At 44.1% G+C, this 57,671-nt stretch carries 53 protein-coding genes, 1 tRNA gene and 2 pseudogenes (2 of these 56 cut by a window edge); 35 read left to right on the forward strand and 21 right to left on the reverse strand.

The window, feature by feature from the left end:
• The 4 genes in view from NSQ91_RS06290 to NSQ91_RS06305 are tightly spaced (at most 48 nt apart) and all read right to left on the reverse strand, a layout consistent with a single transcriptional unit that may run on beyond the window.
• Positions 1-238 carry the start of an alpha/beta fold hydrolase gene (locus NSQ91_RS06290; protein ID WP_076128072.1) on the reverse strand. Its footprint begins 713 nt before the window's first position, so only the first 238 of its 951 coding nucleotides appear in the window; it begins with the start codon at positions 236-238; the stop codon falls past the left edge of the window.
• Positions 239-265: 27 nt separating this feature from the next.
• Positions 266-1,234, reverse strand: a complete 969-nt coding sequence (locus tag NSQ91_RS06295) for a type I phosphomannose isomerase catalytic subunit (protein WP_076304531.1) — start codon at positions 1,232-1,234, stop codon at positions 266-268.
• A 48-nt stretch (positions 1,235-1,282) separates the two neighbouring features.
• A complete protein-coding gene (locus NSQ91_RS06300) occupies positions 1,283-1,885 on the reverse strand; it encodes a class I SAM-dependent methyltransferase (protein ID WP_076304532.1) in 603 nt (200 codons plus the stop codon).
• Entirely contained in the window at positions 1,885-2,841 is a 957-nt protein-coding gene (locus NSQ91_RS06305) for a TIGR01212 family radical SAM protein (protein ID WP_076128066.1), read from the reverse strand. Before NSQ91_RS06305 ends, NSQ91_RS06300 begins: the two co-directional genes overlap by 1 nt.
• Positions 2,842-3,165: 324 nt before the next feature.
• On the opposite strand from NSQ91_RS06305, the gene NSQ91_RS06310 reads away from it, so the two are divergent.
• Together NSQ91_RS06310 and trmB are read left to right on the forward strand one after the other, a co-directional pair.
• Positions 3,166-3,345, forward strand: coding sequence for a hypothetical protein (locus NSQ91_RS06310; protein ID WP_036679526.1), 180 nt, complete (start codon positions 3,166-3,168; stop codon positions 3,343-3,345).
• A 196-nt stretch (positions 3,346-3,541) separates the two neighbouring features.
• Positions 3,542-4,258 (forward strand): tRNA (guanosine(46)-N7)-methyltransferase TrmB, encoded by a 717-nt coding sequence (gene trmB / locus NSQ91_RS06315; RefSeq protein ID WP_036679523.1) that lies wholly within the window; start codon positions 3,542-3,544, stop codon positions 4,256-4,258.
• 92 nt (positions 4,259-4,350) lie between these two features.
• Here the strand turns inward: trmB and NSQ91_RS06320 are convergent, their stop codons facing one another.
• Together NSQ91_RS06320 and NSQ91_RS06325 are read right to left on the reverse strand one after the other, a co-directional pair.
• Entirely contained in the window at positions 4,351-5,466 is a 1,116-nt protein-coding gene (locus NSQ91_RS06320) for an MGDG synthase family glycosyltransferase (protein ID WP_076128064.1), read from the reverse strand.
• A 51-nt stretch (positions 5,467-5,517) separates the two neighbouring features.
• Positions 5,518-6,045, reverse strand: coding sequence for a phosphatase PAP2 family protein (locus NSQ91_RS06325; RefSeq protein ID WP_076128062.1), 528 nt, complete (start codon positions 6,043-6,045; stop codon positions 5,518-5,520).
• A 404-nt stretch (positions 6,046-6,449) separates the two neighbouring features.
• Here NSQ91_RS06325 and NSQ91_RS06330 point away from each other — a divergent pair, with 404 nt between their 5' ends.
• From NSQ91_RS06330 to rplT, 4 genes are all read left to right on the forward strand, one after another.
• On the forward strand, positions 6,450-7,688 hold the full coding sequence (locus NSQ91_RS06330) for a glycosyltransferase family 2 protein (protein ID WP_036679513.1): 1,239 nt from the start codon (positions 6,450-6,452) through the stop codon (positions 7,686-7,688).
• A 280-nt stretch (positions 7,689-7,968) separates the two neighbouring features.
• Entirely contained in the window at positions 7,969-8,466 is a 498-nt protein-coding gene (gene infC, locus NSQ91_RS06335; protein WP_036679510.1) for a translation initiation factor IF-3, read from the forward strand.
• A 60-nt stretch (positions 8,467-8,526) separates the two neighbouring features.
• A complete protein-coding gene (gene rpmI / locus NSQ91_RS06340) occupies positions 8,527-8,727 on the forward strand; it encodes a 50S ribosomal protein L35 (protein ID WP_036679507.1) in 201 nt (66 codons plus the stop codon).
• Between the two features lie 31 nt (positions 8,728-8,758).
• Positions 8,759-9,118: a 50S ribosomal protein L20 gene (gene rplT, locus NSQ91_RS06345; RefSeq protein WP_036679505.1), complete on the forward strand. Its 360-nt coding sequence runs from the start codon at positions 8,759-8,761 to the stop codon at positions 9,116-9,118.
• A gap of 129 nt (positions 9,119-9,247) precedes the next feature.
• Here rplT and NSQ91_RS06350 read toward each other — a convergent pair whose 3' ends face one another.
• Positions 9,248-9,790, reverse strand: coding sequence for an acyl-CoA thioesterase (locus NSQ91_RS06350; protein ID WP_051491073.1), 543 nt, complete (start codon positions 9,788-9,790; stop codon positions 9,248-9,250).
• A 309-nt stretch (positions 9,791-10,099) separates the two neighbouring features.
• Here NSQ91_RS06350 and NSQ91_RS06355 point away from each other — a divergent pair, with 309 nt between their 5' ends.
• From NSQ91_RS06355 to NSQ91_RS06375, 5 genes are all read left to right on the forward strand, one after another.
• Complete coding sequence (locus tag NSQ91_RS06355; RefSeq protein WP_076107271.1) at positions 10,100-11,149, forward strand: BMP family lipoprotein; 1,050 nt, start codon at positions 10,100-10,102, stop codon at positions 11,147-11,149.
• A 179-nt stretch (positions 11,150-11,328) separates the two neighbouring features.
• Positions 11,329-12,867: an ABC transporter ATP-binding protein gene (locus NSQ91_RS06360; RefSeq protein WP_036679500.1), complete on the forward strand. Its 1,539-nt coding sequence runs from the start codon at positions 11,329-11,331 to the stop codon at positions 12,865-12,867.
• A complete protein-coding gene (locus NSQ91_RS06365; protein ID WP_076107269.1) occupies positions 12,860-13,933 on the forward strand; it encodes an ABC transporter permease in 1,074 nt (357 codons plus the stop codon). Before NSQ91_RS06360 ends, NSQ91_RS06365 begins: the two co-directional genes overlap by 8 nt.
• The gene (locus NSQ91_RS06370) at positions 13,934-14,890 is read left to right on the forward strand and encodes an ABC transporter permease (RefSeq protein WP_036679496.1); all 957 of its coding nucleotides are present in this window, start codon (positions 13,934-13,936) and stop codon (positions 14,888-14,890) included.
• A 184-nt stretch (positions 14,891-15,074) separates the two neighbouring features.
• Positions 15,075-15,404 (forward strand): hypothetical protein, encoded by a 330-nt coding sequence (locus NSQ91_RS06375; RefSeq protein ID WP_076128060.1) that lies wholly within the window; start codon positions 15,075-15,077, stop codon positions 15,402-15,404.
• A 22-nt stretch (positions 15,405-15,426) separates the two neighbouring features.
• Here the strand turns inward: NSQ91_RS06375 and NSQ91_RS06380 are convergent, their stop codons facing one another.
• Positions 15,427-15,873, reverse strand: coding sequence for a GNAT family N-acetyltransferase (locus NSQ91_RS06380; protein ID WP_036679492.1), 447 nt, complete (start codon positions 15,871-15,873; stop codon positions 15,427-15,429).
• Positions 15,874-16,464: 591 nt separating this feature from the next.
• Here NSQ91_RS06380 and ilvB point away from each other — a divergent pair.
• The 5 genes from ilvB to NSQ91_RS06405 all read left to right on the forward strand — a co-directional run bounded on the left by ilvB (position 16,465) and on the right by NSQ91_RS06405 (position 25,720).
• On the forward strand, positions 16,465-18,207 hold the full coding sequence (gene ilvB / locus NSQ91_RS06385; RefSeq protein ID WP_076304533.1) for a biosynthetic-type acetolactate synthase large subunit: 1,743 nt from the start codon (positions 16,465-16,467) through the stop codon (positions 18,205-18,207).
• Positions 18,204-18,692: an acetolactate synthase small subunit gene (ilvN, locus tag NSQ91_RS06390; protein ID WP_170914191.1), complete on the forward strand. Its 489-nt coding sequence runs from the start codon at positions 18,204-18,206 to the stop codon at positions 18,690-18,692. The genes ilvB and ilvN overlap by 4 nt, the downstream gene beginning before the upstream one ends.
• Before the next feature lie 177 nt (positions 18,693-18,869).
• A complete protein-coding gene (ilvC, locus tag NSQ91_RS06395) occupies positions 18,870-19,862 on the forward strand; it encodes a ketol-acid reductoisomerase (RefSeq protein WP_036679485.1) in 993 nt (330 codons plus the stop codon).
• 102 nt (positions 19,863-19,964) lie between these two features.
• Positions 19,965-21,506, forward strand: a complete 1,542-nt coding sequence (locus NSQ91_RS06400; RefSeq protein WP_038569217.1) for a 2-isopropylmalate synthase — start codon at positions 19,965-19,967, stop codon at positions 21,504-21,506.
• A gap of 287 nt (positions 21,507-21,793) precedes the next feature.
• Complete coding sequence (locus NSQ91_RS06405) at positions 21,794-25,720, forward strand: collagen binding domain-containing protein (RefSeq protein WP_340916982.1); 3,927 nt, start codon at positions 21,794-21,796, stop codon at positions 25,718-25,720.
• A gap of 67 nt (positions 25,721-25,787) precedes the next feature.
• Here NSQ91_RS06405 and NSQ91_RS06410 read toward each other — a convergent pair whose 3' ends face one another.
• From NSQ91_RS06410 to NSQ91_RS06420, 3 genes are all read right to left on the reverse strand, one after another.
• A complete protein-coding gene (locus tag NSQ91_RS06410; RefSeq protein ID WP_340916985.1) occupies positions 25,788-26,933 on the reverse strand; it encodes a response regulator in 1,146 nt (381 codons plus the stop codon).
• An 83-nt stretch (positions 26,934-27,016) separates the two neighbouring features.
• Positions 27,017-28,984, reverse strand: a complete 1,968-nt coding sequence (locus NSQ91_RS06415) for an ATP-binding protein (protein ID WP_340916987.1) — start codon at positions 28,982-28,984, stop codon at positions 27,017-27,019.
• 153 nt (positions 28,985-29,137) lie between these two features.
• Positions 29,138-30,115 (reverse strand): 7TM diverse intracellular signaling domain-containing protein, encoded by a 978-nt coding sequence (locus NSQ91_RS06420; protein ID WP_340916989.1) that lies wholly within the window; start codon positions 30,113-30,115, stop codon positions 29,138-29,140.
• A gap of 103 nt (positions 30,116-30,218) precedes the next feature.
• Between NSQ91_RS06420 and NSQ91_RS06425 the strand changes: the two genes are divergently transcribed.
• The 4 genes from NSQ91_RS06425 to NSQ91_RS06440 all read left to right on the forward strand — a co-directional run bounded on the left by NSQ91_RS06425 (position 30,219) and on the right by NSQ91_RS06440 (position 32,931).
• The gene (locus tag NSQ91_RS06425; protein WP_076125482.1) at positions 30,219-30,800 is read left to right on the forward strand and encodes an RNA polymerase sigma factor; all 582 of its coding nucleotides are present in this window, start codon (positions 30,219-30,221) and stop codon (positions 30,798-30,800) included.
• Positions 30,797-31,249, forward strand: coding sequence for an anti-sigma factor family protein (locus tag NSQ91_RS06430; protein WP_038569222.1), 453 nt, complete (start codon positions 30,797-30,799; stop codon positions 31,247-31,249). The genes NSQ91_RS06425 and NSQ91_RS06430 overlap by 4 nt, the downstream gene beginning before the upstream one ends.
• 75 nt (positions 31,250-31,324) lie before the next feature.
• Complete coding sequence (locus NSQ91_RS06435) at positions 31,325-31,822, forward strand: hypothetical protein (RefSeq protein ID WP_076125480.1); 498 nt, start codon at positions 31,325-31,327, stop codon at positions 31,820-31,822.
• 17 nt (positions 31,823-31,839) lie between these two features.
• A complete protein-coding gene (locus NSQ91_RS06440) occupies positions 31,840-32,931 on the forward strand; it encodes a DUF4097 family beta strand repeat-containing protein (RefSeq protein WP_076125478.1) in 1,092 nt (363 codons plus the stop codon).
• 76 nt (positions 32,932-33,007) lie between these two features.
• Here NSQ91_RS06440 and NSQ91_RS06445 read toward each other — a convergent pair whose 3' ends face one another.
• Complete coding sequence (locus NSQ91_RS06445; protein WP_076218520.1) at positions 33,008-33,988, reverse strand: aldo/keto reductase; 981 nt, start codon at positions 33,986-33,988, stop codon at positions 33,008-33,010.
• A 226-nt stretch (positions 33,989-34,214) separates the two neighbouring features.
• Here NSQ91_RS06445 and leuB point away from each other — a divergent pair, with 226 nt between their 5' ends.
• The 5 genes from leuB (at position 34,215) to NSQ91_RS06470 (ending at position 39,759) form a co-directional block, all read left to right on the forward strand.
• Positions 34,215-35,297: a 3-isopropylmalate dehydrogenase gene (leuB, locus tag NSQ91_RS06450; RefSeq protein ID WP_036680106.1), complete on the forward strand. Its 1,083-nt coding sequence runs from the start codon at positions 34,215-34,217 to the stop codon at positions 35,295-35,297.
• A 181-nt stretch (positions 35,298-35,478) separates the two neighbouring features.
• Positions 35,479-36,018: a peroxiredoxin gene (locus tag NSQ91_RS06455; RefSeq protein ID WP_036680102.1), complete on the forward strand. Its 540-nt coding sequence runs from the start codon at positions 35,479-35,481 to the stop codon at positions 36,016-36,018.
• A 225-nt stretch (positions 36,019-36,243) separates the two neighbouring features.
• Positions 36,244-36,651: a hypothetical protein gene (locus NSQ91_RS06460; RefSeq protein WP_340916993.1), complete on the forward strand. Its 408-nt coding sequence runs from the start codon at positions 36,244-36,246 to the stop codon at positions 36,649-36,651.
• Between the two features lie 391 nt (positions 36,652-37,042).
• On the forward strand, positions 37,043-38,146 hold the full coding sequence (locus NSQ91_RS06465) for an ATP-binding protein (RefSeq protein WP_076125474.1): 1,104 nt from the start codon (positions 37,043-37,045) through the stop codon (positions 38,144-38,146).
• A gap of 107 nt (positions 38,147-38,253) precedes the next feature.
• A complete protein-coding gene (locus NSQ91_RS06470) occupies positions 38,254-39,759 on the forward strand; it encodes a leucyl aminopeptidase (protein ID WP_340916996.1) in 1,506 nt (501 codons plus the stop codon).
• 98 nt (positions 39,760-39,857) lie between these two features.
• Here NSQ91_RS06470 and NSQ91_RS06475 read toward each other — a convergent pair whose 3' ends face one another.
• From NSQ91_RS06475 to NSQ91_RS06490, 4 genes are all read right to left on the reverse strand, one after another.
• The gene (locus NSQ91_RS06475; RefSeq protein WP_172628785.1) at positions 39,858-40,004 is read right to left on the reverse strand and encodes a hypothetical protein; all 147 of its coding nucleotides are present in this window, start codon (positions 40,002-40,004) and stop codon (positions 39,858-39,860) included.
• A 103-nt stretch (positions 40,005-40,107) separates the two neighbouring features.
• Positions 40,108-40,287, reverse strand: a complete 180-nt coding sequence (locus tag NSQ91_RS06480) for a FeoB-associated Cys-rich membrane protein (protein ID WP_038569228.1) — start codon at positions 40,285-40,287, stop codon at positions 40,108-40,110.
• Positions 40,288-40,331: 44 nt separating this feature from the next.
• Positions 40,332-42,344, reverse strand: coding sequence for a ferrous iron transport protein B (gene feoB, locus NSQ91_RS06485; protein ID WP_076125470.1), 2,013 nt, complete (start codon positions 42,342-42,344; stop codon positions 40,332-40,334).
• On the reverse strand, positions 42,341-42,583 hold the full coding sequence (locus tag NSQ91_RS06490; protein WP_036680093.1) for a FeoA family protein: 243 nt from the start codon (positions 42,581-42,583) through the stop codon (positions 42,341-42,343). Before NSQ91_RS06490 ends, feoB begins: the two co-directional genes overlap by 4 nt.
• Positions 42,584-42,821: 238 nt before the next feature.
• On the opposite strand from NSQ91_RS06490, the gene NSQ91_RS06495 reads away from it, so the two are divergent.
• The 4 genes and pseudogenes from NSQ91_RS06495 to NSQ91_RS06510 all read left to right on the forward strand — a co-directional run.
• Entirely contained in the window at positions 42,822-43,781 is a 960-nt protein-coding gene (locus tag NSQ91_RS06495) for an aldolase catalytic domain-containing protein (RefSeq protein WP_339189972.1), read from the forward strand.
• A gap of 244 nt (positions 43,782-44,025) precedes the next feature.
• Positions 44,026-46,152 carry a putative bifunctional diguanylate cyclase/phosphodiesterase gene (locus NSQ91_RS06500; RefSeq protein WP_076192986.1) on the forward strand — a complete coding sequence of 709 codons (2,127 nt, stop codon included), beginning with the start codon at positions 44,026-44,028 and terminating at the stop codon, positions 46,150-46,152.
• A gap of 64 nt (positions 46,153-46,216) precedes the next feature.
• Positions 46,217-46,290: transfer RNA gene (locus NSQ91_RS06505), tRNA-Gly, on the forward strand.
• Between the two features lie 147 nt (positions 46,291-46,437).
• Positions 46,438-46,701: pseudogene (locus NSQ91_RS06510) on the forward strand (cation diffusion facilitator family transporter); the annotation flags it as partial.
• Between the two features lie 316 nt (positions 46,702-47,017).
• Here NSQ91_RS06510 and NSQ91_RS06515 read toward each other — a convergent pair.
• Both NSQ91_RS06515 and NSQ91_RS06520 read right to left on the reverse strand, forming a co-directional pair.
• Entirely contained in the window at positions 47,018-48,373 is a 1,356-nt protein-coding gene (locus NSQ91_RS06515) for a dipeptidase (RefSeq protein WP_036680069.1), read from the reverse strand.
• 158 nt (positions 48,374-48,531) lie between these two features.
• Positions 48,532-49,215, reverse strand: a complete 684-nt coding sequence (locus tag NSQ91_RS06520) for an SDR family NAD(P)-dependent oxidoreductase (protein WP_076282243.1) — start codon at positions 49,213-49,215, stop codon at positions 48,532-48,534.
• A 115-nt stretch (positions 49,216-49,330) separates the two neighbouring features.
• Here NSQ91_RS06520 and NSQ91_RS06525 point away from each other — a divergent pair, with 115 nt between their 5' ends.
• From NSQ91_RS06525 to NSQ91_RS06540, 4 genes are all read left to right on the forward strand, one after another.
• Complete coding sequence (locus NSQ91_RS06525; RefSeq protein ID WP_256716524.1) at positions 49,331-49,726, forward strand: winged helix-turn-helix transcriptional regulator; 396 nt, start codon at positions 49,331-49,333, stop codon at positions 49,724-49,726.
• A gap of 42 nt (positions 49,727-49,768) precedes the next feature.
• Positions 49,769-50,722 carry an RNA methyltransferase gene (locus NSQ91_RS06530; protein ID WP_076125464.1) on the forward strand — a complete coding sequence of 318 codons (954 nt, stop codon included), beginning with the start codon at positions 49,769-49,771 and terminating at the stop codon, positions 50,720-50,722.
• 33 nt (positions 50,723-50,755) lie between these two features.
• Complete coding sequence (locus tag NSQ91_RS06535) at positions 50,756-51,373, forward strand: NUDIX hydrolase (protein WP_076125462.1); 618 nt, start codon at positions 50,756-50,758, stop codon at positions 51,371-51,373.
• Between the two features lie 202 nt (positions 51,374-51,575).
• Positions 51,576-51,728, forward strand: coding sequence for a hypothetical protein (locus NSQ91_RS06540; RefSeq protein WP_155288093.1), 153 nt, complete (start codon positions 51,576-51,578; stop codon positions 51,726-51,728).
• A 116-nt stretch (positions 51,729-51,844) separates the two neighbouring features.
• Here NSQ91_RS06540 and NSQ91_RS06545 read toward each other — a convergent pair.
• The 3 genes and pseudogenes from NSQ91_RS06545 to NSQ91_RS06555 form a co-directional block, all read right to left on the reverse strand.
• A pseudogene (locus NSQ91_RS06545) lies at positions 51,845-53,404 on the reverse strand (IS3 family transposase).
• A gap of 100 nt (positions 53,405-53,504) precedes the next feature.
• The gene (locus tag NSQ91_RS06550; protein ID WP_076125460.1) at positions 53,505-53,972 is read right to left on the reverse strand and encodes an ASCH domain-containing protein; all 468 of its coding nucleotides are present in this window, start codon (positions 53,970-53,972) and stop codon (positions 53,505-53,507) included.
• A gap of 24 nt (positions 53,973-53,996) precedes the next feature.
• Complete coding sequence (locus tag NSQ91_RS06555) at positions 53,997-55,958, reverse strand: ABC-F family ATP-binding cassette domain-containing protein (protein WP_076305705.1); 1,962 nt, start codon at positions 55,956-55,958, stop codon at positions 53,997-53,999.
• A gap of 466 nt (positions 55,959-56,424) precedes the next feature.
• On the opposite strand from NSQ91_RS06555, the gene NSQ91_RS06560 reads away from it, so the two are divergent.
• On the forward strand, positions 56,425-56,802 hold the full coding sequence (locus tag NSQ91_RS06560) for a PH domain-containing protein (protein ID WP_036680049.1): 378 nt from the start codon (positions 56,425-56,427) through the stop codon (positions 56,800-56,802).
• Between the two features lie 517 nt (positions 56,803-57,319).
• On the forward strand, positions 57,320-57,671 hold the start of the coding sequence (ggt, locus tag NSQ91_RS06565) for a gamma-glutamyltransferase (protein ID WP_076305704.1). 1,226 nt of this gene lie beyond the right edge of the window; 352 of the gene's 1,578 nt are visible here — the first part of the coding sequence; it begins with the start codon at positions 57,320-57,322; its stop codon lies beyond the right edge, outside the window.

Consider the following 57,671-nt stretch of genomic DNA (forward strand, 5'->3'; position numbering starts at 1 on the left):
CACCAAGCAGGTTGACTTGACCAGCGGTTCTACCATGTCCCCGGTGGTCATTTGCATATACTGCATAACCAACCCCGGTTAAAGCTTCCGCAAAACGAGCGTAGCGGGCAGCAGTTTCACACATCCCGTGTGAAATTTGCACGATTCCTCTAACTGGGACATCGGACTCAGGTAACCATTCATAGACATGGATGGTTACACCTATGGGATCCGTTAGAGTAAAGCTGTTTTCCTTCATGGTCCATTCCTCCTAAAGGTTCTCGACTTATGGTAAATAAGAGCGAAGCACAGTAGAATGACCCTCGATAGTATAACGGCCTAGGTTGGAAGGAATCAGATAACATTCCCCTGCGGCATAAGGCTGGGAGCCGCCTTCCCAAGTCAGATGTCCGCTGCCTTCGCAGATAACCAGAATAGTGAAGCTGTCTTCTGAAGTGGTGAGATCCCATGAACCATTTACGATCCCTTTTTCGACAATAAAATAAGGTGAAGCGGCAAGTTGCAGCCACTCTCCAGGCACTGCATGATCGGTCTTCATCGAAGTAGCGCCGGCGCCTTCATAAGCTGTAACATTCAGAGAATCCTCGATATGAAGCTCGCGTGGTTTTCCATCTAGTCCTGGACGGTCGTAGTCATAAATACGGTATGTAGTGTCGGAATTCTGTTGAATTTCCGCTACAACGACACCAGCACATAGAGCATGTACCGTTCCGGCAGGGATGTAGAAGGAATCGCCAGCGGAGACAGATACCTCTTGAAGGCTATCCATAACCGTGCCTTTTTCCAGTGCTTCGCGTAATGTTTCACGGTCTACGCCTTCTTTAAGGCCGTAGATGATTTTTGCATCTGGCTTAGCGTCTAATACGTACCACATCTCTGTTTTACCCAGTTCACCTTTAGGCAATCCTACATAATCATCCGTAGGATGGACTTGAACGGAAAGGTTGTCGTTGCAATCCAACAATTTGATCAAGAGTGGAAATCTTCCACCAGCTTCTGATATTCCCTTGCTTCCGAACCACTCGTAACCAAATTGCTCACGAATTTGATCCAGACCTTGTCCAGCTAATTCTCCATTAACCACCGAAGATGTTCCATTCGCATGATCGGCAATCATCCAGCCTTCACCAATATGGCCTTCTGGTAGATTCAGGCCGAATTTCTCCAGCGCGCGGCCACCCCAGACACGTTCTTTAAACTCCGGTTGAAATTTTAAAGGATATGGTTGTGTCATTCGTAATCTTCCTTCCCAATTACAAGATAGTTTGATTGTTTACAAAGCTTAAGATGGGGAACCTTTTTTCTTCTCGAGGGCAATTACATAAGGTGCGTCCGTGCGCTGCAGCTGGCGATATACAATGCTCTGCGCTACCTTAGAGTAAACAGTCGCAGCCCAAGCTTCAACAGCGGCGGCTTCGAGATCTCCGCCTGCATGGCCAGGATACAGTACAGCCGTAATAATTCCCCCCGGACGCAGCAGCTGGAGTGAAGCTTCCAGGGCTGCAATAGAGCTATCCGGCTCAGTAATGATATTCTTGTCGGCATCGCCTGAAGGCAGATAGCCAAGATTGAACATTACAGCACCAACGGTGCCTCGCCAGTTAGCCGGGACGGCTTCTGCCATTTCGGCATGGCTGCGTTCCAGTAAGGTAACGGTAGAGAGCGAAGGAGTTTCCTCACGCGCAAGCCGGAGACGTTCTTCTGCCAGCTTCAGTGCCGCAGCTTGAATGTCAAAGCCGTAGACTTCGCCACGAGCTCCGGTTGTTTTGGCTAGAAAAAGCGTATCAGCACCAGTACCCACAGTTGCATCAATCGCACGGTCACCTAAAGTTAGCCGCTCAGAGATTAATTTATGAGCAAAGCTTAGAACGGACATAAAGCCCATTAGCCCTTCCTCCAATACTTACCCTGCCAAGTATCACGAGCAACAAGCTCATCGTCAATGGCATTTAGCACTTCCCATTTCTTGAGACTCCACATCGGTCCAACTAAGAGATCCCGTGGGGCATCTCCAGTCAAGCGATGAACAATCATCTCAGGGGGCAGAATTTCAAGTGAATCAGCAATCAGCTTCACATACTCGTCCTGTTCCATGAATCGGAGCAATCCTGCTTCATACTGCTTCACCATTGGTGTTTTGCGCATGAGATGCAGAAGGTGAATCTTAATTCCCTGCACATCCATGCGAGCTACAGCAGATACCGTTTCGAGCATCATTTCGTGCGTCTCCTGTGGAAGACCGTGAATGATATGGGTACAGATTCGAATATCGTGACGGCGCAGCTTCTCCACAGCCTCTACATAACACTGCGTATCATGCGCCCGGTTAATAAGCTCAGAAGTGGAGTCATGTATAGTCTGAAGACCCATCTCTACCCAAAGATACGTACGCTTGTTCAGCTCTGCTAAATATTCGACCACATCATCCGGCAGACAGTCAGGGCGCGTAGCAATCGATAATCCAACGACACCAGGCTGCTGCAAAATAACTTCGAAATATTCTCTCAGCTCTTCGACCGGAGCGTACGTATTAGTATAGGCTTGGAAGTAACCGATATATTTAGCATTTGGCCATTTCAGATGCTGTCTGTCACGGACGTTATTGAATTGTGTGACTAGGTCATCTCGGCGGCTTCCGGCAAAATCACCAGAACCTCTGGCACTGCAAAATGTGCAGCCTCCCTTAGCAATGGAGCCGTCACGATTGGGACAGGTAAAGCCTGCATCAAGCATAACTTTGAATACCTTGGTATTCATGTGTTCACGCATTTCGTAATTCCAAGTATGAAAACGTTTATCTCCCCAAAGTTGCGGAGGAGATGTGTATTGAAGATTAGACACGAGAAGCCCCTTTCTGAAAATATAATTATGGATAAGATTCCTTATCCTTATATTTTTCTGAGACAGATGGCGTCCTTATCCCAGAGAACGCACAGCCGTTTCTTATAATCCAATACATTGTATCAAAAAACCGAGCTCGGCGTAACATTGACTCCCCATAACGGCATGAAAAATAGGCAGGAAATAAGGCGCTTTCAGCTTGAAAATGCTTACATAGTATGTTATATTCAGAGTGTGAAAAGCTGCTGTGGCATAAAGAAATTCATCCAAGAGTTCATAATTTCGTGTCGTCCGATCCATAATAATAACCGTGAGGTGATAGCAATGAATTCTCAAACGGTATATGCTGAGGGTAAAGATTCGATTGAAGTCCACTTAACACCAGATGAAGCCCTTGCACTAACGGGCGTGGAATTTAACGGCAACCCTAAGATCAAGACAGATGCGCAGCGCAAAATTCGTAGCGCATTCGAAAAAAAGACATTTGCCACAAACACAAAGTAAATCCTGATTTGCCAGACAAGAACGAAATCTATTCCAATATACAACAACGAAGGAATTCCTCTGAACAGCTCATTTAAGAGCTGAACCAGAGAATTCCTTTTTCTTTTTTTACCGCAATCCCTTTACTTTTTGGGACAATTTCGGCACAATATTGCAAGTGACAGTTATCGTATAAGAGATAATCGGAGGAATACCTATGCGTTTACGCGGAAGAAAAGGAATACGTGAAAGTTTGGAAGAACAGACGGATTTAGTCATTCTAGATCCTCGGAGTTATAAAGGTGAGTGGTCCAAGCTGTTCGGTAACGATCATCCGATCCATGTGGAGTTCGGAATGGGCAAAGGACAGTTTATCAGCCAAATGAGCTTTAAATACCCTGATATTAACTTTATCGGAGTGGATATGTATGATGAGCTGATCCGCCGTGCTGGAGATAAGGCTAGAGCAGTATGGGAGCCGGCAGGACATGAAACACCGCCTAACCTGAAATTGGCACTTGCAAATATCGATTATGCTGAGGAAGTATTTGCTCCGGGAGAGCTTGAACGGATTTATCTTAATTTCAGCGATCCGTGGCCTAAAAGCAAGCATGCCCGGCGTCGTTTGACACATCCACGTTTTCTTGACAAATATCGCGGTTTGCTTAGCGATCTAGGTGAAATTCATCTAAAAACAGATTCCCGCAGTCTTTTTGAGTTCTCATTAAATGCCTTTGCGGACTTTGGCTTGCAGATGAAAAATATTTCTTTGGACCTACATGCAGATGGCATCATCAACGAGGATCATATCATGACAGAATATGAGACGAAATTTGTCGGACGTGGCGTGAATATCCATCGTTGCGAGGCAATTGTAGGTGCAGAAGCACTCAAACAGTATCAGGCTACCCGATTGGATAAATATCGGCTGTAGTTACAAAGCACTGCTTCAAATGGCATGCTTCAATAATAAAGCGGCAACTCTCCAAGTAAAGTAGTTTGGAGGCTGCCGCTTTTTTAAATTAACTATTCCAATAATTCAATGATACTCTGAGCACATTGTAAAGGATGGTAGCGCGCAATTTCTTCAAGATGAAGTTTGCGCTTGTTTTGCACATCCTCATAGTTGTTTAAGAGGCGCTCCATCCACATTTCGACAACCTCTAAAGATTCGATGGGTTCTCCGAAGCCGGCTGCAGTAAAGTAGCGGCAATTCTCCTCCTCCTGCCCGGGAAGAGGGTGATGGAAGAGCATCGGAATACCTTTTGCAAGCCCTTCACTGCAGGTCATTCCTCCCGGTTTTGTAACCAGCAGATCGGATACCTCCATCAGCTTGTGGATTTCACGCGTAAAGCCGAGTAAGGAGATATTAGGATGATTATAATGCGGGTCTTCTTTCATTTCCTTTAGCAGCTGTTCGTTATTGCCGAGACAGAAAACAATCTGAATCTTGTCACGCCATTCCGCCAGACAAGCATTTACGACTTGGTCGTTCATGATTCCCCAGCCTCCGCCCATGACAAGAACGGTTGGCATCTCCCGCAGATTGAATTGCTCTCGAATCTCCTGCTTTCCGGGATGCTTCCAAAAATTAGGGTGTATCGGTATACCTGTTACCTGAATTTTCGTGGCAGGAATATTTCGGCTGCGCAATTTGGATTTAACCTCAGGTGTTGAAACCAGGTAAAGGTCTACCTCTGGGCTAATCCAGGTTGCATGCGCATCATAATCCGTTATGACGGTGACGAGCGGCACATTTAGGGTAGGATCCAATCTCTTTAGGCGGGACACTACAGCACCTGGAATAAAATGTGTGCAGACAATTACGTCGGGTTTCAGTTGCCTCACAATATTTTTGGCATGCGTATAAAATATACGATGCAAGGCAAGCGTGGTAAGACGATTGAATGATTTCTGGTGACGGTAGACATAACCCATCAATTTTGGCTGTGTCGTTACCGTCTTTCGGTAAGCAGACAGAATAATAGGTGCCATCTTGGGGTTTAAAAAATTTCCAAGTTCTAGCACCTTCGTTTGTAAATTAGGCGATAATTGGCGCAGACTGCTCGACAACGCATAAGCTGCTTGTGTATGTCCGGCGCCAAAACCTTCCGAGAGTATTAAGATTCTTTTTTTACGCAATGTTGATTCACCTATTCTCAAGGGTTTTCCCGGTTATTAACAATAAATGCTTTACATCCATAAGGCTATAGTACCAGCTGCTACGCAGGAACCGATCACTGCGCCAGCTATAACATCTGATGGATAATGCAATCCAAGATAAATACGAGAAAATCCGACAATACAAGCTAGCGGCAGCAGAATAACGGTCAAAGCAGGAAACGCCAGCATATAAGGGACCGTAGAAGCAAAGATAGCTGTAGTATGACCAGATGGAAAAGAATGATCCTTTAATGGATTACGAAAAGTATTGGTTTCCGGTAACGCCAGATAAGGACGCATACGCGGGTACAGTTTTTTGGCGATAGCTACGGGTATATGGCTGACAGCTAGTGCTGTTAAGGCTTGTAAACCTGTAGTTCTCCAAGGCTCAGGAGCTAATACCCATACCAGTATATTGATAACAATCGTGCTTGTAGCTCCACCCAAATGAGTAAGGTAAAAGAGCCAAAAGTTCAAAAAACGATTATGCATTCGTCCGTTGATCCACTTAAAAAGATGCCGCTCCCAGAGATGTAGTTTCATGAATAAATGTCTCATATCTAATTCCCTCCGCTAGTCCGGCTACCGTTAACAGATGTTAATGCAGTAATCCGTTCTATAGCTTAGATCTGTCTTAATCATACTTTTTAAAGGTAGTTCATTTCAAGGAAAAGCTCAGGTTTACACGAAATTTGCCAGTTTTGACTTAGAGCACTATTACGCTTTACAATGATTCAAGCAGACTAAACCTGTTTAAAAGGGTAAGAGATAAATAAGGATTCAAAAAAAGGAATCTATAGAATTCTTTTAAACAGCATATATAAAAATTGTGAAGTCTGCCGAGAATAAGAATACTCTTGGTCTATTGTTAAGGGATGCAACAAAAGGGTCAGAAAGAACGTCAAGCAAGCTAGAGAGAAAAAAAGAACACCAAGAGTGAAAAAAGGGGGCATCAAAAGGTCATGACAGACGCACTGTTTGTTACGCTCCAAGTGATCTTGGCAGCAATCGCAGTCTATCAGTTTACGTTTTCATTATTCGGGCTGCACAGGAAAAAGAAAAAAACGCAGTATAAGCCTGAAAAATCTTTTGCCGTACTTGTTGCCGCACATAACGAGGAAGAAGTTGTCGGCGCATTAATGGAGAATCTGAAGCAGCTTAATTATCCATCAGAACTGTACGATGTATTTGTAATTTGTGACAATTGTACAGACGGTACAGCTCGCATCGTTAGAGAACACGGCATGAACGCTTGTGTCCGCACCAATGCAAATCTGAGAGGTAAAGGCTACGCAATAGAATGGATGCTTAAAGAGCTGTGGGCTATGCCCCGGCAATATGATGCTGTTGTCATGTTCGATGCCGATAACTTGGCGCATACTGAGTTCCTGATGGAGATGAATAATGATCTTTGTTCAGGTGCACGGGTAATCCAAGGTTATATCGACACCAAGAATCCAGAGGATTCCTGGATTACAGCTGCTTATGGTATTTCGTACTGGTATATTAACCGTTTGTGGCAACTTTCACGCCATAATTTAAATATGGCTAACTTCCTTGGCGGAACGGGAATGTGTTTTGAGACCACACTTCTTAAAGAAATGGGCTGGGGAGCTACAAGTTTGGTCGAGGACTTGGAGTTTACGATGCGTAGTGCAGCACATGGTGTATATCCTAAGTTCAATTATGATGCAAAGGTATTTGATGAGAAGCCGTTAACCTTCAAGGCCTCTTCAAGACAGCGTCTGCGTTGGATGCAGGGGCACTTCACTGTTGCTCGCCGTTATTTTTTCCCATTGCTTTGGCAAAGTATTAAAGAACGCAGCTTAACGAAGTTTGACCTCGCGCTTTATGGAGCGAATGTATATATTGTATTGCTCACTTTTTTAATGACGGCGGTAATGTGGGTGGATATGGCGTTCTTTAACGGACCGAATATCGCTAACATTTACGGCAGCTTGCCGATCTGGCTCAGCTTCCTGGCTATTGGCGCCAATCTGGTGACTTTTGGTATTGCGATGGCATTGGAGAAGGTTACGTTCAAGAAAGTATATGCTTATCTTGTATTCTTCCCGATCTACTTGATCTCGTGGTATCCGATTACGTTCTATGCGTTCTTCACGCAGAACAATAAGCAATGGAGCCATACCAAGCATACTCGCGTAGTACGACTTGAAGAAGTACAAAGTAAGCAGGTATAAAATTCACGAAATTTCTGCATAAAAGGATTGACACCCCAAATAGTGTGGTGTATAGTATTCAAGTACGCAAATCATAGGGATTGCAAGAAGAAGCACCTGCTTCTCACCTGACTGGCATATTCGCCGGCTGGTTTTGATCTCAATGCTTTATGAATGTTAATGTTCATGAACGTTGATCAAACACGGGGTGTCGGGTGTTACCGGCACCCCTTTTTTATGGAGTTACGTGAGAATAGTTGTTAAAAAGATCCGGAGGTGGAGAGTTATCAGTAAGGAACATATGATCAATGATGAAATTCGGGCCAAAGAGGTACGGTTGGTTGGTGCGGAAGGTGAGCAAATCGGAATTAAACCGATCCGCGAAGCGCTGCAAATGGCGATCGATCTTAATCTGGATCTAGTCAATGTAGCACCACAGGCTAAGCCGCCGGTATGCCGCATCATGGATTACGGCAAGTTCCGTTATGAAACGCAGAAGAAAGAGAAGGAAGCGCGTAAAAACCAGAAGGTCGTTGATATCAAGGAAGTCTGGTTCCGTGCTAACATTGAGGAACATGATTATCAAACTAAGTTCCGCAATGTGATCAAGTTCTTGGGTGAGGGCGATAAAGTGAAGTGCTCCGTACGTTTCCGCGGACGTGAGATTACACACGCGAATATCGGCCAAAAAATCCTCGAACGAGTGAAGAACGAAGTGGCTGATATATCTGTTGTTGAGCGCCAGCCAAAGCTGGAAGGCCGCAGCATGATTATGATTTTGGCTCCTAAAGCTCAATAAATCTGGAGTCACTTGCTTATCTGCAATTTGGCGCCGCATAATATTCAAGGAGGAAACACCATGCCTAAGATGAAAACACACAGCAGCCTGAAAGGCCGCTTCAAAATTACCGGAACTGGTAAAGTAACACGTTACAAAGCTCACAAAAACCACTTGCTGTCCCACAAATCTAAACGCGCTAAGCGCGTTCTGAACGGAAATCCAGTAATGGCCCCTGGGGATGTAAGACGTTTGAAACAAGGATTGGCTAACTTGAAATAGTTTATTACACATTTTTGGGAGGTTTATTAATATGGCAAGAGTTAAGGGCGGATTTGTAGTTCGTCGTAAACATAAAAAAGTGTTGAAATTGGCAAAAGGTTATTTCGGTTCTAAACACCGCATTTTTAAAACAGCTAAAGAACAAGTAATGAAATCGATGGTTTACGCTTACCGCGACCGTCGTCAAACTAAACGTAACTTCCGCAGACTGTGGATCGTTCGTATTAATGCAGCAGCTCGTTTGAACGGTCTTTCTTACAGCAAGCTTGTATACGGCCTGAAATTGGCTGGTGTAGAAGTTAACCGTAAAATGCTGGCTGATCTGGCTGTGAATGATCTTAATGCATTCAACTCCTTGGCTGGTATTGCTAAAGAGAAAATCAACGCGTAAGTGTTGTAATATAACCGAAAAGCACCGCCTGCGGGTTGCCCATGCAGCGGTGCTTTTTTGCGCGGTAAGATAGGGATGAAGCAGCGTTGAAATTCCCTACATAAAAGAAAAAGCTCTGCATCTGCAGAGCTATTCCCAGTACTTTATGGTGTTTAATTGAGCGGCGAGTTTTTTGCTGATATTGCGGCGAACTTTTCGTAGCTCGGAACGTTCATTAGCAGATTCGTTGATCAGCTTCTCTTCGTCTGTCTCTGGGATGATAGCTGGAACCGGAGTAGGTGTGCCATCCTCTTCGACTGCGACAAAGGTTAGGAATGAAGTAGCAGCGACAGCGCGCTCTCCAGTATATAGATTTTCTGAAATGATCTTCACAAACACCTCTATGCTTGTCCGTCCGGTCCAGGAGACGAAGGATTCAAAGCATACGGAGTCAGTAGGGCGAATGGGTCTCAAGAAGTCTACAGAGTCTGTAGAGGCTGTGACGACGTTAGTTCGACAATGGCGCATAGCTGAAATGGAGGCTACTTCATCAATGCCGCTCATAAGCTTGCCACCGAATAATGTTTTGTGATTATTGACATCATTAGGGAAAACGCGTCCGGTTTTGAAGACACGGGATTCACGGCAATATTTGAAGGCCGGTGTTGTTTGTGGATTTATTTCTTCGGTCATGATTTGATAACTTCCTTTCAGTGCAACTACTAAGGAATCATAATAATAGAAAACACTTAAGTGTGCAATAATATTTGTAATGTGTTGGAATACTATACAGAGTAAAATCAGGGTTTCTGACATTAACCAGACATAACTGTAACATGCTATGTCATGGAAAGCGGTTACTTGCTAAAAAGTGCAAATTATTATTGACCTGAGGTCATTTATGCACTGGATTTTAGATTTTATTGCAGTTATAATTTGAACTAATGGAATGTCCAAGCAGAACACAGAAGACATCCAATATTTTAAGGGGGATTACATTCAATGAAAAAAGGTTTAAAGCTATCTCTTGCAATGTTGCTGTCTCTTACAGTCGTTTTGACAGGCTGTGGAAACAACAATAACAACGCCGCTAAAGGTGAAACTAATGCAGGAACCAATGCAGGAACAAACGCACCTAAATCCGATTTCAAATTTGGTATGGTTACTGACATTGGTGGCGTAAACGATAAATCGTTTAACCAATCCGCATGGGAAGCATTGCAAGCTCTTGAAAAAGAAACAGGTAGTGGCGTTAAGTACTTGCAAAGTAAATCAAATGCTGACTATGAGCCAAACCTTAACTCCTTCGTTAAAGATGGATACAACTTGACTTGGGGTATTGGTTTTGATCTTGGCGACGCAATTAAAAAAGTAGCTACTGAGAACCCAAATGCTAACTTGGCTATCATTGATAGCGTAGTTGAAGCTCCTAACGTAGCTTCCGTTACTTTCTCCGAAAATGAAGGTTCCTTCTTGGTTGGTGTGGTTGCTGGTCTGACTACAAAAACTAACAAAGTTGCATTCATCGGCGGTCTGGAAAGCCCTGTAATCAAACGTTTTGAAGCTGGCTTTAAAGCTGGTGTAGCAGCAGTTAACCCTTCAGCTAAAGTAACACCTACTTATGCTGGTGGTTATGACAAACCAGACGTTGGTAAATCTCTTGCGGCTACATTGTATAACGACGGAAACGACATTATCTTCCCTGCTGCTGGACAAACAGGAAATGGCGTATTCAACGAAGCTAAAGCTCGTAACAAAGCAGGCGGTACTAAAGTATGGGTTATTGGTGTAGATAAAGACCAATCCATCGAGTTTGGTACTGACGTTACTTTGACTTCCATGATCAAACGTGTAGACGAAGCTGTTCTTAAAGTTTCTAAAGAAGTAATTGACGGTACGTTCAAGGGCGGTACTACAACCGTTCTTGGTCTGAAAGATAATGGTGTAGGTATTTCTGATACTAAGGACAACGTTTCTGAAGAGATCCTAGCTAAAGTTGAAGAATACAAAAAACAAATCATTGATGGAACAATCACTGTTCCTTCCGAGTAATAGTTAGTCTCCATTTATTGCATTACAATAAGGATCAAAGAATAAGGCCGGTGTTGTGCTGGCCTTATTCCTTGTTAAAGCACTGGTTATGATAAGAGGAACATAGATATACCGCCTTACAAAGGGCGGTACATCCGTGTCTATAAGGTAGTTATATATTCTGTGATGAGGGTGATTCCATGAGTGCTGCGGCTCCTGTCGTAGAGTTGAAGCAAATCACAAAACGCTTTCCCGGTATTGTTGCTAACGATTCCATTAGCTTGACGCTTAAAAAGGGTGAAATCCTTGCATTGCTTGGTGAGAATGGTGCAGGCAAGTCCACTTTAATGAACATTGTATTTGGATTGTATCAACCGGATGAAGGCAGTATTGAAATCGACGGGAAACCGGTTATTATTGATAACCCCAATAAAGCTATTGAGCTTGGTATTGGTATGGTTCATCAGCATTTCAAGCTTGTGGAGCCTTTTACGGTGACCGAGAATATTGTTCTTGGGATGGAGCCGAAAAAAGGTCTTAAAATTGACTATAAATCCGCTGCGGAACAGGTTCGGAAGCTATCGGAGCAATATGGCCTGCAAGTGAATCCAAATGCCGTTATTCATGACATTTCGGTAGGTATGCAGCAAAGGGTAGAAATTATGAAGACCCTGTACCGTGGAGCGGATATTCTCATATTTGATGAGCCGACCGCAGTACTTACGCCTCAAGAAATTACGGAACTCATGGCGATTATGAAGCGGCTTGTTGCAGAGGGAAAATCCATTATTTTGATCACGCATAAGCTTAAAGAAATCATGCAAATATCTGATCGGGTCACCATTATTAGACGTGGGAAAGTAATTGATACTGTGAATACCGCAGAGACCAATCCTAATGAGCTAGCTGAAAAAATGGTTGGGCGTGGCGTAACTTTTAAAGTGGACAAGAAAGCTCCTGAGGTTGGCCAATCTGTACTCAAACTGAAGGATGTCAGCAGTAAGAGTAAAGACGGGGTCTCCGTACTGGATGGTCTTAGCTTTGAAGTTAAAGCAGGGGAAATTCTCGGGATTGCTGGCGTAGATGGCAATGGACAAAGTGAGTTGATCCAGGCCATTACAGGTCTGCGCAAAATTGATTCGGGTTCGATAACCGTTTCTGGCAATGAAATTGCTAATTTATCACCGCGGAAGGTTTCAGAGATGAATGTCTCTCATATTCCTGAGGACCGCCACAAGCATGGATTAGTGCTTGATTTCACCATGAGTGAGAATATGGTTTTGGAAACCTATTATAAGAGTCCTTACAACAAAAATGGCTTTTTGCAAAATGATGTCATTGATAAGTACGCAGCGAAGCTTATAGAGCAATTTGATGTACGTACACCTTCAATAGAGACCAAAGCCCGTTCTTTATCCGGCGGAAATCAACAGAAAGCGATTATTGCGCGGGAAATAGATAAAAATCCGACATTGTTAATTGCCGCACAACCTACGCGCGGTTTAGATGTTGGGGCTATCGAATTTGTTCAGAAGCAACTCATAGCTCAGCGTGATCAAGGAAAGGCTGTTCTACTTATTTCCTTTGAATTGGACGAGATTATGAACGTCTCTGACAGAATCGCTGTTATCTATGAAGGGAAAATTGTCGGTGAAGTGTTCCCGCAAGATACGAATGATCAGGAACTGGGTCTTATGATGGCAGGCAGCTTGCAGCGGGGAGGTAAGGCAGTTGAATAAGTTCAAAAAAATCTTCACAACTGACAGCTACATCGTTCCTCTGGTTGCCATCGTGCTTGGTTTTCTTGTGGGAGCAATAGTTATGCTTCTGGGCGGTTATGATCCGATAACTGCTTACTCCGCACTGTTCAAACGGGTGTTTGGTAATTTGTATAACTTTGGTGAAGCTGTGCGCGAAATGACACCATTAATGCTCACCGGGCTAGCCGTAGCTTTCGCATTCCGTTCAGGGATGTTTAATATCGGGGCAGATGGCCAAGTAATGATTGGTATGACAGCGGCAACAGTGGTGGGTATTAAGATGGCAGGTCTGCCATCCTTCCTGCTTGTCCCGCTTGCTGTAATTATTGCGGGTGTCTGCGGTGGTTTATGGGCAGGGATCGCTGGCTATTTGAAAGCAAAACGTGGAATTAACGAAGTTATTACCACAATCATGTTAAACTGGATTGCTCTTTACCTGTCGAATTATATCGTTAGAAACTTTTTGTTGCTTCCAGGACAAAATCGTTCCGAGGATATTCCGGCCTCGCTTTCCATGACCTTTTTGAATTCGATATTTGATAATGCACGTCTACACTGGGGTACAGCTATTGCTCTTGCTGCAGCGGTATTCTTCTATGTGTACTTATGGAAGACCAAGCAGGGCTACGAAATGCGTGCAGTTGGTTACAATCCACATGCTGCCGAATATGCAGGGATGAATGTTGGACGTAACGTTATGAAAGCAATGTTCATAAGTGGTGTATTCGCCGGTCTGGCCGGAGCAGGAGAGGTGCTTGGAGTATTCCATTATCAAGCTATTTTCGCGGCATCGCCAGGATATGGATTTGATGGTATCGCTGTTGCTCTTCTTGGTTTAACACATCCACTTGGTGTTATTCTGGCTGCGATTCTCTACGGTACGCTGACTTATGGTTCTGCGGGTATGAGTTTTGCTGCAGATGTTCCACCAGAGCTTATTCGTATCGTTATTGGTTCAATCATATTCTTTATTGCGGCACAAGGGATTGTGCGCTGGGTGCTTAAGCCCTTTTACTTCAAGCGCAAGAAAGAGAAGGTGTTATAGATGGATCTGCAGACGTTAGGTCAACTGCTTAATACAACGCTTGTTTTTTCCACAGCGCTCATTTTTGCCTCACTTGGCGGCATCTTCTCTGAACGTTCCGGTGTCGTAAACATTGGACTTGAAGGTTTGATGATGTTTGGTGCCTTTGCGGCAGCAGTAGGCGGTTATTATGCTCAGGACGCTGGAATGGGCGAATGGGCTCCTTGGGTTGGTGTACTCTGTGCTATAGCTGTTGGTGTGCTAGGCTCACTAATTCATGCGGTTGCATCTATAACCTTTAAATCTGATCAGACGATTAGTGGTACGGTTATTAACTTTTTAGCTGCAGGAAGCACGCTCTATATGGTAAAGCTCCTGTTTGATGGATCTGCTGAAACTCCGATCATTGATGGGTTTAGCAAGGTTGCAATTCCTGGGCTCTCCAAAATCCCAGTGATTGGTGAAGGGATTTTTAATTCCTATCCTACTACTTATCTGGCCATAATACTGGTCATCGTTATTTATTTGGTTCTGTTTAAGACGCCATTTGGATTGCGTCTGCGTGCAGTAGGTGAGCATCCAAGTGCTGCAGATACACTGGGTGTAAAAGTTAATCGGATGAGATATATCGGTGTAATGTTGAGTGGATTGATGGCGGGTATTGGTGGAGCTACAATCACTTTAACAACAACCGGAACCTTTGGACATAATACAATCTCTGGTCAAGGTTTTATCGCCATTGCAGCGATGATCTTTGGGAAATGGAATCCACTTGGTGCCTTTGGTGCAGCGGTATTCTTCGGATTCTCCCAAGCGATTCGCAACTATGTTCAATTGTATGAGTGGTCACAAAATATTCCTCAAGAGTTTATCTTTATGATCCCTTATGTACTGACTATCATCGTGCTGGTAGGGGCTGTAGGCCGATCCTCTGCTCCTAAGGCATTAGGACAGCCATACGATCCTGGTAAGCGATAGAAATGTAACCTTTCAAAGCCGTATTTCCGGTCTTTTCCCGGAAATACGGCTTTTTTATTAGGATCAGCAAGGATAAACATTGAGGCAGGAGGGCAAGTGTACAGGCGAAGGTCCTTTCCATCGAATAGACTGTTTTGTAGATGATGCAAATGAGAGGCGTACAAAACATTTAGGAGGGGATCATATGACTAAGCCAGTTACGAAGAAGCAGGTTATGAGACTCGTGGGTAAGCAGATCATTGCAGTAAAAAAGGACGGTACTCAGGTGACAGGGAAACTGCTTCGTGTATCCGGAAATCGTCTGATATTACAACGCGTAAGTGGTAAAAAAGTACAAACCAAAGCAATCATTCCTTTAGTGTTGTTTGATTTGCTAGCTATTGGTACAGCACCTTATGCTTTTGGTGGTGGCTATGGCGGTGGAGCTCCTTATGGCGGAGGTCCTGGCTATGGTAATCCTTATGGAGGTTACGGGTACGGAGGCACACCCTATCCACCTTTCGGATTCTTTTAAGTTCAGTTGAAATTCGATTTAACTAGATGAACCTTTTCTCCAATTCGTAACAGAAGCTTAGGGATTGATAACGGGCTACGCTGTAGCCCAATTTTTGATAAAAGGCAAGAGCTGCTGTGTTTCCTAAATCGACGGATACCTTAGCCCGATGACATCCGCGTGATAGTGCAAATCGTTCTGCTCGATCCATGAGCATATTCCCCAAGTGTTTGCGCCGTGCTGCGGGTGCTATGGCTAACATATCGATATAAAGTAAATCACCATGCAGCAGGAAATGGACAAACCCCATTGGATCACTCTCATAGTCGGGACAGGCGACTAAGGTGATACCGTGTCCCAGACGACGGGGGATATCTTTTTTGATTTTGGCAATTTCAGTCTTTGGCAAATGAGATAATGGTACAAGCTGTCGCTCGATTAAATCAAGGATAATGACGTCATCCTGCTTGGGTCGACGATAACGGATCATAGAGCGCCCCCTTTCTACGCATTGTCGTACATCATATGTCGGGAGCGTGGTGGGGGTTCCCAGCACGTAGAAGTAGGAGTTGTGACAATATTAAAAATAAGGGTATTGACTTATCCATGTTAGGAATCATATAATGTGTCTAAACATTTTATCGAACATACATGTATCGGCAATGATGAGGACGAAGTTTTAAGGGCTCTTTTGCTCAGAGAGTGTGAGGATCTGCTGCAACCTCCACCGAAATCCCTTATATACGAGCTCACCTCGGAGCTGTTTTCCTGAAAGGTCCACTGGCTAGAGTGGTGGAATTATTAGGGGAAATCGTTTAGTCCGCGTTAGGGACTTCAGGTTACAGAGATTAGGGCCCTTGCCTACATCGATGGATTTTTGTATACCTGATAAGGCGTTGCATCGCGAGATGTAATGCAAACATGGGTGGTACCACGGAAGATCAACCTTTCGTCCCTCACGCGCTAATACTGTGCGTGGGAGGCGAAAGGTTTTTTTGTTTTATAAGGAACCATTTGCTGATGTATAAAGGACGGTCCGTCATTTGCATAATGAATGTTAAATATCGGAGGAGGAATACTGATGAGCGCGCAAATACCGGAATTACGGTCTACTGAGCAGTTAAAAGAAAAATGGATGGAGCCGGAGGTCATTTCCGGTTCCGAGATATTACTCCGCAGCCTTGTATTAGAAGGTGTAGACACTGTATTCGGATATCCGGGTGGAGCTGTACTGTACATCTATGATGCATTGTACGGTTTTACGGATTTCAATCACGTGTTAACACGTCATGAGCAAGGTGCTATTCATGCAGCTGACGGTTACGCTAGAGCAAGTGGCAAACCAGGGGTATGTATAGCTACCTCAGGTCCCGGAGCAACGAATCTTGTAACAGGTATTGCTACAGCATATATGGACTCCACTCCATTGGTTGTAATCACAGGTAACGTATTCTCCAGCCTGATCGGTACAGATGCTTTCCAGGAAGCAGACATTACCGGGATAACGATGCCAATTACTAAGCATAGCTACTTTGTAAGAGATGTTGAGGATCTCCCGCGTGTTATACATGAAGCTTTTCATGTGGCGAATACCGGTCGTAAAGGTCCAGTGTTGATCGATATTCCCAAAGACGTGTCAGCAGCGAAGACGTTGTTCACACCAGTGAAAACAGTGAATCTTCGGGGCTACAATCCTTGTACAGTTCCAAACAAACTGCAGCTTGATAAATTGGTTCGTGCGATTGCGGTTGCTGAACGTCCGATCATCATTGCAGGTGGTGGAGTCATTTACTCCGGAGCACATGAAGCTATGTTCGAATTCGTGAAACGGACAGAGATTCCAATTACTACAACCTTGCTGGGTCTCGGAGCTTTCCCTAGTGCAGAAGAACTTTGGATGGGAATGCCGGGTATGCATGGTACGTATACCGCGAATAATGCGATCCAACAGTGCGATTTGCTCATTAATATCGGTGCACGTTTTGATGACCGTGTTACTGGCAGACTGGACGGCTTCGCGCCAAAAGCCAAAATCGTGCATATCGATATCGATCCTGCAGAAATCGGGAAAAATGTATCGCCTGATATTCCGATTGTAGGCGATGTGAAAACGGTATTGGAAATGCTGAATCCTGAGGTTGGCCGCGCAGCTAATGCTGATGCTTGGAGAACACAGATTGCTCAGTGGAAGCTAGATCAGCCGCTTCGGTATAAGGATTCAGAAACAGAGCTTAAACCACAATGGGTGATTGAAATGATCAATGACACCACTAAAGGTGAAGCGATTGTTACAACGGATGTTGGTCAGCATCAAATGTGGGCTGCACAATACTATAAGTTCAATCATCCGCGTTCATGGATTACTTCAGGCGGTCTTGGAACGATGGGCTTCGGATTCCCGTCAGCTATCGGTGCACAGATGGCACATCCTGAACGGCTGGTAGTATCGATTAATGGTGATGGCGGCATGCAAATGTGTTCCCAAGAGCTAGCGATATGTGCGATTAACAATATACCAGTCAAAATTGTAGTAATTAACAATCAGGTGCTTGGCATGGTTCGCCAATGGCAGAATCTTATCTATGATAAACGTTACAGCTTTACAGACCTCGCAGGCAGTCCGGACTTCGTTAAGCTGGCTGAGGCCTATGGTGTAAAAGGTCTACGGGCGACGAATAAGGAAGAAGCACGTGATGCATGGCAGAAAGCACTGGAAACACCGGGTCCAGTATTGGTAGAATTCGTTGTTCCAAAAGACGAGAATGTCTACCCGATGGTAACTCAAGGTTCAACCATCGATCATATGCTGATGGGGGATGAATAACAGTGACAAGACATACGATTTCTGTACTCGTAAATGACCAGCCGGGTGTGCTTCAACGGGTGTCGGGTTTGTTCGGTCGCCGCGGATTTAATATTGAGAGTATAACGGTTGGCCAGTCTGAAGAGGTTGGATTGTCCCGGATGGTTATCGTTACTCTTGGAGACCAGCATACGCTTGAACAAATCGAGAAGCAGCTCTACAAGTTAATTGATGTAATTAAAGTCGTTGATCTTGGATCTAAGCCCATGGTTGCTCGTGAGCTGGCTCTGATTAAAGTGAATGCTGATCCAAGTGAGCGTCCGGAAATTATGGGCGTTGTAGAAACCTTCCGGGCTTCAGTTGTTGATATTGGCAGCACTACATTGTTAGTACAGGTAGTTGGAGATACAGTGAAGATTGATGCGATGATCGAGCTTTTGAAACCTTATGGAATCAGAGAGCTGTCTCGCACGGGTATTACGGCTATGGTACGCGGTAACTCTTAAATAGTTTATTTTGCGACTTTAACGGATTACTGCTTGATTGCATTAATCTGATATGATATGAATGAACTTCCCGCTAAAGAGCGGGAGCTTGAGGAGCAGCTAGATCTTCTATGATTCCAGTTCTCTTGAAGCACCCGCTCTTTATGATGGGTCTCAAATTAAAGGAGGATATTGACAATGGCAGTTACAACGTACTATGAACAGGATGCAGAACTTAGTGTATTAAAAGGAAAGACAATTGCGGTAATCGGGTACGGTAGCCAAGGACATGCCCAAGCACAAAACCTGCGTGACAGTGGTCTTCAAGTTGTCATCGGTCTTCGTGAAGGTAAATCTTTTGAAACTGCGAAAAATGACGGTTTTGAAGTATTGCCAGTAGCTGAAGCAGTATCCCGTGCAGATGTTGTGCAAATCCTAATGCCAGATGAAACACAGGCTTCGGTATATAAAAATGAAGTAGAACCAAACCTCAAAAAAGGCGCAGCTTTGATGTTCTCCCACGGCTTTAACGTACACTTTGGACAAATCGTTGCTCCTAAAGATGCAGACGTGTTGCTTGTAGCACCAAAATCTCCAGGTCACATGGTTCGTCGTACTTATGTTGAAGGCTTTGGCGTTCCTGGCTTGATTGCTATCGAACAAGATGCAACTGGAAAAGCTAAAGAAATCGGTCTTGCTTATGCAAAAGGTATCGGCTGTACACGCGCAGGGGTTATCGAAACTTCCTTCCGTGAAGAAACCGAAACTGACTTGTTCGGTGAACAAGCTGTACTTTGCGGTGGTGTATCCGCACTGATCAAAGCTGGCTTCGAAACATTGACAGAAGCAGGATATGCTCCTGAGATGGCTTACTTCGAATGTCTGCACGAATTGAAGCTGATCGTTGACATGGTATACGAAGGCGGATTGTCCAGCATGCGCGATTCTATCAGTAACACTGCTGAGTACGGTGACTATGTAACTGGACCACGTATTGTAACTGAAGATACTAAAAAAGCTATGAAAGCTGTTCTGACAGATATTCAAGAAGGTAAATTCGCTCGTGACTTTATCCTTGAGAACCAATCCGGACGTGCTTTCCTTACCGCTACTCGCCGCAACGAAGCTGCTCACCCAGTAGAAGTTGTAGGTAGCCAATTGCGTGAAATGATGCACTGGATTAAGAAATAATCATAATCATACTTATGATTAAATAGTATTACCTTCAAATGCGGCCGTGACTTTGCGAGCCGCATTTGAGAGTTTCAGCACAATTTTTGGGAGGTGCTTAGCATGCGGAAAATTTATGTGTTCGATACGACACTGCGAGATGGAGAGCAGTCACCAGGTGTGAACCTCAACACGCGTGAGAAAGTGGAGATCGCTTACCAGTTAGAGAAGCTGGGAATTGATCGCATGGAAGCGGGTTTTCCTGCAGCTTCTCCAGGTGATCTAGCTTCTGTTAATGCGGTGGCAAGAGCTGTGAAGAACGTCACGGTAATCGGCCTTTCTCGTTCTAGAGAGACAGATATTGATGCTGTAAAAGAAGCACTACAGGGAGCGCAGGACCCTTGTATTCATATTTTTCTGGCTACATCTCCTATTCACCGCCAGCATAAGCTACGGATGGATAAGGCTCAGGTGCTGGAAACTGCACAGTCTGCTATCCGATACGCTAAAAAATATTTCCCTAAGCTCGAGTTTTCATTAGAAGACGCGGGCCGTACGGAGTATGATTTCATGGCTGAAATGGTCGGCATGGCTATCCGGGAAGGCGCTAATGTTGTTAATATCCCGGATACTGTAGGTTATTTGAATCCTTCGGAGTACGGAGCTATCTTTAAATATCTAAAAGAGAATGTGCCTGATATTGAACGCGTACAGCTTAGTGCCCATTGTCATAACGATCTTGGTATGGCTACAGCAAATACGCTGGCTGCGATTCAGAATGGTGCAGATCAGATCGAAGGAACGATCAACGGTATCGGTGAACGTGCCGGGAACACAGCGATTGAGGAAGTTGCGCTAGCGCTTGAGACACGGGCTGAATTTTTTGGCGCAAAAACATCGCTTACGTTATCCGAGATCTCTCGCACAAGCCGTCTGGTCAGCAAGCTGACAGGTATGGTGGTTCCAGGGAATAAAGCGATTGTAGGAGCTAACGCATTTGCTCATGAATCGGGTATTCACCAGGACGGGATGCTGAAAGAGAAAACTACCTACGAGATCATGACACCGGAGACTATTGGACTTAAAGAGAGCAAGCTGGTACTCGGCAAACACTCTGGACGGCACGCTTTCCGCGATAAGTTGAGTGATCTTGGGTATGATTTGTCCGAAGAAGAGCTGAACACCGCTTTTTCTAGATTTAAGGATTTGGCAGATAAGAAAAAAGAAGTATCAGATGAAGACATTTTGGCTTTGATTGAAGAGAAATTAATTGATACGCCAGAAGTCTTTAAGCTGCAAACGATGTTCGTTACTTATGGTAATGAAGCTGTTCCAACCGCCAAGGTTATTATTGCGGGTCCGGAAGACCAGCCGATTGTAGCTGAGGCCGAAGGTAATGGTTCAGTAGATGCCATCTACAATGCTATTGATAAAGCCACGAATGAGGAAGTTACCCTTGGAGATTATTCGATTAAATCGGTCTCCCGTGGTAAAGATGCGCAGGGTGAGGTTCATGTGGTGCTTTCGCAGGGAGAAGTAGCTGCACAAGGCCGTGGACTTAGCACCGATATTCTAGAAGCAAGTGCCCGCGCTTATATTGATGCGCTGAACAAGCTTCTGGAGAAGCGTAAGACTTACACCAAACGTGATCACGCTAGTCTATAAGATGTACAATGTTATTTTTATTTTCCACTAAGTAGTAAATACGACAGGGATATGCGAGTTATTTCGCATATCCCTGTTTTTTTTTGCAATAAAAAGATCTCCAAGACTGCAATAGGACGCTGTTCAGATTATGTATAGATGGACTATTTACAATAGTTGTTAGGTTGCAAATTTATATCATGAGAAAGCGTCAAGGAGGTTAATGCGGGGGAGTAGAGTACGGGATTCAAAGGATAAAGCTTAGGAAAAGCACGATAAACGGAGTGACAAAGGAGGCATTTTTAATAATGTTATCAAAAAAGAAAATTAGCGCATTGCTCGTAGTATTCTTGCTTGTGACGCAATGGGCTTACAGCTTTGGCTTTGGAGTCAATTCGCAGGCATATGCGAGTGGCAACGGTACTGTAATTGGAGATGACCTCATTACTAGTGTTACGCTTGCTGTATACACCGATGATAAATACACAAATACGGTTACAGAAAGCGTATATGAACTTGATTCCTATTCGGAATTGAACTATACATGGTCACTTCCAGATGGGCATGGATATAAGGATGGGTCCACCTATACCTTTGATCTTCCAACACAGTTTGAACTTTATAACGATCTGAATGGTGATCTTATTTTTGACGATGAGCCTGTAGGGTCTTATACCGTCGACAAAAATACTAACCGCGTTGTATTTACATTTAATGCTTATATCGAAACTCACGATAAAGTGGGAGGGACTTTCTCCGTAAGGTCGCTTTTGAGCTCCAAGAAAATTACAGGCTCCACGAAGCAAACCCTGATTTTCCCGATACAAGGCGGTACTCAGACTATTGAGCTTAATTTTAAGCCGAAGGTTAGCTCTACTATAGAAAAAGACGGTTCGCCTAAGCCGCAGTATTATAACCCAACAAGCATCGCTTGGACGGTTGATGTGAATAAGGCACTGGAAAGCGTAAAAAATGCAGTTGTCACCGACACACTTCCTGTGGGATTATCACTGAATACGGTATCTATTGCTGTTTATGAGCTTGATGTGAAGGTCGATGGGACTGTGAGTCTTGGCAATCTAGTGGACAGCAGCAAGTATGATGTGACAGGATCCACTTTGGGAGAGTTAAAGCTGAAATTTGCGGATAACCCGCTTACTAAAGCTTACCGGATTGGCTTCTCTACGGATATTACTGGTACTGGTGTAGATGCGAAAACCTTTTTGAATGAGGCAGTCTTAACAGGAGATAACGGATTTTCTGAAAAGGCTAGCACTACAGTTACAGTAGGACGTGGCAAACCACTATCGAAAGAGTCCACCAATTACGATGCAGCGAATCAGGTGATTTCCTGGGCTGTTAATTTCAATTACAATGAAAAAACAATTTCAGCGGCAAATGCTATTTTGAAGGATACATTCAATAACACTCAAGATCTAATTCTCAACTCGGTTAAAGTTTATCCTGTAACGATCGACAGTAATGGCAACGGGGTTAAAGGCGCGGAAATCGCTTCAAGCGAATATACAATAACTCCAACAACTGTAACGGGATTAAATGGTTTTGATCTGAAATTTAACAATGATATAAATTCTGCCTACCGTATTGAATATCAGACAAAGGCAAACGGCAGAGTATTTGTTGATGGTCAGATTACGAACAAGATTACTTATGATGGAAAAACAGAAACGGGTTACAGTGATATCAAGCAGCAAATTCTCCATAAAAATTATAGTAACGTTAATTATGCGACTAAGACCCTCGATTGGACTATCCAAATTAACGATGACAGCAAGACTATGGAAAATCTAGTGGTGACAGATACTTTTGGCAATGCTGGATTAAAGCTTGTCCCGGGTACATTAAAGGTTCAACCAACTAAAGGTGGAACTGCTACCGTCCATAGTGTTGTTTACAATGCGCATGATCCGGTTGCAGTAAACGATGGATTTGTGATTACTTTTAATGCGCCGATAAATGAGCCTTACACAATTACTTATACAACAAGCTTTAACTATGATTGGCTGGCTCCGGGCAAAACTCAATTCACTAATACAGGTGCACTCGATTGGAAAGAAACGGTTAATGGGGTGCAGGAGTCTAAGCATAAAGAAGCGACCGTAACCTTTAATCCAAGAGATGAGGTTAAAAACAATGGGAAGAAGAGTGGTTCCTACAATGCTGTAACTAAGGAAATCACTTGGAACATTGGGGCTAATTATAATCAGAAAACGTTAATCCAAGCTCAACTGGTTGATACCATTTCAGCTGGCCAAGTTGTAAATATGGATTCTGTGAAAGTGAATAAATGGGAGTATGGAAAGGATGGAAATCCTTCTCCTCAAGCTAGTGTGAATTCCGCGGACTATAAAGTGGAGCTGGATGGCAGTGAGCTGAAGGTGACATTTAATAAAACGATTAATTATGCGTTCTACGTCACTTTCAAAACAACGTTCGCGGATCAAGCGATTGATTCAAATGAAATTAAAAATACAGCTACTTTATATGACGGTGCGAAAGTAGAGTCCGCTAAACTGCAAGCTTCTGTTAATATCCCTCAGGGCGGGGAATACGTTAACAAAGAAGGTGCGCAGGATGGCAATAAAATTCATTGGACGGTTTACATCAACCGTAACCAATCTTTTGTAAAAGAAGCGGTAATTACGGATATTCCAAGCGACAATCAAATCCTGCTCTCCAATACATTCCATGTCTACAAAACGAAAGTTGCAAGCAATGGGGATGTAACATCGACCAACCAAGAATTGGTGAGTGGTACAGATTATAAGCTGGAAATCACTACGGATAATGACGGAAAAGAAAGCTTTAAGCTTAGTTTCCTGAAGGATATTTCCGAAGCTTATATTTTGAAATATGACTCCCTGATCACAGCACAAAACAATGATAAGGTAACCAATAAGGTTAGTTTCGATGGTAAAAACATCAAAGTAGTTCCAGGTGTAAGCACCGAGGAAATTATCGTTAAGCTCTCTAGCGGCTCCGGCACAGGAAGCGGCGTAAGAGGACCGTTGACGATTACCAAAGTAGAAGACGGGAATACGAGTAAGGTGTTAAGTGGGGCCGTTTTTGATCTGTATCGGGTAGTTGATGCCGATAAGATCTGGATTAAGGAAGGCACTACGGATACAAACGGGATACTTGAATTTACCAAACTAACAGGTGGGAAATATATATTAATTGAGAAAACAGCGCCTGCTGGTTATGTTCTTGATCAAACACCACATGAAGTGACTATTTCTTCGACGACAGGGATAAGCCTTGAGGTAAAAAACAAAGTTCCGACACCAACAGCAACGCCTATACCGACCGTAACGCCCGCACCGACAGCAACACCAACGTCGACGCCAACAGCAACACCAACGTCGACACCGACAGCAACACCAACGTCGACGCCGACAGCAACACCAACGTCGACACCGACAGCAACACCAACGTCGACACCGACAGCAACACCAACGTCGACGCCGACAGCAACACCAACGTCGACGCCGACAGCAACGCCAACGTCGACACCGACAGCAACACCAACGTCGACGCCGACAGCAACACCAACGTCGACGCCAACAGCAACACCAACATCGACACCAACAGCAACACCAACGTCGACGCCAGAGGAACCGACAGGTCCTATCTGGACACCATCACCGACACCGGAAGTAGTCGTTACTTCTACACCAACAGCAACACCAGTTGTGGTGGCAACACCTTCGCCAACACCGATGGTAACGCCAGTGTCGACGGCAACGCCAACGGTTACGCCAACAGCTACTCCAAGCCAGCCTGTGGCAACTAGTACGCCTGTTGTTCCGCAGGTAACTCCACCTGTGCAGAAAGAGATTACCAATGAAGATGTTCCTATTGAAGGTGAAATTCCACTTGGGGGAGTGCCAAGCTTGGGAGATGAGCCGGGACATGGTAAAGTGACTATTACTAAGGATGGCAAATGGGTCTACACACCTGATCCGGGCTATATTGGTAAAGATAAGTTCACCATTATTGTTACAGATGAGAATGGAAATGAAGAAGAAATCCTCATAGAGATTGATGTGGAGGAAGTACCAAAGGGTACAGTTACTGAGCCAGGAAATAACAGCAATAAACCGACTCAGCTTCCGAAAACAGGAGAAGACAGCGCGTTTCCGATCTACTTGGCTGGTGGAAGTCTGGTGCTTTTAGGGTTTGTATTAACAAGACGATTCAAACGTAATAACTAGGAAGGTAATAATAAAGACACCCGGTTTTATCCGGGTGTCTTTATTATGTCTTGATAGGGTATTTAGCTCATCGCACTCTATGGTTAAGCTGTTCCCATTGCTCGTACCAGTGCTCAACGCTGGCTGGAAGGCCAAGGTTAAGTTCCTTTTGGAACAAATCCTTGAGCAGCTTGTACTGCTCTTCCACAGCGGAACGTTCTCCAATGCTGTCGTAGACCTTCATTAATCCTAAATGCCCTTGTTCAAAATAAGGCTGTAGCTGCACTACTCGTTGATAGACAGTAACGGCCTCGGCAATTCTGTTGCTTTCTATATAAAATTGGGCTATGCCCATTGCATGGTGCAGCCAAATGGTACGAAGGCGTTGCCGCTCACTTTCAGCCCATAAATAATCATAATCGTCATAGTAATCTCCAGAATAAAGCTCGAATAAAACTTGATGCTCCGCACAATTAACTTCACTGATGGTTTCCAGAGCCAGGATACCCTGTTCCCACTTATCTACATCAATCAACATTGATCCGGTTTCAAGGGTATAGCCTTCCCCCCCGCTAAGGTTGCTGATATGCAGATCGACTTCATTCTGCTTTAAGCATTGCCGGACTTGATAAATTGTTGTATAGAGATGGGTAGAGGCCTTTTTCAGATTGAAGTCTGGCCACAGCAGTTCAATCAGCATGTCTTTACTTACGAAGCGGTTGCGATTATGGAGCAAAAAGGCAAATAACTCTTGGGCCTTAGAGGTTCTCCAACGCAGATTATTCAGAGATTGTCCGCCTCGTTCAAAACGAAGCGATTGAAGACAACGAATGGTTACCTCTTCTTTTGCAATTATGAGTTTTGGTGCAAGTGACAATCTTTCTTCTAACCGCTGGACAGCTTTCAATAGTCGGTCATTTCGCACAGGCTTCAAAATATAATCGAGCGCATTGATCTCAAAAGCTTCCACAGCATAATGGTTATACGCGGTAACGAAGATAATATTTGCGTTTGGACAGGCCTCTTGGAGCATCTCCGCAGCTTGAAGACCATTAATTTCAGGCATTTCAATATCAATAAAAATAACGTCAGGATGATAAGACGGAGCCTCTTGAATGGCCTGTGAGGGGTCCGTATAGGAAGCGGCTATATGTAAAGATGGTATTTTTTTTAACATAAACTCTAATTTCATAAGGGCAAGCCGTTCATCGTCAACTAATATTGCCTGAATCATTATTAATCACCACTCAGATATAGTATTTTAGCCAAAATACGTCGAATCCTTACTTGATATTTCGGTTCATAATAGTTTGTCTGTTAATCAGAAAGTTTTCGAAGCGGATTTTTTTTGTCAGAAGGAATAATAAAACTCACAGAAGTTCCTTTCCCTTCGGAGCTTTTAATCTGCAGCCCTTTTCCGTAGACCCGCAACAGCCGTTTATGTGTATTTAAAAATCCGATTCCTCTTGCATCATTAGACGGATTGCTGAGCAACTGCTGGAGTTGTTCGTTTTTCATGCCTTGGCCATTGTCTGATATCGTGATTTCAATATCGCCAGCTTGTTCCTTGATGGTTATGGACACCGTTCCTCCTTGGGAGCGACTCAAAATACCGTGCCGGACAGCATTTTCAACCAGTGGCTGTATAGTCAGGGGCGGCAGCTGAAAATGCAAACTTTCCTCATAATCCCAAAGAATGGTCATCCTATCTTCAAAGCGCTCCTTTTCTATGTAGAGGTAGGCATGAACAAGCTCAAGCTCTCGTTCAATCGGTATCATAGGCTCAGCATTCAGGAAATTGAAGCTTAAACGCAAATAAGAGCTGAAGGCATCCACAAGGTGACTCATTCTATTAATATCAAAAGAAGCCAGCGCAGATATTGAATTTAATGTGTTGAACAAGAAATGTGGTTGTATTTGCGCTTGAAGATAGGCAGCTTCCACACGAAGCCGTTCGTTTACGGACTGTTTTAGATCTGTTAAGGAGCGTACACGGGCCTTCAGCTCTATTGCATTCATAGGCTTCATTACATAGTCATTTGCACCTGAAATAAAACCGGTATAAATATCTTCCGCTTGGCCTCGTGCCGTCAGAAGCAGAATGGGAAGCTCAGCAATGGTGTAACGTTCACGAATTCTATGCGCCAGCTCATACCCGGACATTTGCGGCATCATTACATCTGTAATAATTAAATCCCACTGAACGGTATCCAGCAATAGTAAAGCATCGTTTCCGCTGGTCACCGTAACGATTTCATAGTCCTTGATGGAAAGTACGTTGGTAAGTATTTTTAGATTAACCGGATCATCATCTACAGCCAGAAGCTTGGGTCTCCTTCCTTGGGCTGATGAAACGATACCCGGTGCGGTTAATTTGGATAAAGTGATCATAGATGGCGTGTCTGAGAATTCAGTCATAGAGGGCAGTTCTGAACTCAATACCCGGCTGGTTGAATCGTATAATGGCATTGTGAATGTAAAGGTAGTACCTTCTCCAAGTGTGGAGACTACACTTATTTTCCCGCCGTGAAGTTCAACTAACTGCTTGCTGGTGCTTAATCCAAGCCCGATGCCACCGCTAACTTCGTTCATGCTGGAATCGCCCTGTTCATAGGGCTGGAAAGCTCTGAGCAACGTCTCCTCGTTCATGCCAAGACCCGTATCCGTAATATGAATCTGCGCCGATTTTTTATGAATATCTGCATGGATTCTTATCGTGCCTACAGTCGTATATTTAACAGCATTTTGAAGCAGATTGAACAAGATCTGAATGAGTCTTTTTTCATCAGCCACAATAGAAGGGAATGAATCTGGTATTTCTGAGACTAAGGATAAAGATTTCCCTTCCGTTAAGAATTTGAACATATCAAGCACACCCACTGCGAAGGATTGGATCTTAAGTTCTCTGAGCTGCAATTGTATATTGCTTTCACGGAGCTGGGATTGATCCAGCAGATCGTCTACCAGAAGAGACATACGTCTTCCAACGGTAATGAGCAGTTTTAAATTCTCAGCATTTTGATGCGTTACAGTGTCACGCTCGCTGTCCAGGACAGTTTCGGCAATGTTAATGATACTGTACAGCGGATTTTTTAATTCATGTGAGGTGTTAGCCAAAAAAGCATCCTTTTGTGTAACACTTCTCTGCAGGCTGTGCGCCAGTTTTTCTGTCTCCTTAGTATTCCAGTGATATCGCTTAAATCCAAAAGTCGCAAAGCACAAAAAGGCGATAATTAGATCAAAAGGATAATAGGTAACGTTAACCCAGTTATAATTCTTGAACATTCCCCAAAGTGTGCTGTTAACGATGGCAAACATAGATAACAACAGGAAAATAGAGCCTTCGTAATTTTTAACAATAGATCTCAGAAAAAGAATTACGACACCTAATGCTAAAACTAATAAATTTATGCCGAAAATCAGTGTGTGAAATTCATATTAGTGAACAACGGGTCCAAATAATATGAACAGGATGTCTACTACGGACAGGATGGTTAGGATACGAATACTTTTTATTTTTAAACCCGTGAACAAAAGATGTTTGCTTGTCTGCAGGATAAAAATAAATACAGCAATATAAGAGATAAAAAATAGCTTGAAATTCCATTGATAGTTCAAGGGAAATACGTGCAATAAAAGCCTGTCATCATCTATGAGTACGGTAGTTATAGCGGATATTACCAGTAGAAAAAAATAGATCAACATCTTTTGCCGCAGCCCAATTATATATAAAATAACAGCATATACAGCGTGCAGTATTAGAACAACACATAATAGCAACTGTAGGCTAATAGAGAGCAGTCTTTCCTGTGTTAAAGCTTTTTCGCTGCCAAATACAATCGTTTTAGAAATTCCTCCCGTTTGGGAAAAGGAATAGTTGGCTACATGGATCACAATTTCAAGTTCACTTTTATCGGTTGTAAAGGATACTGAATAAGGCAGTATGTACGGAATATAGTGTTCTTTACTCTCAGCAGGAGTGCCAGAGCTGTCCAGCCGTTCACCGTTGATATACACTTCTGAAGAGGACCGAGCTCCGGAAATTAGAAGACTATAGGATTGCTTCTTATGATTATCTGTTAGGACACGTAGCCGATAGGAGCCGTAGCCATAAGCAGATTTATCGCTATCGCTAAGGGCATCTTTCCAGTTCCCCGGGACTTGTATATATTTTGCAGGAGCAGCAGTTACAGATTGTTCGTTGAATGAAGGAAGCAGCATACCCGGATAGAACTCCCACTGCCCATTTAAAATAAGGAGTTTGTCCTGATTCCATTGTTTATCCCGTAAATCCAACACACCATTGATCAGTGGTGGTTGTGTGGTGTGCGGAGAAATCTTTACCCATAGGATACGGAATCCAGTGAGTATAATAAGAAACAATGCGATAATTAAGAAGAGTTTTCTTTTAGTCATAGTAGTTAAACATTATTCGACAACAAACTATATATTCCTCTCTTCAGCCTATTTCAAAAAAACCAAAAAAATTTATGTATAGGTTGCAGGGGAGAACGATTGGTTGGCGTCTAACGTTATGAAGGTGAAGGAGGGGAGAAAGCTGGAAGAGGCAGAATGGATTGCTGCTGTGCTGAACGGTCAACATCAAGCCTTTGGGCATTTGGTGACACGTTACCAAGGCATGGTATACAGAGTATGCGTCAAAATCACAGGAGAAGCCGAATCGGCCAAAGATATGGCCCAGGAGGTTTTTATAAAAGCATATAAAGCGCTCCCCTCTTTCAGAGGACAATCCTCCTTCTCGACATGGCTGTATCGGATTGCCTACCGAACCTGTCTGGACTGGAAACGGGCCAACGATAGGGAGTGGAAGTACCGAAGTGCAGCTGATTACACAGAAAATGATTGGGTAACGTCTCAAACTCCGGAGCATGAGGTACTTGAGCAGGAAACATCAGCTGAATTAGGTGAGAATGTGAATAGTCTGGCGGAACCGTACCGGTCGGTCGTCCAGCTGTACTATTTTCAGCGGAATTCCTATCAAGAGATTGCAGAGCAAAAGGGAGTTTCCGTGAAAACAATCGAATCGCAGCTTTATCGAGCCAGACAGATGATGCGTAAACAAAGGGAGGAATGGCGATGAATTGTGCAATAGTGAAGGAATGGATGCCACATTATATAGACGGCCTACTGTCTCCAGAGATGGAGCTGAGTATCCGATTGCACATAGAGTCATGTCCTGATTGCGCAGAGTGGCTGGAGGAAGCCAAAGCAATGTCGGAGCTGTGGTCGGAAATGGATGCTGACAGAGAACAGTTGCAGGCGCAGATGGACTTCCCGGATCTCGCAGCAGATGTTATGACACATATTGAGCAGCTCGAAACAGGGCGCAGATCACGAGCGACTAAGGCAACCAATGTAAGACGTCGTTCTGCCCCAAAAACCTCATGGATTCATTATGGAGTGGCTGCTTGCCTCAGTTTGTTATTGTTGCAGTTTGGGGTATTTGAGAATTTGGCCTATGGCATTACCGAAATAAACGGCCATATGTCGAATTCAGTAACCCAGTGGTTTGGTGGCTTTGGGAGATAGTAATAAAATAATTGATCATCAATAGATGTTTAAATTGGCTAAAGTTTTGCTACCCAAATTTTAGGAGGATGTATTATGATTAAGAAGAGACGTTGGCTCACTTTTATGCTGGCTATGATACCTGGAGTAGGTCATTTGTACTTAGGCTTTAAAAAGCAGGGTTTACAGTTTATGATCGGGGCCTCCTTATGTATAATGTTTATTCCGTCCGAGCCCTTGATCTTCCCGTTTGCCCTGGCGGCGCTGTGGTTTTATCAGTTGTTTGATGCCCTGCAGAAGGCGGCTTGGATGAAAATAACGGCTGCTGAACACGAACGAATGATGTTTCATCCAGACAGCTTCGGAGCCCCTTGGACCATGGGGATGTCCTCTATGCCTGGATATCCACATGAAGAGATCAATCCAGCTTGGGTGGGAATCGGCTGTGTTGTTGCTGGGTTCCTTATGTTGGTAATCACAGCTTTCCCTACCCTTTGGGATATGCTGACTGAGATCAACATCGGCACGATCTTATTATCAGTGGGTCTGATTGCGTACGGACTGAAGATGTTAAGGAACAATACGAGAGCATAAGAAACGGGGATTTAACTATGGGGAGATGGAAAATAGGAAGTTTCACAGCAGCCTTGGGCTGCATTGCCCTTGGTGTCATTATCGTGATGGCTCAGTATGATATGATCAGCTATGAGGTGCTTGGTTTTTTATGGCCGGCGTTGTTGGTCTTATTCGGACTTGAGATGTTGATTAGACTTTTTATCAAATCCGATGTCAAAAGCCGTGTAAGCGGCTGGGCCATCCTGTTAATTATTGTGCTGATCGGAGCAAGTGGTGCTCAGACAGTAATGGCCGGAGGTTCACTCAGCAATCTGATCGGTAATACACATCTAACTCCGCTTAGTGGGAATGTGGAAGTGAAAGAGAATATTACGACGCTCAAAATCGTACTTCCAAGTGGAAAAGTAAAGGTTGAGGGTGTAGCTGGAAGCTCTTTGGATTATGAGGGAAGTTTACTGCTGCCTGGAAAATCGCAAAGTGATGCTGAAAGTGCATTAGAAAAGAAATGGAAGGTTAGTACTGAAGGAGATACACTGATTATGGAGCTCGATACCGATCATAATTGGTTCTCTAACATTCAGTTTGGATTCAATACCAAAAGTCCTTATTTAAATATAAGTGCACCCAATAACCTTGCTGTTGAGGTTGAGACAAGTGATGGCTCTATAGAAGCCTGGAATCTTAAGTCAGGTATAGAGGTTGAGACAAGTAATGGTGCATTAAATATTCATGATATTGTCGGCGAAGTGGATGCGCATACCAGCAATGGGTCACTATCCGTACAGAATATCCAAGGTGAAGTTGAACTTGTGAGCTCTAATGGAGCCATAGTATTGGATAACATTGATGGGGCGTTGTCAGCCAAGAGCAGCAATGGCAAAATTACTATAAACTCAGCAGTGACCGGAAACTGGAAATGTACATCCAGTAACGGAAAGATTATAGTGGGCTTACCGGCCGTGTCGGATGCGAAGATTATTGCAGATACAAGTAATGGCTCGCTGAAGGGGAATGTACCCTGGGATCGGGACGGCGATAGCTATGGTACCGCTGTGCTTGGTAAAGCTACGTATACTGTGGATTTAAGCACGAGTAATGGAAGTGTGACCGTGGACACAGCTGAATAAGTATGAGTAAAAGGGAGCTGAGGCTTCAGCGAATGGATTCTGCTGAGGCCTCAGCTCCTTTTATGATAGAACTTACCTACCAAGCATAGGCTTTAGGGGCTTCACCGCCGGGTCCAGGGAATATTTCATCTAGTCGTTTAAGCACAGCTTCATCTAGTACAATCTCAAGACTGCGCAGCGCGCTCTCGAATTGCTCCAGTGTGCGGGGGCCGATAATAGGAGCTGTTACAGCAGGATTAGCCAGTAGCCAAGCAAGAGCGACATTATCCTGTGGTTCTCCCAGCTCCATACATAAGCTGGCAAAAGCCTCAAGCTGGCTCTTGTGCTGCTCTACACGATCTGCATTTCCGCCACTTCGGCTGCCCTCTATTTTTTTGAGTGCATTTCTTCCGAGAAGACCTCCATCGAGTGGGCTCCAAGGAATAATACCTAGTCCCAGATGGCGAGCGGCTGGCAAAACTTCAAGTTCAGGAAGCCGACAGGTCAGACTGTATTTATGCTGCTCTGAGACTAGTCCAAGAAAACCACGAGCCTTTGCTTCTTGTTGTGCTATGGCGATATCCCAGCCTGCAAAGTTACTGGAACCGACATAACCAATCTTGCCTTGACTCACAGCCAGCTCGAAAGCCCCCCAGAGCTCTTCCCAGGACGTACTGCGGTCTATATGATGCATCTGGTACAATTCAATATGATCGGTCTGAAGACGCTGCAGGGACCCTTCAAGATGGCGGCGAATGATGTATGAGGATAATCCTTCTTCATCATTAGGACCATCAAGCTTATCATTCATGGCTCCATAAACTTTGGTGGCTAGTACAACCTTTTCCCGCCGCCCGCCGCCTTGTTTAAACCAGCGTCCGATAATGGTTTCAGTCAGGCCAGAATTTTCGCCCCAGCCGTAAATGTTAGCGGTATCAAAAAAATTAACACCTGCATCCAGTGCAGCGTCCATGATGCGGAAGGCTTCTTTTTCATCCGTCTGTGGGCCAAAATTCATCGTTCCTAGACATAGGCGACTGACCTTCATGCCGGATTTGCCAAGCTTTGTATAATGCACTTCGCATTCACTCCTTTGATAGATGACTTCATATTAATTGTAAACATCTTCAGAACTAAGAGCAAATATGCTCAGCATTTACGGTGGTGTTCTGATTCTCACTGTTTATAGGCTATACCTATCAGTTCAATAGAATCTATATCTTTGTCCTTTACGACTGGGTATGATACAACAATATAAAGAAGAACTATGTCTGTTAGAGCAGAAAACTTGAGGAGTGACTGAGATGAGTGAAGTTAAAAAAATCGCCGTTATCGCAGGGGACGGTATTGGACCAGAAGTTGTAGCAGAAGCGGAAAAAGTATTGAAAGTAACAGAAGAAGTATTCGGTTATGCCTTTGAAACAGAGCATGCATTATTTGGCGGTATCGCTATAGACGAGAAGGGCACTCCGCTGCCGGAAGATACACTTGAAATCTGTCGTAGCGCAGATGCTGTGTTATTGGGTGCTGTTGGTGGACCGAAATGGGATAATAATCCAAAGGAGCTTCGTCCTGAAACCGGACTGCTCGGAATTCGCAAAGCACTGGGGTTGTTCTCCAACCTGCGTCCAGCTGTCGTATTTGACTGTCTTAAGGATGCTTCGACTTTGAAGCCTGAAGTCCTGGAAGGCACAGATCTTATGGTAGTTCGCGAACTGACTGGCGGGATTTATTTCGGAGATAAATTGCGCCGTCAAGGAGAACATGGTGAAGAAGCTGTGGATACCTGTGTATATAACGTAATGGAAGTAGAACGAATTGTCCGCCAAGCTTTTGAAATTGCCGGCAAGCGCCGCAATAAACTGGCGAGTGTTGATAAAGCGAATGTACTTGAAACTTCACGTTTGTGGCGTGAGGTTGTGAATAAGATCGCTCCAGAATATCCGGAGGTAGAGGTAGAGCATGTACTGGTTGATAACTGCGCAATGCAGCTGCTGCGCCGTCCATCTAGCTTTGACGTTATCGTTACTGAGAACATGTTTGGTGATATCCTGAGCGACGAGGCTGCTATGCTGACAGGTTCTATCGGTATGCTTGCTTCGGCTTCGATGGGTGACGGCAACTATGGTCTCTACGAGCCCGTTCACGGCTCTGCTCCTGATATTGCCGGACAAGGGCTTGCGAACCCGATCGCAACAATCTTGTCGCTGGCCCTTATGTTCCGCTTAACCTTTGGTTATGAGGATGCTGCTGCTGCAATCGAAGCTGCAGTTGCTGCAGTATTGGATGCAGGACACCGTACAAGTGATATCGCCGTGGATAAGAGCAAAGCGATCAGTACAACTGAAATGGGCGACCTGATTGTTGCAGCAATCCGCAAAGCTTAATTATTAGTTTATAATGATTATAAATAAATAATTGATCTAATCTTGACTTTGATTTTGTGCGATGATACCATTTGTTTAGTAGACAAGATATTATTGATTTCTGCAAATTTCAATATATTTCAGTATATTGAGAGATACAAATGGTACTTTTTCTTACATAATCAGAGGGAGGATTCTAGCAATGGCGGAACGTTTAGTAGGTAGACCGGCTCCCGATTTTACTATGGAAACCGTATCAGGTGATGGTAAGGATTTTGGTAAAGTAAGCTTGTCTGATTATCGTGGCAAATGGCTTGTATTCTTCTTCTATCCGCTTGATTTCACATTTGTATGTCCAACTGAAATCACAGCGCTCAGTGACGCAGCAGCACAGTTTGAAGCACTTGATACAGCGATTCTCGGCGCAAGCATCGATTCGATCCACAGCCACAAAGCTTGGATCAATACCCCTAAGGATTCTAATGGCCTGGGTCGTTTGAATTTCCCGCTTGCAGCTGATATTACGAAACAAGTCTCTAAAGACTATGGCATTCTGATTGAAGAAGAAGGTATCGCATTGCGTGGTTTGTTCATAATCGATCCTGAAGGCGAATTGAAATATCAAGTCGTTAACCACAATGATGTAGGCCGCAGCGTGGAAGAAACACTTCGTGTTCTGCAAGCCTTGCAATCTGGTGGTTTATGCCCAATGAACTGGAAGCCGGGAGATAAGAATCTGTAAATTTTAGACCGTTATCATAGTGATCCTTGATATTCTGATTTCTACCTCCTTGCAGAAAATTTTCTGTAAGGGGGTTTTTTGCTCCAAAAGATCTTGTATATCTAAATAGATTTGAAAATAGGCGCGAAAAGTTATATTATGTCCTCGAGTGGAGGAATCTCCATTGGGGTAATGTAATACAATAATAAACAATCAAAGGGTTATTTCTAAGGAGGGCGAACAAATATGAGCTTTTGCTGTGGAGCGAGTATGGTAGGAACAAAGGGGACCCTAAAACATTATCGCACGCAAGTCCATAATGTTCCCCTGCTTTTTTGTCCGGTATGTCATCGTGTGGAGGTTCACTACAAGGTCGAGAATGAATATGAGATCTTAGCGGAATATGCACATGGAGATGGTGTTACCGACGTGGACTTTCAGGACTATGTCATGGAAGACGAAACTGCAATATTCGAGAACGTCATTAACGTCGAGAGTGAAGATCCTCTAGCCGTTGTACGCAATCAAATCGATATGGCGCTTGACCTGCTAGCTGTAGCCAAACAGATTGAGGATACCAAGTGGGAACGGGAATTGAAAAAAAGGTTAGCTGTGATGAGTCATCGCCGTCTACGCCTGCAACAAAAGGCATAAGTTTATTACTAATTTTTTGGGCATGCCCCATTTTTCCATGTAAGCCTCCGCAATCGCGGGGGCTTTTTAGCTTTTTATAATCCTTTTTAGCTTTTCGTGATCCTTTTTAGATTGTTTTAAATCATTTAGGCGAATAAATAGCAATAAATATAATTTGATGTGATGTTTCATATGTCTTTGGAATCATTTTATGAATTTTTTTACCATTCGACAGTTTCTCCGATTGCGTTGTCTAGTTCTCTTGGATATGATTGGAATATAATTGAACCGGTTGGAAAAAGTGCAACGATTACCGAATGTTCTGGCGGCTTCGTCATACACTCAAATACATAGTAATTTGATGTCGCTTAAGCGTCTTCGTCAAATGCAGTAAAAGGGGGAACTTCGTATCGTGATTAGCCAATATCAAGAAAGTCTTCTATTACCGGGAAGAACCTATCAAACTGGACCTGTGGATACTACATACGAGGATGTTCTAGAGAATATTGACAGCGGAATCATGCTTTTTGATGAAGAGGGAGTTATAAGTTTTGTAAATAAGCAAATGTACGGGATGCTTGAGCTTACCCGTCACTCTCTTGTGGGCTGCACATTTTCCCATCTGCTGTCTAATATTCGACTGAGCCGTTCCAAGAAAAAACAAGTACTGCAGAGCTACAGAGAGATGGTATACAAAGGAAAATCAAATTATGAGTTTCTAGACGAGTATGGCCGTTACTGGAAGGTTACTTTATGCTGCGGAGAGCAAATGAAAGGCTGTTATTTGTTCACTGTCAAGGAAATCTCGGATTATAAGTTAATCGAACAAACGGCTTACCAGAACGATAGCTTGGCTATGCTAGGCAAATTATCCGCATCTATTGCCCATGAAATCCGGAATCCGTTGACCGCGATCCGGGGATTTATTCAACTGCTTCATCCATACTTGCATCAACTGGGGAAAGAGGAATATGCCAAGATTATATTGGCCGAGATCGATCGTGCGAACGATATTATTCATGAATTTCTGTCCTCCTCTAAGCCGTCAGTTCCGCAGGTGGGGATGATACCCGTGTCCGCATTGCTTAAGGAGGTTGTTCTCCTTACAGAGAGCGAAGCTTTAATGAAAGGCTGCCAGATCAATCTTCATCCTCTTCAAGAGGACATGGTGATTTCTGGCGATGTCAAACAGATGAAGCAAGTCGTGCTTAATATGATTAGAAATGCAATGGAGGCTGTAGCGGATCGAGAAGATGATTCGATGGGGAAAATCGAAGTTGGTGCCCGCAGAGAAGGCTCTGAGGTCCGTATTTTCATATCTGACAACGGTAAAGGAATGGATATTCGTACACTGGACAGGTTATTTAATCCTTTCTTTACTACCAAAGAGAATGGTACAGGATTGGGTCTTTCCGTAAGTGACCGCATCATCAAAAATCATGGCGGATGCATTTCTGTTAGCAGCAGAGTTAACGAGGGTACTCATTTTGTGATCTCTTTGCCATTAATCCATTAGAATAAGTAATAAGAGGCTGATCCCTGCGGATAATACAGATGCGGAGATCAGCCTTTGCTTATGTTACAATGGGTGTTGGTTTGGGGAAACAAATGGAGGGAATCACAATGAATATAGAATACAACAGTGGTGTTGCCAACAATGTGCAGGGTGATGCCCTTATCTTTATTATTTCTGAGTCTGAGGTCGAAAATGGAGGCTTTTCCGAGGGCTGGGATGACAGAATTCGCCTATTGGGAAAGGCAGGTTTATTTAAAGGCAAGCTTAATCAGACTTATGTACTACCTGCTGAGAATTCATCTGGTTGTCCTGTTGTTATTTTGGTTGGCAGGGGGGACCAACTTCTCACGACTGAGGATCTAAGGCAAATGGGGGCTCAGACAGCCCGTGCAGCACTTCGTTTGAAGGCGCTCAAGCTGGTATTTGAAGTGCCGGAAAAATTACAGGAGCTTACCGTAGAGAAGGATGTGACTTCTATTGCTTATGCACTGACGGAGGGGCTTATGCTTGGTTCCTATCGTCGGACTACCTATAAGCAGGTGCAGTCTTTTTATACAGGCCCAACAGCAGTTGTTTTCACTATAAAAGAGAAATTAGAGGGTACTGCCGGGCGGGAATGGACTGAAGGCATTCAGAAGGGGCTAGCTTTCGGTGAGGCCACGAATTTGGCGCGGAGCTTGACCAACATGCCTGGTAATCTATTGACCCCCTCAGACCTTGCTGTGGCCGCTATAGAGGTTGCTGAACGATATGGCTTTCCTTCTGAGGTGCTGGACGAACGGGAAATTGAGCAAAAAGGAATGGGCGGATTGCTCGCCGTCGGAAAAGGAAGTGTAAACCCTCCACGAATGATCGTCATCCGTTATCAGGGGACAGGGAATTGGGATAACGTAGTGGGGCTTGTAGGGAAGGGAGTTACCTTTGACACCGGCGGGATCTCCTTAAAAAGAGCACCAGGTATGGAAGAGCTGATTAGTGATATGGGAGGGGCAGCGGCTGTAATCGGAGTAATGGAGGCGCTTGGCCGCTTACGTCCACGAATGAATGTCGTTATGGTTATTCCATCTGCGGAGAATATGCCATCGGCCAATGCTTTTAAGCCTGGAGATGTTATTACCTCCATGAGCGGACGAACAATAGAAGTGTTGAATACCGACGCTGAAGGCAGAATTGTCCTGGGAGATGCGCTGACTTATGCTCGGGAATGGGGAGCGAAACGTATTATCGATGTAGCTACGCTGACAGGCGCTGTGTTGTCCACTTTGGGAGATATAGCAACAGGTGCTGTGACTAATGATGAAGCGTTTCTGGAGCGATTTCTGGCCGCTTCAAGCTATTCAGGGGAAAAGGTCTGGCAGCTTCCGGCATACCCGGAATTTCGTGAAATGCTAAAGAGCGAGGTTGCCGATATCCGTAACACTGCTGGAAGATATGGTGGAGCTACTACAGGCGGATTATTTGTAGGTGAGTTTGCTGAGGGCTTGCCATGGATTCATCTAGATATTGCTGGCACTGCATATGTATCTAAAGAACGTGGAGTTAATCCTAAGGGAGCAACAGGTGTCATGGTTCGTTCTATCATTCAGTGGCTGCTGAGCGAAAGCGAGATCTAAACATCCGGGGAGCTGTCCGTTCTAAACAACAAGGGGTGTTCCCTAAACCAGACTCTGGTTTAGGGAACACCCCTTTATTGAAATCCAAGAGCAGAAGCTTAAACAGTACCACTGGATTTTTTGGCCTTCGATTGGGAAGTGTAGGATTGAATGCCGTTCATAATTTTATCGCGAGTTCCCTTATTCTTCAGTAAATATACTGCTCCCAATGCGACTGTTGTAAATAATGTCTTTTTGGTATTCATAGGAATTACCTCCTTGGTATTGTCTGTAGTTGCTTATAACAAACATACCCGTTAGTTAAGGAGGCTAAACGATAAATCTCTATTTATTGCTCGTTTTACAAGCTTACTTCTTGTTGTTAACCGGTGTTGAACAACAAGAAAGAGGGGAATCCATCGATGCTGCCGAGCAGCTTTTTCCTTTATCACAGCCTGCACAAGCGCCCTGCTTCCCCTTTTGCACATGTCGATAGATGGTCCAGCCAGAATAACCGAAAATTAAGGCGACAATCACAACATTTATCATAATGGTACCCCACTTTCATCATGAGAATCTTATAATTTACAAGTCTACGACCATCCTAATAACCGTCCGCCTTGAAAAATAATTAAAGATACGATATACGCCAGAACGAGAGAATAGCCCATGGAGAAGAAGGTCCATTTCCAAGACGCTGTTTCTTTTTTGATTACCCCTACAGTAGCCAAACAAGGAATATATAGCAGGATAAAGGCCATAAAGCTGATCGAACTCAATGGTGTGAAGACTTGAGAAATTTGATTTTCTAAACCAGCAGCATCTGGTGCGTGATAGATGATATTCATGGTAGAGACTACGACCTCTTTTGCCAAAAAGCCCGGAACCAATGTAGAGCCAGCCTGCCATGTTCCGAAACCAAGCGGTGCCAGTAGCGGGGCGATCATACCTCCAAACTTAGCCAGGAAGCTGTGATCCATGTCCACATCAAACCCGCCAGGACCGGCATAAGACATAAACCAAATAATTGCTGAGCCTGCAAGAATAATAGTTCCAGCTTTTCGCAGGAAACCTTTGCCCTTTTCCCAAGTGCTGCGCGATAAGGTCTTGATCTGCGGCATGCGATAAGGTGGAAGCTCGATCATGAAAACTGAGGATTCATTTTTGAATAAATATTTAGAGAATACCTTACAAAGAATCAGCGCAAACACAATACCCATCACATACATGGACAGAACTGCTACGGCCTCTTGCGCCGGAAAAAACACAGCTGCGAATAAAGCGTAAACAGGCAGTCTCGCAGAGCAGGACATAAGTGGCATTAGCAAGGTGGTCAGCATTCGGTCTTTGGGCTGTTCGATGCTGCGCGCCGCCATTATGGCAGGTACATTGCAGCCAAAGCCAATGATGAATGGAATAAATGCTTTTCCGTTTAGTCCCATACGTTCCATCGTGCTGTCCATTAATAAGCAAACCCGAGCCATGTATCCTGAATCCTCCAAGAAGGAAATGATCAGGAAGAGAATGAAGATTTGCGGGACAAAGACGAGGACGCCCCCTACACCGCTAATTAATCCATCGACGATCAGGGCATGGGTGAAGCTGGATGCTCCAAGCGTCTGTAGCAGGGAATTGGCTCCATCACTAATCGGTCCGGAGATCAGGCCATCGAGGAGATCTGATAGAGGTCCGCCGACCCAGTCAAATGTGGTCTTAAAGAGAGCATACATAAAGAAGATAAATAAGGGCAGTCCTAGAAAACGATGCGTCAATATGGAATCTAATTTTTCTGTTAAGTTATGAGGCTTCTGCGTTGTTGTATCAAGTACAACCTCACAAATGGAGTGGATATAATCCATACGCTGTGAGCGAATCCATTGGGGGAGCGTCAGGGCCAGCTTTTTGATCTGTAGCTCACTCTGACAGGATTCACAGATATTTAGCAGGCGGGTGGTGTCCATACGTGTCTTTAGAAAATGAAGAATAACCGGATTCTGCTCCATAAGCTGTAGAGCAATCCAGCGGTGATTGGGTAAGTCCTTGATAGGAAGTAATTCCTTTTCTATAGAAGATATCGCATGCTCTACAATCTCACCATAGTTCAACTTGAACTTTACAGCGGGAATCGCAGAGGATTTCTCTAAAATACTGAGGACTTGTGCGCAGCCTTTTCCCGTTCTTGCAACAAGCGGGAGGACAGTTATACCCAGTCGTGATTGTAAGACTTCATGATTGATGCGAATTCCACGTGCATTGGCGACGTCAATCATATTCAGTCCGAGTAAGGTAGGTTTGCCATACTCAAGTAATTGAAGCGTGAGCAGCAGATTTCGTTCCAGCTGTGAAGCATCCACGATATTAATTAAGGCTTCAGGAGATTCTTCTATTAAATACTGGGCAGCAACTCCCTCATCACGTGAGAGTGGGTGCAAGGAATAGATGCCCGGCAAATCAATGAGCTTGCCAGCGCCGTTCTTCAGGCTGCCGATCTTCTTTTCTACCGTTACCCCTGACCAGTTACCAACATATTCGTATGAGGAGGTCAATGTATTGAAGAGAGAGGTTTTACCTGTATTGGGGTTACCTACAAGTGCTATTGAACTCAAGACACGTTCACCTCAATCAATGAAGCTTCCTTCCGGCGGATGGCGAACAGTTGTCCATTGCATTCCAAGGTAATAGGTCCTAAAAAAGGTCCTTTTCCTTTCAGGCGAATGCTCACACCCTCGGACACTCCAAGATCAGCCAGACGACGACGCAGGATGGGGTTGATTCCTTCTATTTTATGAATATATCCGGTCGAACCCGGTTGTAGTCGCAGTAATGAGCAAGAGGTAGAAGCCATTTTTATCCCTCCAAAAGAGACTGATAATCAATCTCAATGATTTTCTTGTAATGTAGCATTTTTAGGGCTTATTTACTGTGATCATTGTCGCTGACACGATGTGGTAATAGCATTAAAGAGAAGAAGATGAAATTCCTTTACATTTTATTCTTCATTAAAGTATGATTATACGATATAAATTGCATAGTAAAGCTATATTCGCGGTTATAATGATTGCAATAGTTGAAGGGAGATAATTATGAAGACTAATCAATGTAAGATTGTTGACTGCACCATCCGAGATGGGGGCCTAGTGAACAACTGGGATTTTAGTGTGGAATTTGTACAAAACTTATATGCCGGCTTGAATGAAGCTGGTGTTGATTATATGGAAATCGGTTATAAAAATTCACCAAAATTGCTCAAAGGAGCAGAGGGTGCCGGACCATGGCGTTTTCTGGACGATGATTTCCTGCGTAAAGTGATTCCGCAAAAAGGTCACACCAAGCTATCTGCTTTGGTTGATATCGGCCGCGTGGATGAGAATGATATTTTGCCTCGCAGCGAAAGTATGCTGGATTTGATTCGTGTGGCATGCTACAGCAAAGATGTAGAGAAAGCCCTGCAATTGGTACAAACTTTCCATGATCTAGGCTATGAGACAACGATCAACATTATGGCTTTGTCTAATGTTATGGAGAATGAATTGTTGGAAGCTTTTGAAATGATCCGTGAGAGCGTTGTTGATGTGGTATATATTGTAGATTCATACGGCAGCTTGGATCACAATGACATGAATTATCTGGTTGAGAAGTTCAAGACACATCTGCCAAACAAACGTCTAGGCGTACATACTCACAATAATCTTCAGTTGGCGTTCTCCAACACGTTGATTGCTGCTGAGAATGGTGTAGAGTTACTGGATGCTTCTTGTTATGGAATGGGACGAGCTGCAGGAAATTGCCCTACAGAGCTGTTAGTAACTCATTTGAAGAAAACACGTTACTCCTTGCGCCCTGTGCTTGATATTATTGAACGCCTGATGATTCCTTTGCGTGAGAAAGAGGAGTGGGGCTATATCATTCCTTATATGATCACAGGTACACTTGATGAGCATCCACGTTCAGCAATGGCACTTCGTGCATCTGCAGACAAGGATAAATCCGTTGATTTTTTTGATAAGCTTACAACACCAGAAGTAACCTTTGGTGACAAATAAACTTGAGTTTCTTAGAAGCACTGAACCCTTTCGTAGGGGGAAGTGCTTTTTTGGTTGCCTGCTAGCAGAAAATGGTTTATATTTATGCAAGATTTATGAATATATAACTTATAAACGCGCCTTCCTTTTGAATGCCCATAAAAGAAATGTAACTTAAAAGTCCTATCCCGCCGATATTTATACATAGGACATAACTATACTTGAATGTTAATTAATAGATATTATTTTCAGACGCGAGGGACTTATGAGACAAGAAGAGAAAAAGACAATTCAAGCAGCTGCTGTAGGCGCCTTGCTGTTCCTTTTAATTCAAATTTTCCATACATCGCTTAACCGATTGGACGATTGGGATATTATTTCTTCTCTCTATCTCATTGTCGGCTGCTGTAATGTTGCTTTTGGATTTGCAATATTTGCACAGGGCTGGTTATTCTTCTCTAGCAGATTATCTAAAGGAAGATTATATGCCGCTGCTCTTTTTGGTGGAATATGTATTATTGATTTCTTGCATACACTGGGTTTTGTCGGCGTCCCGTTGATTTCATCATTCATAACTTTTGAAGAATCGTTGTGGCTGCGAACCCTCTCACGACTAATCAGCGGTTTAGGAATGTTGTTTATTTTTAGCAGGGAAGATAAGCCCGTGTCTGTCTCTGAAAAAAGAAAATTGTTTAGAATAGCCTTCATGTTGATTGTGCTTTCCATTGTTTTGTTTATTTTCAGCCACTCGGCATTGCCTCAGTTATTAACTAAGCCTTGGATGAATCCATTGAAGCAGATTGCTGATTTAGCAGTTCTTTTTGTTTACTTGGCAGGTGTTGCAGTTATTGTATTTCCTGAAAAAAGTGAAAAGTCAGCCTCACTGCTTATTATTATTCGAGCACTTATCTTTTTCTCTTTGGGCCAAGCCTTTTTTATGAGTCCATTCAGTAGTGGCAATATAGATGATCTTTTTGGAATGGTGTGTAGCGGAGTTGCTTACTACTTGCTGCTTACCGGAGTATATCGTCTGACGATTGAAGAACCTTTTTACGAAAAGCAGTTGGCTGAGGAGCGGATCAATTATTTAGCCTATCATGATGATTTAACGGGACTTCCCAATAGACGTCGTCTGACGCAGCGTGTAGAAGAGATGATTATTGCTGGAGAGAAGAAAACGAGCGATAAATTCTCAGCGTTAGCTATTATGAATATTAATCATTTCAAGAATATAAATGACTCCCTGGGCCATTTTGCCGGAGACCATTTATTGAAGCTGGTGTCTGAGCGGCTTGTGAATGAGGCCAAATCTACTGAAGAGCTTTATAGTATGGGGGCGGATGAGTTCGCTTTTCTTATGATGGAGAGAGCAAGTCTTGGAGAATGTTTGGTACGAGCTACGGAGCTGCATCGATTGTTTGAGGTACCTATTGCCTTAGAGTCGGGGGAGTACCATATTTCGCTTAGTATGGGGTTAAGTATTTATCCCGGTGACGGTGAAACTGCGGAACATCTGATTCAGAATGCTGATACGGCTGTACATAATGCCAAGGAACAGGGAGTGGAGATTCGCCGGTATATCCCAGCTATGCAGATGAAAGCAAAGGAACGTCTAAAGCTGGAAAATGACCTCCGCAGAGCGCTTGAACGCAATGAATTCTTTCTGGTGTATCAGCCAAAGGTTTTGCTGGAGACGGAAGAGATCGTAGGAATGGAAGCTCTGCTCCGCTGGAATCATCCGAAACGTGGTCTGGTCTCTCCTGCGGAATTTATCCCGTTAGCTGAGGAGAGTGGACTCATTGTTCCGATTGGGGAATGGGTACTCAAAACAGCTTGTCTGCAGAATAAAAAATGGCAGCTGGCCGGCTATGTGCCGATTTGCGTCTCCATCAACCTATCTATGCGGCAATTCCTTCAGCCTAATCTAGCAGGGAGGATTCATACCATCTTAACCGACATTGGATTAGATCCGTGTTATGTCGACCTTGAGATTACTGAGAGTATGACCTTGGATAAAGAAACAGCCTTTGATCAGCTGAAACGTCTGAAAGAGCTTGGTGTCTTCATCAGTATTGATGATTTTGGTACAGGCTACAGCTCCCTGCATTATCTAAAGAACATGCCAATCGACAGATTGAAAATCGACAGGTCGTTCGTATCAGAGGTTATGGAGGACAGCAACAATGCTGCTATAGTCTCTACAATCACTTCTATGGCGCATCATTTGAAGCTGAAGGTTACGGCTGAGGGTGTTGAGAACAAGGAGCAGCTGCAGTTTTTGCGTGAGCAGCATTGTCATGAAGCTCAAGGATTTCTGTTCAGCAAACCTATTCAACCAGCAGAGTTTGAGGCGATATTTTTAAAAAAGGCACCCCTCGGCGCTTCCCTGTAAACTAAAAAAATGTTGATTTTTACTTGTAGAGATGATACAATAACTCTTGTATTCACTTTCTAGTGCGGGTGTAGTTCAATGGTAGAACTTCAGCCTTCCAAGCTGATAGCGTGGGTTCGATTCCCATCACCCGCTCCATAATTCAAACTTCCAAATCCTTGCGATGCAAGGGTTTTTTTATATCCCATCAGCCTATTAATGGTTGGTGGGATTTTTTTGTTTATGCTATTTGCCTAATGGAAAAACTTTAATATAGCGTACTTTTAAGAAAAGGTTGTGAAACTTTTGAATGGTGCAAAGATTGCGTTCCTATCTGTACTTAGCAATACATTTATCGTTTCTTTAAAGCTTATGGTCGGAGTACTTACAGGTTCAGTAGCAATTATCTCGGAAGCGATCCACTCCTCCTTAGATTTAGTTGCTTCGTTGATTGCTTTTTTCTCGGTCCGATGGTCGAGTCGCTCTGCGAATAAAGCTCATCCTTATGGTCATGGCAAAGTGGAGAATATCTCAGGGACGATTGAAACGTTGCTTATTTTTGTTGCTGGAGATATTACATGAAGGATAATAATTGTGATTAAGCACAGAGTTTCTCTGCTATTTCAATATTTTGTATTAAGTGATATGGTGATTATATCTCTTTTATATTCATTCTATATGGGGGACGGATAATGATCGCTTATTTAAGACCTTTAATAATAAGTAGCTCAGTTAAAAGCCTGATTTTTCTTTTAATAATAATGGTGATAGCAATGGTATGGTGGTTTTATAAATGGACTAAGCAATGATGCTCTTTTGTTTGGCCGCATACTAAAAAGCCAGGCTCCCAATTTAGGGAACCTGGCTTTAATTGTTTGTAGGGAGCTTATACAGTCTTTAGGAACTCAACAATGGTGAGTAATCCCTTGTCGAAGTTCTCCAGGTTGAAATGCTCATCCGGTGCATGCAGGTTCTCATCATCGAGACCAAAGCCCATCAGAACGACAGGTGCTTCCAGTACACGGGAGAAGCTCTCCATGATCGGAATGGAGCCGCCGTCTTTGGTGAAGAGGGCACGGGTTCCATATACTTTGCCATATGCGTCTGCTGCAGTTTGCAGAATAGGATTCGACGGATCGATGTTAAAGGCACGGGCCTTCTCCATTTGCTTAACATGCACTTTCGCTCCGGTCTGAATATTAGCCTTCAGATGTGCTTCAACGGCATCGAGGATATGCTGTGGATCCTGATCGCCTACTAGGCGGCAGGTAATCTTCGCATGGGCTTCTTTAGGGATAACCGTCTTACTGCCTTCCCCTTGGAAACCGCCGTATACGCCGTTAAGCTCAAGCGTAGGACGAGCGCCAATCCGTTCTACAAAGGAATAACCTTCTTCCCCGTATAACGATTCCAATCCAAGACCTTCGCGGATTTTATCTTCATTCACACCTTGCTTCACGAATTCTTCCCGCAGCATTGGGGAAAGTTCAGGAACACCATCATAGAATCCGTCTACAGATACACGTCCTTTGTCGTCATGAAGCGAGCTTAGTAAAGATACTAGGGCATGCAGTGCATTCGGAACACCGCCGCCGTAAGAACCGGAGTGCAGGTCTGTCAAAGCGGTAGTTACATCAACTTCAAGGGAAGCTAGTCCACGTAGCCCAGTGCAGATGGCAGGACGACCGCGTTCCAATAGGGATGTATCGGAGACTAACACCGCATCCGCAGCGAGCTTTTCTTTATTGGCTTCAAGGAACGGAGGCAGATTCACACTGCCGATTTCTTCTTCCCCTTCGATGCAAAGCTTGAGATTCACAGGAAGAGTACCTTCTTGTTTCAGGATCGCCTCAATGGCTTTGAGGTGAACGAATACTTGTCCTTTGTCATCTGTTGCTCCGCGTGCATAAAGCTTGCCATCACGAATCTCTGGTTCAAATGGAGGTGTGGTCCATAGGTTTAATGGGTCTACTGGTTGTACATCGTAGTGACCATACACGAGAATGGTTGGTTTGCCTGGAGCATGAAGATAATCGGCATATATAACGGGATGTCCCGCTGTCGGATGCAACTCAATGTTCTCAAGTCCGGCTTTTTTCAGGGTGTCTGTCAGCCAATGGGCTGCCTTCAGTACATCGTCCTTATGTTCAGATAAGGCAGAAATACTTGGAATTCTGAGCCATTGTTTTAGTTCTTCGAGATGTTCATCCCGGTGGGTTGAAAAATAAGTTTCGTATGACATAGTGAGTATGTACCTCCTTAAGTTTTGCTGCGCAAAACCGGCTTTGTAAGCGCCTGGGCATAAGCTTATTGGCCATGCGTGACCGTCTTGTTTAGCATTCTATAGGAACCATTATACTGGAGAACTCACTATGGATCAAAAGCGATGGGGCAAACCTCTCACCAGATGATTGTAGCCGGTGTCACACCTTGGGGAAAAGTATCCTCAGTTTTGCTTTTGTCCATATACATCTCATACCAAACATCAGCGATGAGTCCTGGATCTGTAGCAGTGCCGGGTTTAATGAATACACCAAGTGCTAAATGACCTACATAGATTCCTTGTGGAGCCAAATCTGCATGCAGGTTAAGTGCGTAGTTTCTTAATCCGCTAAGCGCAATGCCAACATTACCCATCATCTGCATGGGATAGACGGAGGACAATCCGGTTGTGAACAGCAGTGCGCCGCTGCGTTTCTCCAGCATCTCAGGCAATACCTGTGCTACGCTGCGGATAGCGGCTACAACCAGTGCCTGAAAGGCATCCTGTGCATTTTCTTCGGTTACTTGTGAAGCAGGAGTAGGAGGGTAATTTCCACTTGTCGGGCTGAATTCGAGCACATCGATAAAGCCGTATTTTTTCTTGATATTATCGAAGGCTGTGGCTACTTGTTCTTTATTGTATACGTCGGCAGGAAAAGCAGCAGCCTCGATATTTAGTGCTTGCAGTTCCTGAACAAGGGTGTTCAGCTTCTCTTCATTTCGAGAGATTAATGCCACTTGAAATCCGTTGGCTCCGAATTTTTTGGCGATTGAGAGTCCTAGGCCGGGTCCAGCACCCATGATGGCAATGGTCTTTTTCATGATTTATTAGTTCCTTTCCGGTTGTTGATTACTAACAGTAACCATGATAAGCTGAATAGGCTTGAGGGACAAGAAGGCACTATTACATGCTTAAGTTACATGGAGGTAACCACAGTTGGAACATTCAAAGGAAGAACCCACCCGGTTCATGCCGATGCTGGAGGATTGCTCCATTACCCGCCAGATTCTGGACAGGGTCGGAGACAAATGGAGTGTACTGATCATAGTCAATTTAGGTGCTGAAGCTTTGCGGTTCAAAGAGTTGCAAAGGCGCTCTGGAGGGATATCACAACGGATGCTGACCCAGACCCTGCGCCATTTGGAACGGGATGGATTAGTTTGGCGTAAAGCGACGCCTACAGTCCCACTGACTGTGGAATACGGTCTGACGAGCATAGGAGAATCATTGTTGAGACCTTTAACCTCGCTTGTGGACTGGGTCAACAAAAACAATGGGAAGATCGCCAAAGCGCGTATAGATTATGACCACCAGCACGACACACAGGAGTAACAAGACAGCAGAACAATTCACTGGGATAGAGGATGGATTATATTGCATACGGAAAGTGGAACAAACACATTTATTTATACTTACACCTGTTCAGAGGACGAATTATCGCTGTGTCAGATGGAGCTGCGATGTCTTTTTGGCGAGCAGGTGCCGACTGCTCTTTTTAAGAGTGAGGTTGAAGTGGATGTCAGCCGCAGTCCCTTCATTAAAGAGCGGATAGATGTAATGTATGAAGGGGATAGTCTGCCTGAGATTTATGATCAAACGGAGCAGGTGGAGCTTGGCGGCAAGACGTTTAAGGTTATTTTTGTGAAGACCAACGATCTGGGCCCTGCAGACAAAATAGAGTATGATGAGCGCAGAGTGATCGAGCGGGAAATTGGGTTGCGGATTGAAGGAGAAGCGGATGTTAACCATCCGGAGCTGGTATACGGCATTGTTACGCTGGGTGGACGCTGGTACTTCGGATCTTATCATAAAAACAAGGCAACTTGGTTCCGCCAAATGAAGAAGCCACGCAGCTATTCTATCGCGCTTAGTACACGTGTTGCCCGTGCCGCGGTTAATATGGCTATTCCGAATCCTGAAGGTATACGTGCTATAGATCCTTGCTGTGGTATTGGAACTGTAATGGTAGAAGCCTTGTCAATGGGAATCGACATGGTTGGACGTGATATTAACCCTATGATTGCTACCGGTGCGAGAACAAATATTGCCCATTTTGGATTCACCAGTGAGGTAACGCTTGGGGATATTGCGGATATCACTGATCATTACGATGTAGCCATTGTAGATATGCCATATAATCTATATTCTAGTATTACACCTGAGGAGCAGTTCGCGATTCTAGTGAATGCGCGCCGGATTGCAGATCGGGTGGTTATCGTTGCGATTGAACCGATGGACGAGATGATCACTGAAGCTGGATTTACAATCATAGACCGTTGTGAAGCTAAAAAAGGAGCCTTCTCGCGTCATTTAATGCTTTGCCAGTAATCCTAATCAAGGTACCGAAAAAGGGGTGCAGCAATGGAGCAGAAATGGTTAACGTGGGCCAAAGAAATTCAGGCCATCGCACAGACTGGATTAACTTATGCTAAGGATGTTTATGATATAGAACGGTATCAAGCTTTGCGGGAGCTCAGTGTAGATATCCTCGCTAATTATACCTTCGAAAGCAAGGAGAGAATTAGACTCTCCTTTGCGGGTGAAGGGGGTTATGCTACTCCAAAAGTTGATGTCCGTGGTGTTGTATTCCGGGAGGATGAAATTCTACTTGTTCGCGAGAAGTTGGACGGGAATTGGGCGCTTCCTGGTGGTTGGGGAGACATTGGACTGTCCCCGAGTGAGGTTGTTGTGAAAGAAATCAAAGAGGAATCGGGTTTTGAGGCAGAAGCAGTTCGCTTACTGGCTGTATTAGATAAGAAATTTCATAACCATCCACCGGAGCCTTATCACGTGTATAAGTTCTTTATTTTATGCCGCATTGTGGGCGGAGAGGCAATGGAAGGGGTAGAGACAAGCGAAGTTTCTTTTTTTGCAGAAGATAAGCTGCCTGAGCTCTCAGCAGAGCGGAATACAGAGGCACAGATTCGGACGATGTTTGAATATTTACGAAATCCGGAAAAAGTAGTAATATTGGACTAAGAATCTGCATATACTGTATGACTTCCGCAAATTTAAGTTTTTAATTATTCAAAATTTGGTTAATATCTAATATGTAAGCACTTACAACGGTTTGGCCGCTGAGCCTTTATATCTACCAAAATTCAAAATTTTAATTTTTTGGGTCGAGCGGTCTACATTTTTTCCTCTACTGTGACGATAAGATATTTTAGGAGGGGATCGCATGGAACAAGAAGAATTGAGCATTCCATTGAAACAGGAAAATGTGGTGCGTCCTGCAGAAGGCAATATTGCCACTGGGCTGGTTTGGGGTATCTTAATCAGCATTCCGTTATGGATCTCTGTTATTGGCTGGATTTTGGGATTTTGGCACTAAACCATAAATTAATGAGGATCTAATTCTGTTGAATTTATAGTATACACAAAAGGCTGTCCCTTCCTTGTGGATGAACTGCACCCCGTCAAGTAGACAGCACAAAAAATAAAAGTAGTTTAAGCGGCCTTAGTCCTAAATTCAATGGGACTGAGGCCGTTTAGTTTTGCCTGTAACCGTTCGTTATTGTAAAAATGAATGTAGGTATCAATATCTGTTTGGAGTTCTTCAAAGGTCTGGTAGGAATGTAAGTAGTACTTCTCACATTTCAATGTTCCCCAGAAGGATTCCATCGGCGAATTGTCAATGCAGCAGCCTACTCGGGACATGCTTTGCTTCAGTTCTGCATCGTCCAGCATCTTTTTAAAATGCAGAGAGGTATACTGAAAACCACGGTCGCTATGGAGTAAGGTTCGGCTCTCCGGTGCTGCCTTCAAAGCTAATTCCAGTGTGTTAAAAACTAGCGAATTATTATTGGAATGACCCAGAACGTAAGCAACAATCGACTTGTCATACAGATCTTTTATTGCACTTAAATACGCCTTCTTGCCGTTTCCGTATTTGAATTCCGTTACATCCGTTACCCATTTTTTGGTTTGGAGCTTCAGCCTCAAAATTACGGTTCAGCACATTCTCTGCAACCTGCTGCGGCGTGGAGCCTACATACTTCTTTTTCTTTCTGCGGATGACTGACTGGATGCCTTGGCATCTCATCAGCCGGTACACTCGCTTTGCGTTAATAGATTTATCCATTTGTCTGCGCAAATGCAGGGTCAATTGGCGATACCCAAAGGTTCGTTCCACCTTCTCATACAAGAGGAGCATAGCCTCTGTCAGTTTCTCGTTGTCTGCCTCTCGAGAACTGGGTTTGCGATTCAACCATTTGTAATAACTTGACCGTGAAATCCCTGCGATGTCACACAAAAGCCGAATGGAGCAAGACTGTTCCTGCTGAACGGCCTGAATGGCCAGGTAGATGTTCACCTGGCGAATGGTCCTTAACGTCTCCTCCTTTCGAGTTCCTCTAACTTTTTTAGAAAAGCATTCTCCGCACGCAGGCGTGCATTCTCGTATTCCAGCTTTTGCATCGCGAGTTTGTGGCGATCTGCTTCCGTAAGTTCTTCAGGCGCTTTAGTGCGTCCTCTACCGTCTCGTAACGCCTCTTCACCACCAGCTTCGTACTTCTTTACCCAGCTATATACTTGTTGGTAAGACACGTGAAAATGGCTTGCCGTCTTCGCATAGTCTTCTCTGTTCGAAAGGCAGTACAGCACGATATTTATCCGTTCCTGCCAAGTGGTTACGCGTCCTTTGGTCATAGCTTTAGTTCCTCCTGAATGAGCTGTTAAGCTGTTGCTATGACCATTATACTTCCTAATCCAGTTGGCGAGTTGGGTTGAACTTGCAATCTTATACTTGCAGATGATTTGGTTTTGCGACAATCCTCCCTCGAGATAGTCCTTAACGGCATGGAGTTTAAGTTCTGCAGAATATGTACGATTGTAGCTTCGGACTTCCAGCCCTTCGTATCCATACAATTGATAACGTTGCCGCCACTTCACTAATGAGTTTTTGGATATTCCATACTTCCGGGCCGCAGTTTTCAAACCAATGTCGCCCCGTTCAATTTCTTGGAGAATCGTTAACTTTTCCAGTGCTGTAAACTTCTTTTGTTCCATAAAAATGCTCCCCATACAGCGACAGGTTTTTATTATTTCACCTGTCTACTATATGGGGAGCATATCAGGAAGAGACAGCCTTTTGCGTTTTCTGAAGATCTTAGCCTTTTGTATATACCACTTTAAAATTCTCACAAACAACTTTCATCTTTGGATCAAAGGGTTTGTTTAAGAATTTTAAGGATTCTCGGGTGAAGAACTGCTCATGATCATGACGCCATGACTTAAGCGTCCGGTCACCCTCTCCTTCAGTATAGGCAAACTCAGCGCTAACCTCATCAAAAGGTATAATTTGTACCTCTGTAGTAATAATTATTGCCTGCGGATCACCAGAACCATCCAGCACGATACTGTGCCCGCCAACTTGCGGAAACGTCTCGTCACAAGTTTCAAATATATCATAATTTGAAGCAGTTCCTGTCTTGATCCCACGAATCACCAGATCGAGCAGTTTATCGGCCATCTGGGGACTGTCACCAAAGGCCCAGGCGTCATATTTATCCGCTTTTTGTGGATGAAGCTGGGTATATTCTTTCCATAACAACTTAATTTTCTCTTTGTTGCTCATATGCTCATCTCCTTATAGATCAATTTATAGATCAGTTGTCTCCATCCATCCTGTATAGAGCTCATCCAACTGTTCCTGTATCGCATCACGTTCTTGTTGCAGTTCAGCAAGTTCAACTGCATCGCTGCTGATCAGGGGCTCTAACATCTTGGCATCGATCACGCCAAGGCGTTTCTCTACCTCTGCAATGGCCGTTTCCCAGTCGAAGGTGGTGTTTTTCCTACGGGAACTGGAGGATTTAGCGTTGGTTTCTTTCCCTGAATTGTTAGATTGAGGCTTATCAGAGCCTGAACTTGTTCGTTCTGCAGAGAAAGGTTTAGCTTGATCCGCAAAAGAGGGAGCTAATAATGCTTTTTCAGCTTGTTTTTCCTTGTAATATTCATAGTTTCCGTTGAACACTCCAAACCGCCCGTCTTCAATGGACCATAGTTTGTGAAATAGACGATTGATGAAATAACGGTCATGAGATACCGCCAGAACTGTGCCTGGAAACTCCTCTAATGCTTCTTCGAGTGCTTCACGAGAATCTATGTCCAGATGATTGGTCGGCTCATCGAGAATCAGCAGGTTTGGCTTGCGATGCATTAGTACAGCGAAACGCAGGCGGGTCCATTCACCACCGGACAGATTCGTAATGTCTTTGAATACATCGGGACCATAGAATAGGAAACGTGCAAGCTGCCCGCGAGCTTCACCTTCTTCAAGTCCAGCTTCTTCGCGGAAGTAGCGGAGTACAGACTGTTTGTTATTTTCCGGAACAGCCTCTTGTGCGAGGTAGCCGACCACAGTTCTTGAACCGAGTGTACAGCTTCCGCTGTCCGGGGTTTCCTGCCCTAAAATAATTCTTAAAAGTGTACTTTTACCTGCCCCGTTACCGCCGATGAGTGCCGTAGTCTCTCCGTAGCGAAGCACTTCGTTTGCCTCTGTGAAAAGGCTTCGCTGACCATATGCTTTTCCGATATCCTCCAAAATGACAACCTGATTACCGGAACGGTCATTTTGCTGTAGCTGCAAATCCATTGATTTGCGCTCCAGAATGGGACGTTTAACCTTCACCATACGATCCAGTGCTTTTTGCATGGATGCTGCTCTCCGGTAAAAGGAAGGGTTAGGAGGAGTCCCGCGATTGCCAAATTCAATGAGACGTTTGATGCTTTCCTGCATTTGTTTTATTTTTTTCTGCTGCTCTTGATAATCAGCAAATTGTTGAAGAAGTCGTGTTTCCTTCTCCACTTGATAGCCGCTGTAGTTGGTGTGGAAGGTAAAAGCCTCGCCATCTTCAATCTCGATGACTTTCTTGACTACAGCGTCCAGAAAGTAGCGGTCATGGGAGATCGCCAGCACTGTTCCATCATAACTCTGTAAAAATTGCTCCAACCATTCGATGGCATTCATATCGAGATGATTGGTTGGTTCATCCAGTAGAAGGATGTCTGGACGGCGCAGCAGCAGCTCCGCAAGTCCGACTTTTGTTTTTTCTCCTCCTGAAAGAGAGGCGAACAGTCGGCTGTATTGTCCGGTTCCGATCCCGAGACCCGAGGCTACGCGCTGAATAGAGGATTCGATCTCGTAACCTCCGGCGGCCTCGAACTTATCCTGCAAGCTGCCATATTCTTTTAACAGCCGATTCCAGAGGGTTTCATCCGTTCCGCTGTTAAAGCTGGACATTTCCAGCTCAAGCTCCCGCAGGCGGTGCTGCCATTGCAAAGGTTCAGCAAAGCTGCGCTGTAGAACATCATATACGGTTTCTTTTTCGCTAACTTCTTGTATTTGAGCCAGCAGGCCTACTACGCTATCTTTGCGTATTGAAATTTGCCCTTCATCCGGACGTTCTTCCCCGTTCAGCAGGTGGAATAGTGTCGTTTTGCCACAACCGTTGCGGCCGATCAGGCCAATTTTTTCCCCTTGGCGGATATCGAAGGTAATGCTATTCAACACGAGTTGTGCCCCGTGGTATTTTTGAACATTTTGGCATTGGATGATCATATATATTCTCCTTTAAGAATGCCCTTCGCACCGCCAGTACCCTAAATGGCTCCGAAATCCTGTAAAAAACCATAAAAAAAGACCGTAGGGAAATTTCCCCACGGCCTTATCATTCTCCGGTTAACTGATCCGTCCGGGTGATGGCAGGAAAGGCATTTCACAATTGTGTAGTGTTATTAAATTCATACAAATGGACAGACTTCTCCCGTTATCGCCATTTACATGAGCAATGCCAGCTATCGCTTTAGGTAGCCGACTCATAACACTGTTGGTCCAATTGTGATCCATTCCTTCCACACCCCTCTCTTAGTAAATTTAATGACAGTGTAATCAAAAATCAAAAAATAAGCAAGTAAAAAGATGTCAGAGAGTATTTTTACACAGCATAGAATATGAAAAATAGAATAATATGGTTCTGTAGTGGGGGGCAAGTGGCTAAATTTAACGGATGAAAAGAGGAAGAGATATGGCACTTTTTGACGGATTAATGGGCAATGCATCGCAAGTGAATCTTACGGAGGTCCAGCGGGAATACGCACAAATTCTTGCCCCTCAGGAGAAAATTGAACGCGCCTATAAGCTGATTAGAGATATGTTCATTTTTACGGACAAGCGGCTTATTTTGGTGGATAAACAAGGTCTGACGGGCAAAAAAACAGAATATCATTCGATCCCTTACAAAAGCATCTCGCATTATTCCGTGGAGACGGCAGGGCATTTTGATCTGGATGCGGAGCTATGTATCTACATTTCCAGCAGCACGCTTCCGGTGAAGAAGACCTTCAATAAATCCGTAAATATTTACGAGGTGCAGGCCGTGTTATCGCAATATATTTTAAAATAAATTGTTTATTCGGTGTTCCAAAGCACAAGCCCCCCTAAGTAAAAGTGGCTAAGATTACTAAGGTTAGATGCAGCTAGATATATCTGAGATAGGCAGCCACAAGACATAACCGAGATAGGTAGCTATATAGCGGCAAAAGGTGACTATATATATTCGAGATAGGTAGCGATTTGGTGGCAAAAGGTCACGGTAGTACGCCATGGTAGTATGCGGCTCCCTGTAATTAAAATGATCTTATAATATTCGTAGGCGTGAATCTACAAGGTTAAACAAAGAGGACCTCTTATTTGTGCATAGCTCACAAAAAGAAGAGGTTTATTTTGCGTTTCAGCGTAACCGATTGACAAAGGATTTTCGTGTAATGTTAAATTACACTAATTAAACCAGAAGATATAGGGGGCTCGCAGAGGAACCTGCCGCAGAATATAGGAGATTGAATATGATGGAGAAACCCGCCGCAAAAAAAATAAGGAGTTGGGACATGGCGGAAAAACCCGTAAAACATAGGGGGATGGGCATGGTGGAGAAACCCGTAATAGGCACAAAAACTATGGTAGTTAGCCCCCATTATTTAGCCTCGGCTGCTGGTGCACGTATGCTGGAAAAAGGGGGGAATGCCTTTGATGCAGCGGTGGCGATCAGTGCGACATTAGCTGTAGTATATCCACATATGACGGGGCTAGGCGGAGATTCCTTTTGGTTGACCTATAACACGCAAGAGGCGCGTGTTCGGGCCTATAACGGAAGCGGGCGCTCCGGGTACGGAGTCCGCAGAAGCAGCTACGCCGGGGAAGCTTTCATCCCGCGGCGGGGGATTCGCAGCGCCATTACGGTGCCGGGGATGGCGGACAGTTGGGATGCCATACTGA

Origin of the sequence: Paenibacillus sp. FSL R7-0048 (genome assembly GCF_038004505.1) — a bacterium.
GTDB classification, from domain to species: Bacteria; Bacillota; Bacilli; order Paenibacillales; family Paenibacillaceae; genus Paenibacillus_AQ; species Paenibacillus_AQ odorifer.

Bases quoted from the DNA above. Each gene is read 5' to 3' on its own strand.
- NSQ91_RS06295 (WP_076304531.1), bottom strand. From the start codon at position 1,234: ATGACACAACCATATCCTTTAAAATTTCAACCGGAGTTTAAAGAACGT.
- NSQ91_RS06300 (WP_076304532.1), bottom strand. From the start codon at position 1,885: ATGGGCTTTATGTCCGTTCTAAGCTTTGCTCATAAATTAATCTCTGAG.
- NSQ91_RS06310 (WP_036679526.1), top strand. From the start codon at position 3,166: ATGAATTCTCAAACGGTATATGCTGAGGGTAAAGATTCGATTGAAGTC.
- trmB (WP_036679523.1), top strand. From the start codon at position 3,542: ATGCGTTTACGCGGAAGAAAAGGAATACGTGAAAGTTTGGAAGAACAG.
- NSQ91_RS06325 (WP_076128062.1), bottom strand. From the start codon at position 6,045: ATGAGACATTTATTCATGAAACTACATCTCTGGGAGCGGCATCTTTTT.
- NSQ91_RS06330 (WP_036679513.1), top strand. From the start codon at position 6,450: ATGACAGACGCACTGTTTGTTACGCTCCAAGTGATCTTGGCAGCAATC.
- infC (WP_036679510.1), top strand. From the start codon at position 7,969: ATGATCAATGATGAAATTCGGGCCAAAGAGGTACGGTTGGTTGGTGCG.
- rpmI (WP_036679507.1), top strand. From the start codon at position 8,527: ATGCCTAAGATGAAAACACACAGCAGCCTGAAAGGCCGCTTCAAAATT.
- rplT (WP_036679505.1), top strand. From the start codon at position 8,759: ATGGCAAGAGTTAAGGGCGGATTTGTAGTTCGTCGTAAACATAAAAAA.
- NSQ91_RS06350 (WP_051491073.1), bottom strand. From the start codon at position 9,790: ATGACCGAAGAAATAAATCCACAAACAACACCGGCCTTCAAATATTGC.
- NSQ91_RS06355 (WP_076107271.1), top strand. From the start codon at position 10,100: ATGAAAAAAGGTTTAAAGCTATCTCTTGCAATGTTGCTGTCTCTTACA.
- NSQ91_RS06360 (WP_036679500.1), top strand. From the start codon at position 11,329: ATGAGTGCTGCGGCTCCTGTCGTAGAGTTGAAGCAAATCACAAAACGC.
- NSQ91_RS06370 (WP_036679496.1), top strand. From the start codon at position 13,934: ATGGATCTGCAGACGTTAGGTCAACTGCTTAATACAACGCTTGTTTTT.
- NSQ91_RS06375 (WP_076128060.1), top strand. From the start codon at position 15,075: ATGACTAAGCCAGTTACGAAGAAGCAGGTTATGAGACTCGTGGGTAAG.
- NSQ91_RS06380 (WP_036679492.1), bottom strand. From the start codon at position 15,873: ATGATCCGTTATCGTCGACCCAAGCAGGATGACGTCATTATCCTTGAT.
- ilvB (WP_076304533.1), top strand. From the start codon at position 16,465: ATGAGCGCGCAAATACCGGAATTACGGTCTACTGAGCAGTTAAAAGAA.
- ilvC (WP_036679485.1), top strand. From the start codon at position 18,870: ATGGCAGTTACAACGTACTATGAACAGGATGCAGAACTTAGTGTATTA.
- NSQ91_RS06400 (WP_038569217.1), top strand. From the start codon at position 19,965: ATGCGGAAAATTTATGTGTTCGATACGACACTGCGAGATGGAGAGCAG.
- NSQ91_RS06405 (WP_340916982.1), top strand. From the start codon at position 21,794: ATGTTATCAAAAAAGAAAATTAGCGCATTGCTCGTAGTATTCTTGCTT.
- NSQ91_RS06410 (WP_340916985.1), bottom strand. From the start codon at position 26,933: ATGATTCAGGCAATATTAGTTGACGATGAACGGCTTGCCCTTATGAAA.
- NSQ91_RS06415 (WP_340916987.1), bottom strand. From the start codon at position 28,984: ATGTTCAAGAATTATAACTGGGTTAACGTTACCTATTATCCTTTTGAT.
- NSQ91_RS06420 (WP_340916989.1), bottom strand. From the start codon at position 30,115: ATGACTAAAAGAAAACTCTTCTTAATTATCGCATTGTTTCTTATTATA.
- NSQ91_RS06430 (WP_038569222.1), top strand. From the start codon at position 30,797: ATGAATTGTGCAATAGTGAAGGAATGGATGCCACATTATATAGACGGC.
- NSQ91_RS06435 (WP_076125480.1), top strand. From the start codon at position 31,325: ATGATTAAGAAGAGACGTTGGCTCACTTTTATGCTGGCTATGATACCT.
- NSQ91_RS06440 (WP_076125478.1), top strand. From the start codon at position 31,840: ATGGGGAGATGGAAAATAGGAAGTTTCACAGCAGCCTTGGGCTGCATT.
- leuB (WP_036680106.1), top strand. From the start codon at position 34,215: ATGAGTGAAGTTAAAAAAATCGCCGTTATCGCAGGGGACGGTATTGGA.
- NSQ91_RS06455 (WP_036680102.1), top strand. From the start codon at position 35,479: ATGGCGGAACGTTTAGTAGGTAGACCGGCTCCCGATTTTACTATGGAA.
- NSQ91_RS06460 (WP_340916993.1), top strand. From the start codon at position 36,244: ATGAGCTTTTGCTGTGGAGCGAGTATGGTAGGAACAAAGGGGACCCTA.
- NSQ91_RS06470 (WP_340916996.1), top strand. From the start codon at position 38,254: ATGAATATAGAATACAACAGTGGTGTTGCCAACAATGTGCAGGGTGAT.
- NSQ91_RS06475 (WP_172628785.1), bottom strand. From the start codon at position 40,004: ATGAATACCAAAAAGACATTATTTACAACAGTCGCATTGGGAGCAGTA.
- NSQ91_RS06480 (WP_038569228.1), bottom strand. From the start codon at position 40,287: ATGATAAATGTTGTGATTGTCGCCTTAATTTTCGGTTATTCTGGCTGG.
- NSQ91_RS06490 (WP_036680093.1), bottom strand. From the start codon at position 42,583: ATGGCTTCTACCTCTTGCTCATTACTGCGACTACAACCGGGTTCGACC.
- NSQ91_RS06495 (WP_339189972.1), top strand. From the start codon at position 42,822: ATGAAGACTAATCAATGTAAGATTGTTGACTGCACCATCCGAGATGGG.
- NSQ91_RS06500 (WP_076192986.1), top strand. From the start codon at position 44,026: ATGAGACAAGAAGAGAAAAAGACAATTCAAGCAGCTGCTGTAGGCGCC.
- NSQ91_RS06515 (WP_036680069.1), bottom strand. From the start codon at position 48,373: ATGTCATACGAAACTTATTTTTCAACCCACCGGGATGAACATCTCGAA.
- NSQ91_RS06520 (WP_076282243.1), bottom strand. From the start codon at position 49,215: ATGAAAAAGACCATTGCCATCATGGGTGCTGGACCCGGCCTAGGACTC.
- NSQ91_RS06535 (WP_076125462.1), top strand. From the start codon at position 50,756: ATGGAGCAGAAATGGTTAACGTGGGCCAAAGAAATTCAGGCCATCGCA.
- NSQ91_RS06540 (WP_155288093.1), top strand. From the start codon at position 51,576: ATGGAACAAGAAGAATTGAGCATTCCATTGAAACAGGAAAATGTGGTG.
- NSQ91_RS06550 (WP_076125460.1), bottom strand. From the start codon at position 53,972: ATGAGCAACAAAGAGAAAATTAAGTTGTTATGGAAAGAATATACCCAG.
- NSQ91_RS06555 (WP_076305705.1), bottom strand. From the start codon at position 55,958: ATGATCATCCAATGCCAAAATGTTCAAAAATACCACGGGGCACAACTC.
- NSQ91_RS06560 (WP_036680049.1), top strand. From the start codon at position 56,425: ATGGCACTTTTTGACGGATTAATGGGCAATGCATCGCAAGTGAATCTT.